The organism is Pseudoalteromonas sp. NZS71_1, assembly GCF_015864305.1.
In the GTDB taxonomy this organism is placed as follows: Bacteria; Pseudomonadota; Gammaproteobacteria; order Enterobacterales; family Alteromonadaceae; genus Pseudoalteromonas; species Pseudoalteromonas arctica.
The window spans coordinates 346,029-403,699 of sequence record NZ_JADYXM010000002.1; the positions used below are offsets into that span (position 1 = coordinate 346,029).

The following is a 57,671-nucleotide window of genomic DNA, read 5'->3' on the forward strand; positions in this document are numbered from 1 at the left end:
AGCTCTCGCCATCGTGGTATTGAGCTTGAACTTGACTACCAGCTCACTAAGTCGCTTGCACTTAACTTTGCAGGCACACACGCAAAGCATACTTATACTAACAACCAAATACTTAACGGTTTAAATATAAACGGCAACGACATAGACACCGCGCCGCGTAATATTGCTAATCTCGATTTAACATGGCAAGCACTCAGTAATACACAATTTGCTTTGCAGTGGCATCGCGTTGGTAACTACTACACCGACCCAGAAAACTTAAATAAATACCAAGGGCATGATGTTTTAAGCCTGCGCGCTCAGTGGCAAGTTACTAATAACCTTGAAGTGCTTGCCCGTATTATTAATTTAACTAATGAGGCTTATGCGGAGCGCGCCGATTACACGAGTTTTACCGGCGACAGATACTTCCCGGGTAGACCTCGTAACGCGATGCTTTCGGCAACTTATACGTGGTAATGCTTATTTAAGGGCTAAGCTGATTTAAGTCGCTCATGTATTTCATGGGCGACTTTTTCATTACCTTTTTAAACATAGTAATAAATGCACTCACCGACTCATACCCTAATAACTCCGACACCTGCTGCACACTTTGCTTATCAGAAAGCGCCTTTAAGGCTGTAATTATATGCAATTGCGTACGCCACTTTCCAAATGTCATACCGGTTTCTTTTTTAATTAACCGCGCTAATGTGCGCTCAGTTAATGCAAACTGCTTAGCCCATTGTGGTAGTGTTTTTCGATTGTTTGGCTTGTTTATGAGCTGATCGCTCATAGTTTGAATTACCTCATTTTTAGATAATACAAAATCGAGTGGTTGTACTGGCATTTCAATAAGTTGATCAAATAACACCTGCGCTAAACGTGCTGTTTTACTATTTAAAGTATAGTGCTGATTATGCGCAGCCAACTCGCACATTAGCTCTTTAACTAACGGCGTAATAGCTAACGTACAGGTATTTAGCGGCATACCGTTTTTACTACTATCAATAAATAAATGACAAAGCTGCGCGTTATCAGACGCCCTATTGCTATGCACCTTTTGTGCTGGGATCCAAATTGCACTGTGCGTGGGCACCATCCACATTTTGGCTGACACTTCACACGTTACATAACCATGTAGCGCTAAAATTAACTGCCCTTTAGGATGGGTATGTAGTGGTATTTCGTGACTTGCATGGGCGTGCTCTATTTTGGCTATTATGGGCTGCGCCATAGTTTCAAAATTTTTAATGTCGTCCCAACCAATTGCATCAAACATAGTTTTGTCTGTTTTTAGTTATTTAATGTCATTATCTCTAAATTATAGTTTTTGCTAAGCCTTTATACTAGCGCCCATTAAGTATTAGCTTTAATGGTCTTCCCTTTTGTTAAATAACACACCTAAATCACGCTTTGCTGGCATATTACTTGTGCTTGGCATATTACTTATTGCCGCAAATTTACGCGCCACATTTACAGGTATTGCACCTGTGCTTGAACAAATTATTAATCACTTTGGGCTTAGCGCATCGCAAGCTGGGTTTTTAACAACATTGCCACTCATTGCCTTTGCGGTTGTATCGCCAATGGCCGCAACTCTTGCTAAAAAGCAGGGGCTAGAGCGCACCTTGTTTGTGGCTTTGTTATTTATACTTGCAGGGGTTGCAGCGCGGGTAATAAACACCTCAGCCATGCTTTTTGTAGGCACCGCTATTATTGGTGTGGGCATTGCCATCGCAAACGTATTATTACCAAGTTTAATTAAGCGCGACTTCCCTGCTAAGGTTGCGTTAATGACCTCAGCCTACGTGCTTACTATGGGCGTGGTATCGGGTGGGTTTTCTACTTTAGTATTTCCGCTTAGTCAATTAAACGGATTAGGATGGCAACTTGCTCTGGGCTCATCAGCTCTTATTACTCTGGCGAGTATTATTGTATGGATCTCGCAATTAAGTAAGCACACAAAACCCGCGAGTATTGCTCAACACGCTGACACGTCAAAAAGTGTATGGCGCTATTTACTAGCATGGCAAATTACCCTACTGCTGGGCTTAAACTCATTCTTAAATTATATAATTATCACGTGGTTACCTAGCATATTAATCGAAACAGGCCAAAGTGCCACGCAAGCAGGTGCTTATCATGGTGCTTTTCAAATAGCGACTGCATTACCGGGTTTAATATTAATTCCGTTACTTGCCAAATTAAAAGATCAAAGCGCGCTTAGCTTTATTTTAGCCATGTTGAGTGCACTCAGTGCTTTGGGGCTGCTTTACATGCCTAGCTTTGCTTTTGTTTGGACCCTAATGCTGGGCTTTTGCTCTGGAGCGTGTTTTATATTGGGGCTGTCGTTTATTAGTTTACGAACCGATGATTCGCAACAAGCAGCGTCGCTTTCAGGTATGTCGCAAAGTGTAGGGTATTTACTCGCGGCTATTGGTCCTATGCTCGCTGGTGCATTACACACGACTACGGGAAGTTGGAGTGCGCCATTATGGCTGTGCGCTATTGCCGGAGTGCTGTGTGCATTATGTGGTTTGGGCAGTGGTAAAAACACCACTTTAGCTAAATCAGCTAACTAGCTGCTGTAACCACGAAAATAAACCAGACGAAGTTTTGTTGCTCGTGTGTTTTTGCTCATAGCGTTTATTAGTTGCTTCACGCTGTTCACGGCGCTCTTGTGCTAAATTAGCTTTTGCAGCAAAACGCAAGCGCTGCTCTTGAGTAAGCTCATCATTAAAACTAATGGCTGTTTTTTTAACTGCTCGGCTGCTTTTAGGTGAACTACACATGTTATTCTCCAAATGACTGACTTATAAGTAGACAGTCATTTGGTAAAATAAATTTCAAACCGCTTACTAAAAAAGTGATTTTTTATCAGTATTACTAATTTTGTGGGGTTGTATCAAACGCAGGTACTTCATGTAAGCCGCTCAACCAGCTCAATGTTGATTTAGACCAAATTTGTGCTGTTGGCGTAAACTGATCACGCTGATCAACCGCACCAATACGCAAGCCATATACACGGTCAGCTTTAGCTTCGTTAGTTGCATATAGTGTTGTACCACATGTGCCACAAAAACCTTGCGCACGCTTGTTACCGCTTTGCGCTGTTTTAACAAACTCTTTTGGCTCACCTTGGGTAAACACGACCGAATTTGGCTCTGCAATTATAACGGCTCTAAATGGGCCGCTCGACATACGTTGGCAATCACTACAATGGCAAACAAGTGCGTTGTTATTTTGAGACTTTGCTTGGTATTTAATTTCACCACAGTAACAGCTTCCAGTAATTTCCATTATTTAAATCCTTAATGCTTATGAAGATTGAATCGAGATATAAGACCGGCAATATCGATTCATTATTTTTAAAATATAAAAAAACTGCTCGCCGGTTCATTTGTATATTCGGTTAGGTTTTTAATTTTTGAAAGTGATTTTTAAAAGTTGAGCAAGTGCTACAAACATGATCCGATGTTTTAAATAAAACAGCAATACCACGTTAAGCTAATAGCGTAACGTGGTGCGTCTAAATTATTTTTTATATGTGTTTAGATCATAAAATAAGAATAGCAATGTAGAACCTCCCCTTATGTTGGGGGTAATTATTTAAATGCGTTAGCATTTTTTATGCTGTCAAAATCGTTAAAGCGCACGTTGTGTTGCGCCATTACTTTAAGTATTTTTTCACTTAGCATTTGACGTAAATAAAACGGCTGATTTGGCACAAAATGGTGGATGGTATGCGTTTTACCAAAGTTAAAACAAAACAAGTGAAACGGCATAAATAAACGACTCGTTAGTACATGAGTTTGCTCAAGCATGTTATTAACGCCGCCATAGTAATGCATGCTTGAGGTAACAAAATTAAGCGAGCTTGAGCGAATAATATTAGGAACAATGAGCACAACCATTAAAAATTCGAACACATTCATTGTACTTAACAACCAGCTAGGCGAATTTAGCGAAAGTGGTATAAATAAATCAACAATATGAAATACAATAACGCTGTATAAAACAGCAAAATACGCAGTCGCTATCGGAAATCCCGCATTAAAAACACTCGAAAAACTAAAGCCATTAATTTCTTTTCTAAAACGTTTAGTAGAAATAACTAACCCTAATAACCCATCCATAATAACTAACGCACGTAAGAATGGGTTTTTAATACCGTTGCCCACCAAGCGTTCTTCTAGGTCTTGTTGTGTGCCTGAGGTTTTGTGATGGTGTAAATGCATTTTACGTCGGTACCACGGGCTAATAGTATTTGGCCGCATTAACCATACTGTTAGCATCATAAAATTATGCATAAATGGCTGGTTACTAAAGTATTGTTTATGTATAAGGTCGTGTTCTAACTCATGGGAAATAGATGCAGCAATAGCCGCAAGTACTATGCATACCCAAGCAGGTATGATGGCTAAATAATATAAAACACCAACACCAATTAGTGCGCTAAGCGATAGCAATAAAATAATTAACCCTAAGGTATTTTGATGTGCAAGTAACGGGTGCTTTTGACGAAGTGATGCTTCCTCTGCCTTAATTGCTTTAACAATCGATTGAATGTTCTGTTTGGCACTTAATTGAGTCATGATTATTATTTATTTCAGAGTAGTCTATTAATTACTATCATACCTTAATCAAATGTATGTTAGAAATTGATAGTTAAATAGCTACCGTTGGCAGCTATTTAAAACTAAATACTACTTAGTTTTCGTATTATCAACTTCATAAATTGGATTGCCTTCAACTTCAAAGTAAGACTGTCCATAAATTAATGGGATATACCACTGAACAACTTTAACGGTAACGTTTGAAAGACCTACCGCCGAAGGTGTTTGCTCGATAGCATTATCCATGGCCTCTTTCATGTTAGATCTTCCCGTTGGAAAAATTAAAACAGTATGTTTAACATCCTTACCAATCACGCGTGTGTCATAATCAACTTTGTGATTGCTGTTTGTATGATTCATATTTTTTGTAGAGGCAACTGTAAAATCGCCAATACGGTGAGTACAACCAGATAAAGCCATTGCACCAACCAACAAACCAATTACTTTTTTCATTACTCTTCCTTTGCTTCATATTTACTACCCAACACTTGGGCGACTTCTAAATTTAGTAGCTTGATACCCAAAAATATAACTATGACCATTAATCTTAGGCATAAAAAAACCCTAACCAATTTGGTTAGGGTTATAAAAAGTGGTACCAGCGGCCGGACTCGAACCGGCACTCCTTTCGGAAGGGGATTTTGAATCCCCCATGTCTACCAATTTCATCACGCTGGCATAATTTTTCTTTAACCTTCTAAATACAAGAAGATAAAGAAAAACCACTTTAGAGCTAAGGATTATTTATGTGCCCTCGTCTCTATGCCAAGCATTATACAAACAATAGAGTTAGCGGCAAGCGTTTTATGACATTAGCGTGATCAACCGCTTAACAATTAGACAATTAGACAATTATTAACATTTGAAAGAATGCATAATTATTTGAAGCTCAGGACTAAATAAAGCCTAAATACAATGTTAAAATATGCGGACGTTTCAGGTAAATATCTTTACCTCTAATCACTATGCTTCACTACCTCTGTTTCATAATAAAAGATATATTATGTAGCGGTGAATATATAACCTTTAAAATGGATTTTATAAAATGAAAAACATAATAACTTACACTGAAAATTTAAAAGAAAATAAGTGGGGTGATTTTCACTTTGATTTAATAAAAATAAATACACTGCCTGAGTTTGAAAGTTTAGATGGCTTTGATGCTATGGATATTTTTAGCGAATCTATTTTTAAAGAAATATATAATCTAACAGCAAAGAGTACGTTAAAGTTACTCATTATTACTCCAGATACAACGTCTGAAAAAGCGTATGGTATTGCTTTTTTACAGGACAAAGAAATTTTAACCATGGAAGTAGAAGCAACGCCTCTATTTAATCAGTGGTTTAGCTCAATTAATGACGATGCCTCAACACCTAAAGTATATACGTTTACAAGTAATAGCAGCTCAAGTCGCTCACTTTTTAACAACGAAAAAGAGCTCACTCATAAAGGTATGGGAGAGTTTATTTGTAGCCAAGTTCCAAATAGCTTTATTGCTGAAAAGTTAACTAAAGAAAAAGCTGACTTTTTAACGCCTTTTATACAGCTCAATGCATCTGATAACTTTGAATTAATTGAACAGTATTTTAAAGCGTTGGTAAAACAAAATAACCTCAATGTTATTGAGCCCAAAAACAACGATGCTATTTATGCTGAATTTGAAAACGAAGCCGGCTTTGCATTCCCAGCTATAATAAAATCGTTTTTAACACTTCATAATGGTGTCGAAAATACAGCATTTATGGGCGTTCAACGTATTTTAAAAGAATGGCGAGACTGGCAGTCTATTTATAATGAATGGACTCAAGAAGAGTTATTCGACACCGATAATGAAAGTAATATAAAAACCGTACCTATGTACGTTACTCCGTATTGGGTGCCATTTTTTAATTTGGGAGGTGGTAATTTTATAGCGCTAGATTTTGCACCAAACAGCCAAGGCACAGCTGGGCAAGTAATATCATTTGGCGCGGATGAACAAAGTGCCATTTACGAAGCTAAAACATTAAGTGAGTTTCTAAAAGGCTTTATTACTGCAGATAGCTCTGAATAATTCTAATAACTAAATAACTCTAACAACTAAAGTATTTACCTTATAGCACCTCCCCTTAAATAAACGCTCTTATAGTTACTTTAAGAGCGCTTACTTAATTTATTAAACACTTAAATTACGCTCAAAGTTTACAATATCAACGCCTGCTTTTACTTTGTATAACTGCGCTAAGCGTCCGCCCGATTTAACTTTTTCATCTAGTGTTTCAAACATATCAGCAGCTTCAATGCGCCTTATAATACTTTTACGCTGAACAGGCTTGCCTATAATGGTTTCAATTACGGACTTAAATTGCCCTACGGTAAAATGCTCTGGCAAACAATAAACCGGCGCCATTGAGTACAACGCTTTTTGTTTTAAACGCGCTTTAGCTTGTTCAATAATATACTTATGATCAAAAGCCACAGGTAAATTATTTACTTCATCTATATCTATCCACTTTGCATCCTCAACCGTTTCTATATGGGTTGATACTTGCGCCTCTGCAATTAATGCAAAGTACACCAAAGTTACACTAAACCCTCTAGGATCGCGATTAATACCAGAGTATGTTTGCAACTGCTCTAAATATTGAGGCGCTACACTGGTTTTTTCTTTAAGCTTTCTAAGCGCCGTCATACTTACACTATCGTCAATATCTACATCAACAAACCCACCTGGCAAACCCCATCGACCTACAAATGGTTCACTCGCACGCTTAACCATGAGTACTTTTAGAGCATCGTTCTTAACAGTAAATAACACACTGTCGACTGTAAATAATGGGTTTTTGTATTCAGTAATATCGTAATGGTTAATCACAGCATGCTCATATTAAGTTAAGGTCTTAGTGACACAATAAATTAAACACATCTCAATTTCAACCTACAGTAAAATTACAGACAATTTATAAGTTCAGCTAGTTAGTTTAAAAAATAACTTGATTACTATAGGAACATTTGATAATTTAATTGTGTCGCTAGGACACAAACATTTAAAGGGCAAAAAATGAAAGTATTTAGCTATGACTCAACAGGAAGTAAATCGTTAGTTGATTATGAAAATTTTACTTTTTCAGGTGGTGAAGAGCATATCAGGTTTAACGCCGCTAATTTTTCAGACTCTATAAAAATAGAGATTTTTGAACGCCTAACCAATTCATCAAAAATGGTTAGATTAATGATTGCTGTCGATGCCTTAAAAAGATTAACAAATGAAAATGCGCCTATCGAACTTGTTATTCCTTATTTTCCTTATGCACGCCAAGACCGAGTATGTGTTGAAGGAGAAGCGTTAGGCGCAGCTGTTATGGCAAATTTCATTAATAGCTTAAACTTCTCAAAAGTGACTATTTGGGATGCGCATAGCGATGTATCCCCTGCTTTAATTAATAGAGTCACCAATATTGAACAAATTTCGTTACTTGCACGCTGCGAAGAGCTAAGCCAACGCTTAGCAAAAGGCGAACTAACTCTTATTTCTCCAGATGCTGGGGCGAGTAAAAAAACCATTAAAATTTCAGAAAAATTCAATGGTGTACCTGAAGTTATTCAAGCTCAAAAAGTAAGAAACTTAAAAACAGGCGAAATAGTAAAAACAGAAATTATTGGCGATGTTAAAGGTAAAAGCGTACTTATTGCTGATGATATTTGTGACGGAGGCAGAACCTTTATCGAACTAGCCAAGGTACTAAAAAGTAATGGCGCTGTTGAAATTTCTCTTTTTATAACTCATGGCATTTTTTCAAAAGGGCTTGATGTTTTTGAAGGTCTAATTGATAAAATTTACACAACAGATTCGTTTAAACCGGCTAATGAGTTTAAAAATAGTAACAACATTAGTTTACAAATAATTGAGATGTAAGGAAAACACCATGACTATTACAGCTGCAAGTATGCAAAAAGACGTTTATAAAGAATTTCATAGCCGCGCTTATCACCCTGACGTAACAGAGGTATATGCAAATTACACCTCTCGTAGTGGCAAACTAAGTAACATAGAAAATAACGATAAAGTCGCGTTTGTTGGTCTTCAATACTTTATTAAAAGTTACCTTCAAGAAGAATGGGATGAGTTTTTTAAAGTAGATAAAGCGACGGCTGTTGCTAACCATAAACGTATTATGAGCTCAATGCTTGGCTATACTGTTGATGTAAAGTACTTAGAAGATTTACATGACTTAGGTTACTTACCATTAAAAATAAAAGCATTGCCTGAGGGGACATTGGTTCCTTACTTAGTACCGCCAGTGACTATAGTGAATACAAAAGCGGGTTTTCAATGGCTCACTAATATGATTGAAACGGTATTAAGCTGTGAAAACTGGCCAATTCAGACAAGCACTACAACGGCTGTCGCTTATTTAAAAGTATTTAAAGAATTTGCAATTAAAACTGGCTTAGATATGGATTTTGTACCATTTCAAGGTCATGACTTTAGCTTTAGAGGCATGTTTGGTAAACATGCTGCAGCAATGAGTGGCTTTGGTCACTTAGCATCGGGACTTGTTGGTACCGATGTTATTACTGCGGTTTTATTTGCTGAAAAATATTACGGTGCAAATGTAGATAACGAACTTGTTGGTTGCTCAGTAGATGCAACAGAGCACTCGGTTACGTGTTCTTGGATATTGGAAGGCGAAATTGAGTTTTTTAAATACTTAATGCAAGAGCAGTCACCTAAAGGAATTTTAAGTGTTGTATCTGATACGTGGGATTTTTGGACTCTAGTAACTGATTATTTACCGCAGTTAAAAAGCGAAATAATGGCACGTGATGGCACGCTAGTTATTCGCCCCGACTCAGGGGATCCTGTTAAAATGTTAACCGGATATAATGTTTCGCCTGTATCTGATTACAGTGAGTTATTTACAACTCAAAACGAAGCTGAAGCTGAAGTTGTTAATAAAGGCTATGAAGCGTATTACTTTAACGGTCAATATTTTGGGTTTGAAGACAACAACACTATCGAACTCATGGAATGCGAAGTTAAAGGGCTTATTGAATGTCTATGGGACATATTTGGTGGTACAACAACACCTAAAGGTTACAAGTTACTTGATGAGCATATTGGTGCTATTTACGGTGATGCAATTACTTTAACGCGCCAACGCCAAATTTTACAAAGACTTATGGATAAGGGTTTTGCATCAAAAGTGGTTTTAGGTATGGGTTCATACAGCTATCAATATGTTACACGTGATACTCACGGCTCAGCAGTAAAAGCAACTAGCATAGTAAAAAATGGTAAGCGTGTTGCTATATTTAAAGACCCAAAAACTGATTCAAAGAAAAAGTCAGCTAAAGGGCTTTTAAAGGTTGAACGCGTAAACGGCGAGTTAACTTTATTTGATGACGTAACCGAGCAAGAAGAAGCACAAGGCCTATTAGAAGTTGTTTTTGAAGATGGTAAAATAACAAAAGAAACCACGCTAAATGAAATAAGAAGCTTAATAGATCAACAAATTTAAAGCTTATTCGCTCTAAACAAAAAGCCGCTGTAGCAATACAGCGGCTTTTAGTTTGGTAATAAATTTAATGAGAATACTGGTCTATAACAGATTTTGGGTATTAACTATTTACAGCCGTGTATTTGGTTTTTAGGCAAAGCAGATCCTATTTAGTGGGGTTATTCCCCATAAATAGGCGATAAAAAGGCACAAAGAGCAAACACGCGCTAATTATGCGTCTTGCTCTTGATTTGTTATATCCCCAATTCGATTATTTAACTCTTCGTCATTAACATCTTCTTTGTGTGTACCAATGATCCATATATGACCAAATGGGTCTTGTAGTGTGCCGGTCCTATCACCATAAAATTGGTCATGTACGGGTCTTATTAGTGTTGCACCAAGCTCAATTGCTTTTTTAAATACGGTATCAACATCTTCAACATAAAGCATAAGGCTTAGCGCTGTACCACCGAGTTCTTTTGGGCTTTTTAAATATTCTTCAGAACCAATATCTGAAAGCATAATATGCGAATCACCAATTATTATTTCTGCATGGGCTATTCCACCATCAGGTAAAGGCATTTGCATTACGTGTTCAGCACTAAATGCATCACAATAAAAATCTATCGCTTTTTGTGCGTCATTCATAATTAAATAAGGTGTAACTGAATGAAACCCTTTTGGTATTGCTGAGACTGCCATAATATTCTCCTTTACTTACGCGGTGATTTTTAATATTTAATTAACTAAATATGCGCTTAATTGCCCCTAAATTTAAGCTTAGCTCATACAAAAAATTGCGTTACTTTTCGAGGTTTAAACGCTTATGCCAAGCAGCAATACTTTCATCAGGGTACTCTTCAAATTGCTTGTCACCTTCATTAATGGGTGCATTTACCCAATTTGCTTTACTACCAAGCATTAAATGAGTGCGCTCTGGCGGTATGGGTAACTCACTATCTATTGCACCAGCAAAGGGGTGAACTTGCTCAGGCCAACGTGCATCGTATAACCACAAGTTAGCACTACAATGCTTACAAAAATGACGCTCTGCAGGGCTGATTTTATCGCCTATTTTTGCATGATAAATAGTTATGTGTTCACGCCCTGTAACCTCAAGCGTGCTGTATTGCGCGTTTAAATTAATAACAAACCCGCCGCTCCCTGCGGTTTTACGACATACAGAGCAATAGCATAAATTGTAAGGATAAGGGTGTTTTGAGTTGACCGTAAATACCACTTTGCCACAGTGACAAGCGCCATTAAGCTTCATAATATATCTAATTTTTATTGTTGGCTTGAACTAATACCTTAACTAGGTGAGCTAAAAAAAACCACAACAATTACATGCTGTGGTTTTTTAATTATTGAGCTTACTAACGTTTCCAGAATCTTAAATTACGTAATGTATTTATAAATTTATCGCCTGAATGTGCCTCTAAATCTATCCAACCATTATCTACTTTTCCATCAAGGCCTGCCGCTTTAAATAAAGGCTTAGCCTCATTTGTAAAGCCTATAAATTTCATATGTGCGTACGCATCACTTACAAAGTCTTTAGCTTCTGCTATGGCAGCTAGTTTTTCAGCTCCCTCTTCAGTGGTGAGTACAAGTACCGCATCGTATAAAACCGATGGACCACCATTAATAACCTGATCAGCTTTAAAGTGCTTACCTTTACTGCATTTAGCACCGCCAACTTGTGGGGCAATAATTTCAAAGTTTGCGCCTTCACTTTTAAGTGCATTGGTAACCGATTCAAAAATTTCTGCATTAAAGCCATCACTTACTAAAATACCTAATTTACGGCCTTTGAAGGTGTTGGGCGCATTTTTTAAAATGCTAAGCGCATCAGATACAGGTAAGTCTTTACGTGTTGGCATAGCAGCTTCAGCTGGCTCTGGCATTTCTTGCAAGCCAAGTCCTTCGGCAACTTTATTTGCGAGGGTTTTGTCAATATTTAACAAGTGCGATACCAAACGTTCTCGTATTGGCAAATGCTCAACTTTAGAAAGCTCGAACACGTACGCAGATTGAATATGCGCCTGCTCTACCTCTGTTTGGCTTAAATAAAACTGACGAGCTTGACTGTAATGATCGCTGAATGTTTCTGAGCGATAACGCAGTTTATCACCGCCGCTTACCTCAGGCTCGCTTGAGCTTTTAAAGCCGTGTACTGGGCATTCGCGCGGGTTGTTTTCGTCGCCGCTCCATGAGTTTGGTTCGTAATTAACACGCCCTTTTGGATTATGCATTGCCATGTGGCCATCTTGCTGAAAATGACGCATTGGACATTTAGGCGCATTGACCGGAATATGCGTAAAGTTAGGACCACCTAAACGCTTAGTTTGAGTATCTAAGTATGAAAAGTTACGACCTTGCAGTAGCGGGTCGGGTGTAAAGTCGAGCCCCGGTACAATGTTTTGAGTACAAAATGCTACTTGCTCTGTTTCTGCAAAAAAGTTGTCTACAACACGGTCAAGCACCATACGGCCAACAATTTGCACTGGTACTTGCTCTTCAGGTATAAGCTTAGTGGCATCGAATACATCAAATTCAAATTCATCAGCAAATTGCTGATCAAACACCTGTACACCTAGCTCCCACTCAGGGAAGTCGCCATTACCAATAGATTCCCACATATCTCTGCGATGAAAATCAGGGTCCGCGCCGTTTAGCTTAAGTGCTTCGTTCCATACTACAGATTGCATGCCGCCTTTTGGTTTCCAATGAAATTTAACGAATTTCTCTTCACCTTTGGCATTAATGAATTTAAAGGTATGAACGCCAAAACCTTCCATAAATCGCAATGAACGCGGAATAGCTCTATCAGACATTGCCCACATAACCATGTGCATTGACTCAGGCGATAAGCTCACAAAGTCCCAAAAGTTATCATGTGCTGTTTGCGCTTGGGGGAAACCACGATCTGGCTCGGCTTTAGCTGAATGAACTAAGTCTGGAAACTTCATCGCATCTTGAATAAAGAATACCGGTATATTGTTACCCACTAAATCCCAGTTTCCTTCTTGGGTATAAAATTTCACCGCAAAACCACGTACATCACGTGCTAAATCTGGAGACCCTTTATTACCTGCAACCGTAGAGAAACGAGTAAATACTGGGGTTTTTTCACCTTTTCGCTGAAAAATATCTGCACAGGTTAAATCTTCAAGCGTGTCGTAAGTTTCAAAATATCCGTGTGCACCATAGCCTCTAGCGTGCACTACACGCTCAGGAATGCGCTCGTGATCAAAGTGAAAGATCTTCTCGCGCATTATGTGATCTTCTAATAATCCTGGGCCACGCTTTCCAGCACGTAATGAATTTTGATCGTCACTTACAGGGCAGCCCTGCGCGGTGGTCATGGTAGGGTGTTCATCCGACGCTTTTTGATGCAATTCACCGCCATGCCCTTTATTACCTGCGTATTTAAATGATTCAGCCATGTTTAGTCCTTCATACAGTTTGATTTAATGGGTCAATAGTTTTTATGAGCTTAAAAGCTAAAAGCGACTATGCAAATGCAAAATAAAGACCAGCCATCCAACCTAGTAAAAAAGGGCTGTACAGATAACAATGTAGTATTTGAAGTGGTTTATAAAAGAAAAGGTTACACAGGTATGTAACTTTTTCACACAAAAAAAGAGCACTTAAAAGTGCTCTTAGGTTTATGCATTTTTAAATTTAATTAATCTTTATTCTCGTTAACTAAAATAACTTTACGATGTGGGAAAGGTATTTCAATGTTGTTTTCATCAAGTGCTTTTTTAATTAACTCTGGCACCGTGTAAAGAATATCGAAGTAATGCTCGCCCTTACAAAAAGGTCTTACTAAAAAGTCTACTGAGCTGTTGTTAAGAGTTTCTACTTCAACAAAAGGAGCTGGATCTTTTAGTATGTGTGGGTGCGCTGCAAGTACGGCATCTATAACTTTACGTACAGCCGTTGTATCTTCACCGTAAGCAACACCAAAATGCATATCCACACCACGAATTGGATGATGTGAATGGTTTATAATTTGCGCGCCCCAAATTTGACTATTTGGAATAATAACCTGTTGGTTATCGAACGTTTGTAAAATAGTAGTAAACATATCTACTTCTGTTACTTTACCAAAACGCCCTGCTGCCTCAATAAAGTCATTCACTTTATAAGGTCTGAAAACAAGCAACATAACGCCCGCTGCAAGGTTCGACATTGCACCTTGTAACGCCAAGCCTATAGCAAGCCCCGCAGCACCTAGCAAAGCAATAATAGAGGCTGTTTGTACACCAAAGCGATTTAACACAGCAATAATAACGAACGCTAATATGATGTAGCGAGCCATGCTGCCTAAAAAGCGAAAAAGCGTGTCATCAAGATGAGTGTATTTATGACACAAGCCAATAATTAAATTGCGTACTTTGCCTGCCAGCCATAAGCCCGCAAGTAAAATTGCAATCGCCAGTAATATGTTGGTTGCCCACGTAATTGCAGCGGGTAAATATTGATTAATATCAATGTTGTTTATTATGTCTTCCATTGTTTTTCCTGTTTTAAAAACTTTTAACTGACTTCAATCCATACTAAGCGCAATAGTTTAACAAAAAATTAACTAAAGTACGACTATAGGAGTAATTTAAAACATAAAGAAAGAGCGTTCCCTTAAAACATGTCATCGCTCACGTAAATCTTTCAACACATAATTTTGCTTTACCCCTTGGTTTATAGCTTAAATAATTAAACTTTAACTAGTTCATAAATAAAGTTAATGCCCAATATAAATCTCAGTTAACTCTTTTAATTTTCTAATTATTGCTGGCACTCATCTATAAATTTACCGATAATCTCACCTAAGCGCGCATATATTGGCGAGACAACACAATTGGATGAAATTAAAACAAAGGATTATTATGAAAAAGTACTCAATTTTACTTACAGCGGCAGCACTTACTGTACTTGCTGGTTGTTCAACATCTGTTGCAATAAGAGACTTTGAACAAAACCCTATTCCACAAACATCAACAATTACCAACAGTGAAGCTGACGTAGAAAAAGGTATTCTAAAGGCATGTATTCAGCTTGGTTGGAAGTGTACGCCTATGAGTGAAGGTAAAATAAAAGGTGTACTGGATATTCGCACACACCAATTAACTATCGATATTGCGTACGACAAAACGGAATACTCAATCAACTATAAAGACTCTATTAACTTAAACTACAACGGCAAAAAAATTCACCGCCAATATGTTAATTGGGTATCAAACCTAATACGCCATATAGATGCTGAAATGATTTAGCGGCGCGTTAACCTGCTTTACATATTATAAAAATCACTAAATATGAATAATAAAAGTGGAGAAGTTACCTATAGTTTCTCCATTTTTTAGTTGAGATTTAAACAACAACAATCACTTCAAAAAATATTAATAATTTTCAACCAGTTACAAGTCAAAAAAGCACCAAACCTAACACTATTAGTAAAAGTACTCTCCCGTATTTTCACTCTTTAATGAATGAGTGATTTTTTACTTATCCCCCTTCGTAAAAACATATTTTATATCTTGCTATAACGCAGTTTCGCTCATATAGTCAGCAAATTATCACACCTTTATTTTGAACATCTTTGTTTATGAAATCTTCTGCTCCTGCTAGTGATTTTGGTACCTTATTAGGTTATGCACCTGGTAATGTTGCTGTGTATTCATCTGATTATGATACGGCTGACGAAAGCATTTATCCTAATCGTAGCGCCTATCGTAGTTACCTTGATGGCATTTACATGGGCTATAAATGGCAATGCGTTGAATTTGCACGTCGATGGATGTATCTCAACCATAGCTATATTTTTGATGATATTGCTATGGCTTACGATATTTTTGAGCTGCGTTCAGTGCGCGATGTAAATAGCCAAAACAGATTGCCACTAAACGCGTTTAAAAATGGTGCTAAACATCACCCTCAAGTAGGTAGTTTACTTATTTGGGAGGAAGGCGGCGAGTTTGAAGAAACAGGGCATGTTGCTGTCGTTGTTGAAGTGCACGAAGATAAAATACGCCTTGCTGAGCAAAATGTAGGACATCAAATATGGCCAAAAGATCAAAGCTGGTGCCGTGAACTAAAAGCAAAAGTAACTAAAGATGGCGACTATTGGATTGAGTGCTCTTACAGCGACGCCACTATTTTAGGCTGGATGACACAAACTGATGAAACAGAATATGCTGAGCCAACGTCTGAGCTAAATACTGATTTATTTATTATAGAAGCCCATAAAGCAGTAGATACAGGCCAAGCAAACAAGTCATGGTTAAATATTGCGAATGACGATGAAGCTGCCTACGTAGAAATGATGCAAGGCCATAAACTTACATCAGTAGCTGAGGATCAACATAATTACTTTGCGATATCTCAAACGGCGCAGCAAAGCATTGAGCATGCAACAAATGAGCTGCATGGCTTATTTATGCATGCAACCGACTATGTACTGCAGCACCCTGAGTTATTAAAAAAGTTTAATTTACCCGATGTTGTGATTAATAAAATTCGCCAATCGTGGGATAACCGCTTAAACCAATTAATTACCAGTCGGTTTGACTTTGCTTTAACAGCAGCAGGTTTAAAAGTTTACGAATACAATTGCGATTCGGCATCGTGTTATATGGAGAGCGGCAAAGTTCAGGGTAAATGGGCAAAACACTTTGGTGTTAAAATAGGTGTAGATGCAGGCCAAAATTTATTTAAAGATCTCGTAAAAGCATGGCGTAAAAGTGAAGTAAAAGGTCTTGTTCATATTCTGCAAGATGATGAACCAGAAGAGCATTATCACGCATTATTTATGAAAGAAGCCATTGAAGCTGCGGGCTTTGAGTGTAAGTTAGTAATTGGCTTAAGCACACTTCGCTGGAATGAATCAGGCAACATAGTAGATGCAGATGGCGCACAACTGAGTTACGTGTGGAAAACGTGGTCGTGGGAAACCGCACTTGATCAAATTCGTGAAGAATGTGAAGCCGACCAATCATTAGGTGATAACTTTGAACCACAATTCAAAATTGGTGAAACGCCACGCTTAGTCGATGTACTGCTGCGTAAAAACGTGATGGTATTTGAACCGCTGTGGACATTGATCCCAAGTAACAAGGCTATTTTACCAATACTGTGGAGTTTATTCCCTAATCATAAATATTTACTTAATACCGCGTTTGAGCTTAACGACGAGTTATTACAAACCGGTTATGTAGTTAAACCAATAGTAGGACGTTGTGGTGCTAATATTCAACTTGTTGATGAACAGCAGCAAGTTATAGAAAAAACAATGGGGCACTTTGCCGAGCAAGACCAAATATACCAACAACTATTTGCACTGCCCAAAGTAGATGATTACTTTGTACAAATATGTAGTTTTACAGCCGCCGGAAAATACTCTGGTGGTGGCGTACGTGTTGATAAAAGCATGATCATAAACGGCCATAGCGATTGTATGGCACTGCGTATTAAATAAATAATACTAAGCCCGCAATTTTGCTGCGGGCTTAAGTTTGTGTAGACCCCCTTCCCTCTTTTAAGTTTTATAGCTATCTCAAGCGAGTTACTCCTGATAGAGTAAATTTATTAAACACCACAAACTAAGGTATTTCATGGCGAATCAATTTAATGTACTTGGCACACGTTTAAAACTATGTTGCGGTAATGGTGGCTACACACGAGAAGGATTTTGTTATGTACCAGAATCAGATCTTGGCAATCACAGTGTGTGTGCAATTATGACTGACGAGTTTTTACAATTTTCAAAATCACAAGGTAACGACTTAATAAGCCCAAACCCTCTTTACGATTTTGAAGGTTTAAAAGCCGGTGATAAATGGTGCTTGTGTGCAGTAAGATGGCTTCATGCTATTTCAGCAAACGTTGCGCCACCAGTGGTACTTGAAGCTACAAATAAAAAATCATTAGAAATAGTGCCGCTCGATGTTTTAAAAGCGCACGAATATATAGCCAAAGTTTAAATACACTTAAGCGTTATTAAATTAAAGTCTGCAGATTTTACAAATGTATGCAGGCTTTTCAAAAATTCAATCCCCCCTCCAGCCTCTAAAATCTTAAATAAAAACATAACCACATGTTTTTAAATAACTTTTAAAAACAATCAGCTTACGGCATAACAGTTGCTTCATTAAGTTTAAGTCATGCTCATAACGCAACATATTATATGAGCAACACATTACTTAATGTAGGAGAAATTATGAGTAACAATAACGAATCAAACAAAACAACTAAATTTACCGCGCCAGGTATGAGTGACGAATCAGCTCAAAAAACAATAGCTACGCTAGATAACCGCATGGTTGCATTGATAGATTTACAGCTTACTTTAAAGCATATTCACTGGAACGTAGTGGGACCTAACTTTATTGGCGTACATGAAATGATAGACCCACAAGTAGACATTGTGCGCGAAATGACAGATACAATTGCAGAGCGAATTGCGACTCTTGGTGGAGTGCCCGTTGGTACGCCAAAATCAATTGTAGATCGTCGTACATGGAACGAATACTCAGTAGGTAAAGGGTTAGTAACCGAGCATTTAGCCGCACTTGATAAAGTATACAACGGCGTTAATGGCGATCACCGCAAAGCAATTGAGACTCTTTCTGAATTAGATCCGGTGTCTGAAGATATGATCACCAGCCAACTAGCTGACCTAGAGCAATTTCAGTGGTTTATTAGAGCACATTTAGAATCATCTACAGGCGAGCTAAAAAGCTAATATATTTAATCTAAGAAAGCCCAGCATTAATATGCTGGGCTTTTTTTTGCGTAAAAATCACTCTATTTATAATAATATATAGATATGTATCAGTAAGCTCTAATACAAAATTCATATAAAAACAATAGAAAATTGGTATTACCAAAACAAATAACCAAAATAAAATTGAATGATTTTATACTCCTTACTATTTCGCAAATTTATAAGCCATACCCAACCTTTAATGAACATCTCATTATTTTAACATCACTTAAAAAACAAACTAAATACGTATAAAAGTACGACATAAAATTTAAAAATAGTACTAAAAAATGTATTTAATAGTACAAATAATATAAAAAACGCCTTTGGTAAACATACTTCAATAAAATTCACTCAAAATATAAAAAATAAAAATACACCATAAGCTATTAAATTTATTAAATATAAGCAAAATAAAAGAACACTTTGTAATACACCTTGTGAATTTTTGGTAAACAAAGGTTGTAATAAAAGCTGAATTGGACTAATTTCAACCATACCACCTGTATGACACACTACAGGGAAATAGCAGTTAAATTGGTTAACCAAACCAAGTAACAACACACACAATGACGTAAGTCGTACCCAAACGGGAGAGATACATGAAACTCAATCAAATTACTTCAACATTAATTAATAAACATAAAAGAAGTAGCTCTACAACAATCAGTGCAGCAGCCCTTTTACTAATGGCTTCTTCAAATATTGCAGCGCAAGAGGCTCCGGCAGCTTCAGAAACGGCAGCTGCAGATATTGAAGTTATTGAAGTAAAAGGCATGCTAGGTAGTATGAAAGCCGCCGCTATGCTTAAGCGTACTGACGGACGTATTGTAGATGCGATTGTTGCTGAAGACATTGGTAAGTTACCTGATAATAATATTGCAGAAGCACTGCAACGTATTACTGGTGTATCTATTAATACCGATTTTGGTGTGGGTGACAGTGTTTCGATTCGTGGCTTACCTCAAAACCGTGTTGAATTAAACGGTCGCTCTACTATTGGTGACTCTCGTGACGGTATTAGCTTACAAGATTACCCATCAAGTTTCTTAAAAACAGTAGAAGTCGTTAAGTCTCCTACTGCCGATATGATTGAAGGTGCATTAGGCGGAACAGTTAGCTTAAAAACAGTTCGCCCATTAGAGCTAGATAAACTAACTGGTGCTGTTTCATTAGATGGTGAGTACGCTGATAAAACAGAAAAAGTAGCACCTATTTTTAGTGGTTCACTTGGTAACAACTGGGACTTTGACGAAATGGGTACCTTTGGTGCCATTGCTATGTTTTCATATCAAGATCGTGAAATTCGTCAAGATGAAACGTCTAGCCGTGTTAAACCTCAAGACATTGATATTAATGGCCAAGAAGGTAATACACCAAGTGGCAACGCTATCGTACGAGACGAGCACAGTGTTGAACAATATGTAGAACAACGTAAACGTACTGCTGTAAATTTATCACTTCAATGGGCACCGCAATCTGGTAATGGCATGGTGTATCTAGATTTAAGTGGCACTAAACGCTCTGGTGAGCAAAGTGGTAACTCTATATTAGGTGTTGCGGGTTCGTTATCGACAGATGCAAATACAACTCAAGATGCTAACGGCGTAAATAATTACACGCTAACAAACGAATTTGGTATCCCTAAAACATACAGTGACTTTCGTGAAACTGACTCGTTTTCAAATGCACTTGGTGCAGAGTGGAACCTTACTGACAGTATAAAAATCTCTGGCGAAATTGCAGTAGCATCATCAGAAAGCGTAAGACCTGATTCTGAATTTACACTTCGCCCAATCGAAAAATCAACATTTGAAGCAAGTGGCGGAACTCAGCTAACAAATCATTTATATGATGGTGCATTTTCTCAAGACGGTAATAAATTACCAAGCATCATTCATTCAGATCCAAATGCATTTACTGACCCACAAAACTTAGCACTACGTACGTTTAAAAGTGAAGATAGAAGAACAGACAATGACGAAACAGCTATTCGTTTTGACGTTGAAATGTTTGAACCTCTCAGCAGCTTAAGCTGGGTATCTAAAGTAAAAGCAGGTGTACGTGTTACTAACCGCGATTACGAATATGAGCAATACAAAGTAGAAATTAAAGACATTTACAAAAATGCATTTAACGACTCAGATGGTTCATTAGCTACTTTATGGGTTGATGACTACAACGCTGCTTTTTCAAATAGCTTCACAACAGTTAGCCACGACAACTCTTTTGACCAATTAGGTCATTCAGGACAAAATGACCTACTAACGTTTTTAAGCTACAACGGTTTATCTAACCCTGCAAATACTTACGCTCAACTTCAGCAGTTACTTGCAGGTACTAACCTAGCGTCAACAGGTAGTCTTTCAGATAACCAAGAGTTCCAAGAAAGCGCATACCGTAACGTAGTTGAAGATACAGCTGCTGTGTACATATCAGCGTACTTAGACTTTGATAACATCACTGCGATTGTGGGTGGTCGTTATGTGACTACAGATTTAGAATCAAGCGTATTTCTTAATGGCGAAAAAGTAACTGGCGACAATGACTACAGCGACTTTTTACCAAGCTTAAACGTTACGTATAACTACTCAGACGAAACATTATTCCGCTTTGCTGCTGCAAAAGTTATGCGCCGCGCTGACTTTAGCGAGCTAAGCCCTGCATTTGACGTTAATAACGACATTACAGGTGCAACGCAAGGCTCTATTGATTTAGAACCATACCGTGCAACGCAATACGACTTATCTGTAGAGCATTACTTTGATGAAGGTAACGTACTATCTTTCGCAGTATTTTATAAAGATGTTGAGTCTTTCTTAAGTAACGAAAGTAGCTGTGTAGCAGCATCAAGCACTTCAACAGGTCAAAACGTAACTCAGTGGAACCAAGTATGTCAGCTTGACGTTGCAGGTGTATCTCAAGACAACCTAGTTTACTCAGATGCGACTGACTACCCTGTAGATATAGATGGCTTTAACCATGTTGCAGGCTTGCGTGACGCAGGACTAACGGGTATTGATACAGTTAAAAATGTAAACGGTGAAAACGGCTCAGTACAAGGTTTTGAAGTTGGTTACCAACAGTTCTTCACAAGCTTACCTGGTGCATTTTCTGGCTTAGGTGTTAATGCAAACTACACGTATGCAGACAGCGAACAACCAAACGGCAACCCATTATTAGATATTTCTAAAAATACGTACAACTTACAAGTATTTTGGGAATACGAAGGGTTCTCTACTCGTATCGCTTATAACTACCGTGACAGTTTCTTAGATACAGAAAACGAGAAACGCGTAGAAAATATTAACTCAGACGGCAGCATTTCAGCAGAAGGCACTGTTTACGGTAATAACTACCGTGACGACAGAGGCCAGTTAGATTTCTCTGCAAGCTGGGATATTAACGAAAACGTGACCTTAGTAGGTAATGCGACCAACTTAACGGGTGAGCCTTCAATCTACCTATCTGAACTAGGTGGTGCTTGGAAGTACACTGAAGCGGATCGCCGTTACAGCTTTGGTATTCGCGCTAAATTTTAATTTTCCCTGGACACTAAAGCCTGCTTTTATGCAGGCTTTTTTACGTCTATAAAAAAGTGGCTTTATATTACGTAAAAAACACTCCCTCCTAGCTATACTTATTTGAATATTAAATTTACTATCAAAACGTTGTAACTATTAGCAAGGATACTGAAGTGCTGTCGCGTTTATATAATTTTATGCCGGGTTTAGATACATTGCTGCACTACGAGCGACAATGGTTTGCTGATGATGTAAGAGCGGCGCTATCGGTAGCTGCGGTAGCTTTACCTGTTGCCATTGCTTACGCACAACTAACCGGTGTTAACGCCGCCGTCGGTTTATATTCTTGCATACTGCCAATGATGCTATATGCGCTTTTTGGCACTTCTAAGCAATTAATAGTCGGCCCTGATGCCGCCACCTGCGCCGTTATTGCAGCAGTAGTAACACCTCTTGCTGCAGGTGACAGCTTTAAGCATTGGCAACTTGTTGTCACAATGACCGCTATGACCGGCTTTTGGTGCTTTATAGCCAGTAAATTTAAGTTAGGTGTATTAGCCGACTTTTTATCTAAACCTATTTTAATGGGCTTACTAAACGGCGTGGCTATCACTATTATTGTGGGTCAATTTTCTAAAGTATTCGGTTTTACCTTTGACGAACGCTACCTACTTGAACGCCTAGGTGGTGTACCCACATATCTAGCGCAAACACATGTTCCCACCTTACTAATGGCTTTGTTTACACTGGCGGTTTACTTTGCCATGAAGCGCATAAGGCCCACGTGGCCTGCGTCTATGTTCGCCATAGCTTTTGGTGCGCTTTTGGTATGGATTTTTGATTTAAAACAACTTGATATAAAAACCATTGGTACCGTAACTGGCGGGCTTCCCGTTTTTAATACCCCTGTTTTTGATTTAGGGATTATTCGTGAGTTAGTGGTACCCGCACTTAACTTAGCCATCGTGAGCTTTGTAAGTATGATGCTAACTGCCCGCAGCTTTGCCGCTAAAAATGGCTACGACATAGACGCCGATAGAGAATTTAGAGCGCTAGGTATTGCCAATATAGCGTCAGCTCTTTCGCAAGGTTTTGCAGTCAGTGGCGCCGACTCACGCACCGCTGTTAACGATGCAACGGGTGGTAAAACGCAGTTAGTATCAATAATAGCAGCGGCCATTATTGCGGTCATAGCCGTGTTTTTAACAGCCCCACTTGAATTTATTCCAAGCGCAGCGCTAGGTGTTGTACTTATTATTGCCTCTGTTCATTTACTCGATTTAAAAGCGGTTTGGCAATTAAAACGAAAAGATAAACAGGCATTTTATCTCGCCTCAGCCACCTTACTTGCGGTGTTATTTATTGGCGTTATACCAGGGATCACACTTGCTGTATTACTGGGGTTATTTCAATTTATTCGCACTGTTATGCGCCCAACTGACAATATACTCGGCGTAGATGTTAACGGTGTAGTAAGAAGTTTAGACGCCACAGATAAAGCAAAAGCAGTGCAAGGCGTGTTTATCTACCGCTTTAATTCACCTTTAACTTACTTTAATGCCAGCTACTTTAAACGCAGATTACTTGAGCAATACGCAAGGCAAAAAGACGACACCCACTGTGTAATAATTGATGCTGTGCCCTGCTTTACTCACTTGGATTTAAGCGTAATGGCAATGCTTGCCGACCTCGACGTTATATTTAAAAAGCGCGATATAAGGCTTGAACTTGCAGGCAGAAAACGCCAGCTGCTCTCATGGTTTGAAATTGCCGGTATGAAGTCAGGAACAGAGGGCATATACATTCACTCAGACCTATACATCGCCCTAAAAAGAAATAGCGTAAGCCAGCATACAGAGGAAGTTAATTTATTCGTGGCAGATGAAAATAAAGAGGCGCTCACACATCCATAAAATACTAAACAGCAGATCAGCTAGCTGGCTCTGCTGTTTGTATTAAGTACTTTTTATACTTTTGGGTAATTTGAAGGGAAAAACGATTTTTTAGCGTCTTCATCAAACTCTTTTTTAAATGCTACATCAGTACCAATTACGCGTGCACGTGCAACCGCTGGGCGGCTATCAATGCTTTCAAACCAACGCTTAAGATTTGGGTACGGTGCTAAGCCCTCTTCACCTAGTACAACCGGTGCTTTATCAATCCAACCCCATGCAGATACATCAGCAATGGTATACGTATCACCCACAATAAAGTCGCGGCCCTCAAGGTGCGTATCAAGCACTTCGTAATGGCGCTGCGCTTCACGTAAATAACGATTAGCCGCGTAATCAAGCCCTTCTGGCGCCATGTGTCTAAAGTGTACACTTTGCCCTGAATACGGACCTAAACCAGATGCGATAAACATTAACCATGACAGCATTTCAGCGCGGTCATCGCCCTTGCCTTCTAGCTTTCCATATTTTTCAGAAAGGTACATTAAAATAGCATTCGAATCGAACACACGAGTTTCACCATCAACAATTGCTGGCGCCTTAGCGTTTGGATTAATTGCTTTAAATTCAGGTGTATGTTGCTCACCTTTTAAAGTATCAAGAGGAACAAGTTCAAACGGTAAGCCTGTTTCTTCTAAAAAGAGTGCAACCTTCATTGGGTTAGGAGTATGGTGAAAATAAAATTTAATCATGTAAAGTTCCTCAATAATTGAGCAACGATTAAAGCACAACTTGAGCGGGTGTTCAAATTAAGTTTTAACTAAGCAAAATATACAGTTAAAACGTGATTTAATTGTGAGTATTGCGTGATACTTCAATCTTAAAAATCACTTATGCTAAAGAAAAAATAAACTTTTGTAAGAAGTAATACACTTAAAAATCAATTATATAAACAACAAACTAAAAGCATGGCAAGTATTAGCACTACTCATATTTGGCCCATTAAATAAAAAGCCGATATTGAGCAACGCTCAATATCGGCTTTATTAATCATTTAATTTTGTCTAAATTAATCGGCTAAAGTTGGAACTGTAATAGGAATTACAACCCTTCTTACAACTGCGCTACCATCACCTCTTATCCAAAGTATCACTTCGTAATTTAATTCCTCAAGAGAGGCATTTTTAATCCCTTTCAAATTAATTTCAAAGGTCACTTCTTCATTTGGTTTAACGTTCTCAATTAAGACTGGTGTAATGGTTTCAACCCACTGTTCCCCTGAAATCACTTCAATTGAGAGATCGATTTCTTTTAAAGCCTCATCAAGAGCTGAAGAAATAGTCGCTGCAATTTCGCTACTATCATACGACAATAAAAATGTTTGTCCCTTAGTAGCTAACACAATTGAATCTAAATCATCTGTAGCTAGGTCAATAGAGCCGCTTTGCAATCCAAATACAGTCACACCTTTTTCTTGTAATATATTGATGACCTCAGTTTTGCCCGCACCTGGGTAATTATCATCTATATCTGAATCATGAAATGGCGCGTCTGTCGCTAATAAAATAACTTTTAAAGCACCTTCACGCCAACCAATATTCATAGGTTCAATATCACCCAAACTAGTATAATTTCCATCGTTGTCTATATCTCTACCAGCCCCAGTTACAGCTTGGTACAAACCTTCTAACTGTGACTCTTGATAATCATTACCTGAATAAATAGTTAAATTGTTAATACCTATTTTTGCGGCATCTATATCCGTTGTCATCGACTGTAATAAATAGAACGCTTCATCACCATCGTATTCACTGCCATATCCATCAATAGGGAAATCTGAAAAAGCAGAAACTCCAAAAGCAACATTAATTCCACGGCCAGATAAGTTTTCTAATATTTTGTCAGCTTGCTCTTTTAAACTGGCTATATCATCAGCATAACTACCGCTAACATCAATTAAAAACATAACATCAATTGCTGTCACAGTAGTTGCAGGTAAGGTAAAACTTAATTGCGAAGTAGTTTTATCCCCTTTAGATAAAGCAATTGGAGCCTTAACTTCTAAAACAGAATCAACAGTTAAATCGGCTGTTTGTATTGCAGAATGAATATTTAGTAACTGCGTAGGACCGGTTGTGCCTAGCGCTTTTGACTCTTCAGAAAGCGTTAAATTAGAAGATGTAGCAACTAAAATATCTTTAATCTCCGCTGCTTTTAATGAACTATTAATTCCTTTCACAATCCCTGCAGAGCCTGTTACTAAAGCAGCTGAAAATGATGTACCTACGCCTAAGCTACCATCAGTATTCCCCCACCCCATTTGATCACCAGGAGCTGCAATATTTACGACGTTACCCATACGTGTAAAATCAGTTTCTTTATCATCTGCATCTGTTGCCGCTACAATCAATGTATTTGTTTGCCAAGCATCTTGGGCAATATCATTGATATCAACTAAAAGTTGATCATCATTTTTTTCACAGTTATTACCAGCCGAATAAACTAGTAATACATCTTTTTCTTTTGCGTATTCCACTAAGTTAGTTTGTTGTAGACGCCAATTTCTATTACTTTTTAATCTAACTTGTGAGTCGTCAGCACAAGTGCTTGTATCACCCCAAGATATATTTACAATGCTCGCACCGTTATCTATAGTCGCCTTAGTTCCTGCTATTAAATCAGTTATATAAGTTTTAATAGGAGATTCAGATGAACACTCTTCAGTAGTTGATCCATCCTTGCAACGCTTAACATAAATATCGGTATGTATTAAGTTGGCACTGTGATCAACACCATACACTGCACTGCCTTCGCTCGTGTTATGTCCTGCAATAAAACTAGATACCCACAACCCATGAGAACTATCAGTTTCTGTATCATCACCTTCAACAACACCAAATTGGCCATTCTCTTGTGCGCGTAGACGAGTTAAGCGAGAGCTTTCAATGCTATTTTGTCCTGCACCTATACCGGTATCAACAACACCTAATGTCACTGGCGCTAAAGTACGTTCTTGTAATGCATCCCATGCTTTATCTGCGGCTACAGCTTTAACCCAATAATCTCCAGAAAAAAGAGGCTCATCAGTGCTTTCCTCTGCAATATATTGTATTACAGTGTTTTTATTTTTGATTACATGATTGTAATTACTAATCAGACTTAAGTTTTTTGACTCTATAACAGTATTTAAACCTGCATGCCTAACGCCGCCCATTTCACCAATTTTTGTTATCAAGCTATTTTCAGAAGCGCCTTCTCTAACTCTTATCTGTAATACTTTTAATGCATCATCAAAACTTGCGATTCCAGCATCATTATTACTAATCTCATCAAAAACAGCTTCTAATTCAGCTTCTGTAACATCATCGTTTAAATGTACTAATACTTCATTCAGCGCTGCTTCAACGGTTTGCCCATCTATAACAATATTTTCACTACCACCAGGTATAGACATAACACTTGCGGCAACATTAGTCACATCAACAAAAACACTACTTGTAGCTGTTTGACCATCATTATCAGTCACTGTTAAGTCAAAAGTTAACGTTGTATCAAAATCAACTTCTGGAGCAATAAATTTTAAAGAATCATTAGTTAAGTTATCAATTTCAATGATAATGCCGTCAGTTTGTTGCCAAGCATACGAAACTATTGAGCCATTAGAATCTTCTGCTATGCTTGTAATTTCTACTTCTGTATTTTCTTCAACAGTGACTCTTTCGTTTAAGCTCAATGTTGGTTCTACTAGTACATTTTTAATAGTAATTGAAATAGAGTCAGATGCAGTTAAACCACCATCATCAGTAGCAACTAATTCAAATACAACAACTTGCTCTTCATCTACTTCTGGCGCTGTAAAAGAAAGGGTGCTTGTATCTAAGCCGCTAAGCTCTAAATCAATCCCTGAGGTTTGCTGCCATGCATAGCTTGCTATTGTACCGGTTGAGTCTTCAGCAGTTCCTGTAAATGAAATAGATTGATTTTCATCTACGATAAGGTCAGCTTCTGCATTTACTGAAGGTGCTGTGTTGGCTATTACTTTAGGTGTTTCACTAGTACTAGATGGGTCTTTATCACTGCCACACGCAGTTAAAATAGAGGTTGCGATTAAACACAATGCAAAGCACTTTGTCTTTTTCATTTAATAAATCCTTTTGAAATTTACTGATTTTTAGTAAATCAAACATCCGTTTAAAACTAAAATCGAGTGTTTTGACCCAATAAAAAGTTATATTGAAACCTTATTTTAACTAAATGACACTTAAAGGCAACAATTAAAAGTCAAATAAAACAACAGGATAGCAACTTAGGCAACATAACACCGTACCACTTATCAGAACAATAAAAAACTAAAACACAAATAATTAACTTAATTAAAATAATAAAACGAAGCGATACTTCCTAAAACAACTCACTATCCCCTTATTTCTAGATAAAAAAGGCTAGAAAACTAATTAGCATAATATTTATTAGGTAAATATAACCCTGATAAATATCGTAATCTTTATTGCTAATAACCAAATAAAAACTCAAAATTTGATAACCTCTATATAAAAAAACACTTACACACTAAAGGTTGATGCTTTTAACTAACAAACCATCAGATTAAGTATAATATTTCCTAAAAATAAAATTTAGTCATGTAAAGTATTTCAATAATTGAGAAGCTAAATAAAATGCACAGTTAAAACGTGATTCAATTGTGAGTATTTCGTGATACTTCAATATTAAAAATCACTTATGCTAAGGTGAATATTAGCCTTTATGAGCCACAGCATGCTTTCTAAAACATTATATCGTCCATTCCTTATCGCATTTTTTGGGTTAATAATTTTTTGCTTTCAAAGCCAAGCTGCTGAGCAAGTGACTATTTCCAGTACAGCTAATCCGACTACCTTTTTAGAGCTTTATACATCGCAAGGCTGCAGTAGTTGCCCACCAGCAGAGCGCTGGATTTCAACGTTTACAGATGATGAAAAACTATGGACTGATTTAATCCCTATTAATTTTCATGTTACTTATTGGGATTATTTAGGATGGAAAGACCCGTTTGCCTCTGCTGTTTTTAGTAAAAGACAACGTACTTATAAGGCACTCGGTAAAAGTAGGATTGTAGCAACCCCGGGATTTATGGTTAACGGCAGCGGGTGGCAAGGTTGGTTTTATAAGCAAGCTATTCCTGTAGCTAAAGCCCCTTATTTAGGTAATTTAAAAGCGACTATAAACAACAGTAAAATTAATCTCGAATACGATACTGTTAATACCGAAGATAATACTAACCAAAACTTAATAGCCCATGTAGCTCTGTTAGGCTTTGGCATAGAAACACAAATACACAGCGGCGAAAACGCAGGCCATAAGTTAAAACACGACTTTGTTGTTATTGGCTACGAGCAAAGTGACATGCAGACCAAGCAGCAATTATCATTAACTGACTTACCCCTGCCTCGCGCTAATAATGTATCGCCAACAAAGCAAGCCTTAGTATTTTGGGTATCTGAAAAAAGCGACCCTACCCCACTACAAGTTGCAGCAGATTGGTTTTAATATGGATAAAATAAACAGCTGAAGTTTAAAAATAGGCCACCATTACACTTTTAACTATACAGCTTGTTAGTAGTCCACTCATACCCATATACGTAAACATAAAGCGTTGTTCAGAATCTGTTTTAAACACGAAAGCGACTAAATAAAGAGAAGTAATAATAGCTACGCTTAGCATAAGCCCATAAATAAATGAGCCGCAATAGTGTGGTAATACAGCTAAAGCGAGTGCGGTTAAATTAGTGCCAAAGAATGCTACGGGCTTTTTAATACCGCGTAAAATGGCAAATAGCGGTATAACAAAAGTAAGACAATACAACCAAATAATATGAGTAGACCATCCGTAACTTAAGGGAGCTTTAACTTCAAAAGTAGAAAACTTAAAATTACTCGAAAAGGTCAATCCTGTATTAATAATTACACTTACAATAAAAGCCCCAATAAATAGAGCGACTAACACCGCAATTGCACCGCCTGCGGTAGCCCCTGCTTTCTCTTTTTCTATAATTAAAATAATGACACTTAACAGCCCACTTAGTTGCAACCACTGCCAATAGTCGCCCGTAAATAGAGGAATAGCAGCTAAAACGATCGTAGTTATAATTAACTTACTTCCATCATTTGAGCGCAATAAATAAAAGGCCATTATGGCAATATAAAATAGAGCTGTTACATCAGGCATATCAACAACTTCCTTGTAAAAATATAATAAAAACCAATAAACGCAGCGATTATACCTATTACTGAGCCCCTATAAAATCCGATAATTGTGTTTACTTTTTAGCTGTGCAATATTAACTCACTATAAAACACAAGGATCGCTAAGCCTATCTAGAGGTTTGGTATAAAAACTAAAAAAGGATGAATATGATTAAGCCATTTTACGCTAGCTGTTTGTTAGCCCTCTCGCTATTAACACCCAGCCTTGTAAAAGCCAACCCGACAGCCTCGCAATATCAGGAAATTCTTAACGATAACCTTGCTGAAAACGAGCCTGGGGTATCGGTAATTATAAGCAAAAATGGCAAAGTACTTTTTAAAGGAGTGCGCGGGCTTGCCAACCTTGAGCATAACATTGCACTTAATGAGCAAAGCGTTTTACGTTTAGGTTCTATTTCAAAACAATTTACTGCAGCTGCAATTATGATGTTGCAAGAGCAAGGTAAGCTAGCGGTTACCGATGATATTCATAAGTATGTTGCAAGCTTTCCAACAGAGGGCAACCTCGTCACAATCGAAAACTTATTAACCCACACCTCAGGCATCGCCAACTACACAGATGACGACGATCTCTTTGATAAAGAAATACAAGTCCCCACCAGCGTTGACGATGCACTAGCGCGATTTGCCAAACACCCAATGGTGTTTAAACCCGGCGAAGCGATGGCTTATTCAAATACCGGTTATTCACTGCTTGGGAAAATAATTGAAGTAGCAAGTGGCCAGTCTTACAAAGACTTTATTGAACAACACATATTTAAAAAACTAAAAATGAACCAGAGTAGTTATGAAGGGCAAGAAATTGTTGCTCATCGCGCCTCTGGGTATGAGCAAACAGAGCAAGGATTTATCAACACCAGCTACATTAATATGGATTGGCCCTATGCCGCAGGTGCGCTTATATCTACTCCGACTGACTTAAACATTTGGTTTAGTGCACTAGCGTCTGGCAAGCTTATTAGTAAAGCAAGTTATGAGAAGATGGTCAGCCCTTTTAAACTCAATGACGGCAGCTTTTCATCCTATGGTTACGGATTAATTATTAAGCCTTTGAATGAATACACCGTAATTAAACACACTGGCGGAATAAATGGTTTTTTAGCCCATGCACGCTATATTCCAGAGCAAAAGCTATATGTAGCCGTACTGGCTAATTCAAACCACATAAACCCTATTTTTATCAACGAAAAACTCACAGCCAAAGCACTGGGTATTGCACTCCCCGAGTTTAAAAAAGCAGAGGTAACAGAGCTGCAATTAGCGCCCGTATTGGGTGATTACCGTATTGATGAAAACACCTTACGCAGCCTAATTTTTGAAAATGACGTTTTGTATTCAAAGCGCACTGGTGGCGATAAAACAAAACTTATTACCATGTCTAAAAATAGCTTTTACTACCCTAATTCAAACAATTACTTAGTAATAGAAAAAAACAGCCAAGGCCAATTAGTAATGAAGTATTTTAGTGGATTATCAACAACGCCTACTGAGGCGATTAAGATTTAGCTTTATAAGCCTCCCAAAAAACAATGCCCGCAGCTTTCTCTACTTATAAGCTCGGGTATTTTTATTTTGAATCCTCGTTAACGCAACAATAAATTATAAAATTAGTATGTGATGTGTAAAAGGTAATAAATATGTTACTTTTTATATGCTAATTTTATACTTAACCTCTTTAAAATAATTTACAAACCGAAAATAAGGAATAAGCATGCTTTTTCACCCTCACGGTAAATCCTATATTTTCGCCCCTTTGCTCATTATTTTGCTATCTGCTTGTACTTCAAACCCAGCTTTAATGCCTACACCCAATTTATATGTAAGTACGCCTTATTCAGAAGCCCAAGTACCTAAAAACCTACATACTACAAGTATGGAATTACTCTATGTTACAGACCGAGCAGTTTCTGAAAAAGAGGGGGTTATGTATAACGCAAGTCGCTCGCCATCAATTGCGTACGGTGTAGCAAAAATAAATTTTGGCGATAAATCTTTGCAGTGGAGTGAGCTATTAAAGCAAAGTAGCCTTAAAAATCGCTCCGGAAATTTGACTTACGTAATGGAAAAAGCGGATGAATTAGGTCGCTTCCCTTTATCGCCTTATAAATTTAGACGCGTAAAAAACAAACTCCAAATTGACGAAGATATTTTAGAACGCAAAATTTTTCACGAAACCCAATTAAACAAAAATATTAATCAGCGTTTAAAAAACAGTAATAATAAAGATGTTATTTTGTTTGTGCATGGCTTTAATAATACCTTTAACGAATCGGTATTTACTCTTGCTGGTATTTGGCATTTTTTAAACCGACAAGGCGTACCTATTGTTTACTCTTGGCCTGCTGCCGCCACAGGATTAACCGGCTATTTTGAAGATAAAGAGTCTGGTCAATTTACTATTTTTCATTTAAAAGAAACCTTACGACTACTTTTTAAAAATCCTGAAATAGAAAATATTCATATTATTGCGCATAGCCGTGGCACAGATGTAGTAACCACAACACTTAGAGAACTTATAATTGAAAAAAGAGCCAGTGGCGGAAATCCCCGAGAAGACCTGCGTATTGAAAACTTAATTTTAGCTGCTCCCGATCTTGATTTTGGTATTATTAAGCAAAGGCTAATGGCTGAGCAATTTGGGCCCGCATTTGGAAAAATCACTATTTACACCTCTCAAGAAGATAGCGCATTGGGTATTTCACAATGGCTAACAAACAGCTTAAGTTTTGGTAGGTTAAACACAAAAGATGTAAACATAAACGAGCAAGACATATTTACCTCAGTAGGTAACGTAAGCCTAATTAAAGTGCCTAAATCTGGCAGCTTAATAGGTCATGATTACTTTCATAGTGATCCGGCGGTAAGTTCTGATCTCATTAATTTGATATTACATAAAGCATCGCCAGGCTCTAAAAAACGACCTCTACAAAAGCTCGAAAACAACTTCTGGTCGCTCGATTCAAATTACTTAATCAAAAACGAATAGTAGTTAGCACACAAAAAATAAAGCTTACTGCTGACTCAATAACCACTCTTTTGGCGCTTGCCCTGTTTTTTTTCTAAATACACGGGCAAGTGCAGAGCCATTTTCGTACCCAACCTGATTAGCCACTAAATCCATATTTTGATTTTTTAAAATAAGCTTTTTAGCAACCGATAAACGCCAATCAGCCAAATAGTCAGCCGGTGTTTGCTCAATTACTCGCTTAAAGGTATCGGCAAATTTAGAGCGCGACATACCACATTCCTCAGCCATAGTGCTGAGCGACCAGCTTTGTTCTGGGGTTTGGTGTATTTTTATTAATACCTTAGCCAACTGAGGATGGGCAAGCCCTGCCATCATCCCGCTTTTAATTGTGCCTTCTTCTAGTACTTTACGAAGCACACTAATTAAAAATACATCGCATAAGCGATCTATAATTAAATGCTTACCGCTGGCGTCTTTAAATGCCTCTTCAAAAATCCAAAAAGCACTCTGCGCTAATAATCCATCACCCGTTAATTCGTAATTTAAGCAAAAAGGCAGCGCCTGCAATAAAGGGCTATGCCCTCCACTTTGATAGCTAATTTGTGCACACACTAAATCAGCACCGTCACCCTTATCCGAAAATAAACAGTGCCCTGTAGAGTGAGGAAAAAATATAACCGAAGGCGTAGATAAAACAACTTCAAAGCCACTATTACTACGCACTTTTAACGTACCTGAGCGTAATAAATGTAAATGCCCAACACCTTGATCGTCACTAAAGTCACTCGTACCGCACATGTTCCCACTAAAAAACACATTGGCATTAAGCGAAAAGTGACTCAGTACACTCGAAAGTACGTCCATAAACGCCTCTTTGGATTATTGGTATGAAAATACAGACTAATAGACGCATATTAACCAAACAATAACGATAAAGTACAGTTGAGTTTTAAACAAACACACTAATTAAATTACCCTTTGGAGATACACATGAAATTTTCGACACTCACTAAATCAGCTTTTTTTGCAGCATCAGTCCTTGCAAGTTCACTAAGCTTTGCAGCAGACATAGACGCAAATGCCGACGTTAACGACATTGCAATTAGTGGTTACGATACCGTTGCTTACTTTACCCAAAACAAAGCAGTAACAGGCAGCTCTGAATATACTGCAACACATAAAAATGCCATTTATAAATTCACCTCAGCTAAGCACCGCGACTTATTTAGAGCGAATCCAGAAAAGTACGCACCACAATTTGGTGGCTTTTGTGCGTTTGGTGTATCAATGGAGAAAAAATTTGACGTAGATCCAGAAGCGTTCAAAATTGTTGATAACAAACTTTATTTAAATCTTGATAAATCAGTTCAAAAACAATGGCTAAAAGACGTACCTGGCTTTATTAATTCAGCCGACTCAAACTGGTTTGACATAAAAGACAAAACAGCAAAAGAGCTTTAATAAACAAAGTTTCATTTAAATATAATATTGTGAGGCTGCTTTAGCTTACACCAGCAGCCTTAAATTTAGTGCGTTGTTCATTATTAGCAGTAGAGAGTTTTATGTTGAAATCGTTGTTAGTTATTATAAGTGTTACCTTTTTATCGTTTAGTACATTGGCTGATCAAGCCTCTGATAAAGTAGCGATAAAAGCCGCAGTAAACGACTACTTTCAAGGTCAAAGGGAGGCGAGTAAAGAACGTTTATTTCGCGCATTTGCAGCAGAGCACGCAACAATGGTGGGTGTAGTAAAAAACGACAACGGTAAAAAAGTTATTAAGTCTTATAAAGATATGACCAGTGTGCTTAACCAATGGGCATCAAATAAAAACCCAGCGGGTGGAAACCTCGATGGTGAAATTATTAGTATGAACATAGTTGACGATCGTTTAGCTGTTGTTTTATTTCGCTCTACTAACCGCTTTTACGATGCACTAACATTAGCTAAACTAGATAATGAATGGAAAATAGTCGCTAAAGCTTATATTTTGCAATAACTATTAAACCAATAATCGCTGTTATAAAATTTTAACCTGTTTATTTGACCATTAACGTGGCTCAAATATTACTTTGATTTATTTAACAGCGCTTTTAAATCGGCAAACGGAGAATGCGTTGCAGCCTCTATCTTTCGCTCTGTAGTCGACCCGCCATACATAATATGTTCGTGGTATTTATTGTGCTCATTGTCGTGGCAATAAATACACAATAACTCCCAGTTACTTCCGTCTTCAGGATTATTACTGTGGTTATGATCAACATGATGCACCGTTAACTCACGTAAATTAGAGTACTCAAACTCACGAGCACAACGCCCGCATACCCAAGGATATAATCTTAAGGCTTTTATTCTATAACCTTCCTCTTGCTTAACATAAGCCTGAGGTACATCGTTATTCTTACTCATAATATTCCTGGTAAATTCACTATTTCGGTGCTCAATACTAAAAAAACTTAATTACTGACAAATCACCAAAAGAAGTATCTATATGCCGGCCTGTTTGCTCCCATGCACGTAGTACAACCATAAGTTTTTTATTGTCAGAAGTCCAAGAAATTCCACCGCCGTATGCTGCTACTTTTTCGCCGCCCGAATCTTTTAATCCCAGTCCTGGGTCTGTATTTCGAATATTTCCCTTACCTACTTTGTATTCAGCAAATACGTGAACATTATGCGGTAACGAAAATGATAAAAGCGAGCCAATACTCGCCCCATACGAATTAGAAATTAACTTAGTGACCTGTGGTGCAGACGAATTTAAAAAATCAGCCTGAAACACAATATTATCTTTATTCTCAAGAGATACATGCTTAAAAGACCACGCGCCAACAATACTTAACGACAAATCAAATTTGCTGCTTAGCTTTGGCCTATTAAGAAAAAAATGCTCAAACAAAGACTCTTTATTATTGAAGGTATAGAAGTTGTGTTGGCCAGATAGCTCAAACTTGGTTGAACGTGTATTTTGCGAGAAAATTTGATCCGTTTGATTGCCGCTTAAATTGCTAGCCGTGCTTTGCAGCCCTTCAAGCGTTTGATAGTTAAATGTGATTTTAGAATTTTTAAATTTTCTATAAGAAAGCAGTATATCTTGTGTTTTTGTTTCAACATCATCTTCGAAAATATCGGCTGAATAACCAATTTCAATGTCGTTAATATCAAAAAACACACCCACACGTTGATTGTTTATGGGCTCTAACGAAAACAGTGTTTTTTGATTACTCCCAGCCAAGTCGTCGTATATTAACGCGTGACTAGTGTTAGGGTTTGAAATAGTGGTTCGTACCGACTTTAAGTCAAAGTCGAAAGCCAATACAGCACCAGATTGAAATGCCGCTAAAACAGCAAAGCTCACAATAACCAAGTAATTGCGATTCATTAAAAACACTCAAAAATTAATTTGTATTAGAGTAGCGTTTTTTTCACCTTAAATTATCACAAAAGGTTAACAATTGATGAAAACTTTAAATAATGCGCTTTATGTCATTTTTTGGGGTGCTTTCAAGGTCAAACTCACTTACATGCTTAATTAGCTCCGGGAAGAACGCTAAAAACACGGCTTCTAATTCGTCGTAGTTACGCGTTATATCATCAGCCGCCCCCGCAAAGTTATTAGTAAAACGGATGCGGTTAGCAATATTATCAAGTGCTACTCCTATTCCCTCAACGGTTTCGTACTCTTTAAACCAATCGTTTTTAGTCATACTTGTTACAACATGCTGCATGCGCGGCGGCATAACAGGTATGCGATTATTCAAAAGCTGATAGCTGGTGTACTTAAAATCACTTAAAGGTTGCTTGCTAAATCGCTGCCAATGCACAATTAAAAAATGATCAAACACCACATCAATAGCCACACCAGCAAAACGTTTACGCTCAGGTGAAAAGTACTGTTTAGCGTGTTTAACTGCGCGGTGGGAGTCGGTAAATTTATCGACTAAATAGTGGTTATCGAGCCCGTTTTTAACCGTATTTGGTAAGTACTCTACATGCCTTTTACCACCAAAGTCGCCCAATAAGTTCCCAAAGTGAGAATCGGCTGTGGGCTGCGCTAAATAAAGATGAGCTAAATAATTCAAAGTGTTCTCGGGCTTGGCTAATACAAACAAATAATAACGTAAATTTAAACTAAACTCACATTCGTGTTTAAAGCAGTACTTATGGTTTTGCTTACCAATTTTACTCAAACATACTGCAAAGTATTGTATAAACAGCGCAAATATAAAACGAGTATATAAAAAGCCGCTATATCAGCTATGGCGGCTTTTTAATGCTTTAGCCTTGTTGTTAGTTTGATCAAAACTAGTTACTCGACTTAACCCAATTTCCATTGTCATTTTTACTGTAGCTATTTTTAACCGCAGACCAAGCAACTTTATGCGCTGTGGTTTCGCGGTCGTCGTCGTTTTTTCTATCGCTTGGGTCCTTGTAGGTTTCCCATGCACTATTAAACGCCTCTTGATATATGTCTTGAGCATGTTTAGGTAAGTTACTTTTTACCGACTCAGGTAATTCATAACGGTTTTTATATGGCATAACTTTCTCCTTATATTTACTCAATTACGCCACAAGCAACACGGCTACCACCGCCACCTAATGGCTTTGGCTCATCTGCATAGTTATCACTTCCTTCGTGGATCATCACTGCATGTTGTTTAAGTTTTTCAAGCGTGAGCCTTGGCGCTAAAACAGGCGATTTAGCTTGGCCACTTTCATTTACATACAACGCCGGTAAATCGCCTAAATGGCCGTTAGCCCAAGGAGCATCATGATGCTCGCTAGCTTTTGGATCGAAATGCCCACCAGCGGCACCACCTGGCACTACCTTATCGCCTTTTTTCTTGGGTTCACAACTAGCAAATTGATGAACATGAAAGCCGTGTTGCCCCGGCGTTAAACCTTTTAAGTTTGGTGAAAAAACAACGCCATGATCATTTTCTGTTAGTGTAATAGTGCCTAGTAATTGCCCCTGGCCCGACTTAGTAACTTGGTGCATTTCAACGTTTACATTAGCCAGTGCACTATTTTGTAGTAACACGCTGGTAAATAATATTGCAAAAGCAGGTTTTAAAACGCGGTTTAAACTTCTTTTAGCTTTTGAATCAAACTGCAAACAATTCATCATCATCTCCTGATTTAGTATCAAATTAATAAAACAATATCGCTAAATTAAGCGACTATTAAATAAGTAGTTTCAATGTCTATACCAGTCCTATGTTCAAACATACATTTATGTATTTTTTAGTCGCAATTTATTGATTAAAATAACTTTAACTAAACATCCATTTAATTAATGAGCTAACTTTTACTCAAAGATTAAGTAAAAACCGAGGCATATTTACAAAGAAAATGGCAACTTTACAAAGCTCGTGAGAAAAGATTACCAACGTCCCTACCAAAAAAGACAACCCAAGTGAAAAAGACGATATTAAAGAGGCTGTTATTACTTAGGCGGTAGTCTCGAGGGTTGGTGTTGGTTGAATGGCCGTACGTTATAAAATAAAGAAGCGCCAATCTAAATAAGTCTTTTACAGAGACTCTTCACGCATTATATTTATAAGGGGTATTTATTAATCAAAGTATGTTTAAAACCAACCCGCTTATAAATGGGTCCATTTAATGACAAAAATTACGTTATTTAGTTGTTCTATATCAGAATTTTTAACGCAGTTAGCGTCAGATTTAATCCTTAAAATCAATTAAGTATTGTTGCTCGGCGCTAAAAAGCGAGCACAAAAAAAGGTGAAACCAAGTTTCACCTTTTTAATTAATTAGCTAGCATTACGCTGTAGATACGTTACTTGCGCCTGCATTGTTAAGTATTTCTTCAATAGCGTTTTTGTTGTCACTATCGTACTTAATACCAATTAATATAGAGCCTTTTTCAATGGCATCTTCATAATACTTAATTTCGTGCTCGGGGATAAACGCACCAATTGCGGCACCTAAAGTACCACCTACTGCAGCGCCTGCGCCACCAGCAGCAAATGCAGCGACTAATGGTCCGGCAACTAATAAGCCTGTACCACCTGTTGCTACAGTCCCTACGGCAGTGAAACCACCAATAATTGCAGCAAGAATACCACCCGAAGCCGCGCCAATAAGGCCGCCTTCAGAAGCTTTAGTACCTTCGTCTACAGCAAAATCTTCCTTTGCGTATGAGTCGTTGGCTACAATACTTATATCAGCTTCATTAATACCTAAAGCTTCTAATCTATAAATTGCGAGTGTTGCTTGTGATGCACTTTCGAATAACCCAGTAATAACGGTACTCATAATAACTCCTTTATTTATTTAAGAAAATACACTTACTACCAAGCAAAACTTAAACCAAGTAAATTATTATTTAAAATCAATAATATAAAACAAAACCCCGTGCTAACACTCTTATTATTAGAGTAAAAATTGCTAAATTTTGTAAAAAACTCCTATCTACATAAACAAACTTACTAACAAGCGGTATGCCGTTTTTAATATAAATATATTAATTAAAATTATTACTTAGACCATGTAATTTCAGCTAATTGGTTAGTCGCTGTTTGGTGAATAATCAGCCCATTATTCCCCATGCGCATATGCCTAATTAAGCCAGAGTAAACACCCTCTTTGCTCGGAATTTGCCAGCTTTGCATGGTTTCGGTATTAAGGTCGAACCGTACTAAGGTTTCAGGGCGTTTAGCTGACTCGTTAAACCAAATAGCGTTATCTGCATATTCAATTGCATACGGGTGGCTGTTTTCACCGCTGGGGTTATCCCACTGAGTGATCTTCGTGGTTTTTGGGTTATAGCGGCCAAGTTTACCCATGCCAGAGTTCACATAAAAAACCATATCGTCAGGCGTAATGGCAAGTCGCCTTGCATGCGTTTTAGCGCCTGGGAGTTTAATCTCACTAAGCTCCATAGAGCTTTTATCAACTTTAACCAAACAGTTACTACCATTACACGAGACCCACGGTGACCCGTTTGAATCAAGCTTAATACCATATGGCCGTGAGCCTTTAGTGGGTAAAGTAGCGAGTTTAATATCGCCAGTTGTAGGGTCTAGCTTGCCAATCATATTACTATGTTGGAGGGTAAACCAAAATATGCCGGCTTCATCAAATACACCGGTATGCGGGTCGCGGGCGTTTTTATCGGGCATTTTATATACTTTAAATTTTTCGGTTTTTAAATCTAAATATCCAACCGTGCCATTTTTATTACCTAAAAACCAAGGAGTTTGATTTTTATCAAGCGACACACTGTGCGCATAGGTATCACTTGGCAGTGTGTACTCTTTCATATCGCCGGTTTTAGGGTCTAACCTGCCTAAAATATTACCCCACTGGCCAACCCACCAAATAAGTCCGTTTTTACCTTGCACCGGATCGCGAGCGCGCTGCCCAAGCGTAGGCACTTGCCAGTACTTAAAGCTAAGCTTTAAATCGCCCGCAACAACCTTAGACTCGCGCTTTGTATTAACAGGATAATGCTCAGCTAAATAAGCGCTTATATCTTTACTAAGCGCGGTATCTGCGCCCGTATCAACCATATAGCTTATTAGTGTTTGCCAGTCCTGCTGGCTATAACCCGCACTGCGCTCAAGATTATTTAAACTATGGCAACTAGCACAAAGCTGCTCAACTAGCGGCCCCTTATCGTTGCTCAGCACTGGTAGCGGCGCAGCCAAAGTGCCCGACACAGCCATTACCGCAACGTATTTATTAAATAAAAATCTATTTTTACTCATAACGCCCTCCCTTGTTTTTAATATTAAAGCATAGGGCAAGAGTGTTTACTATCTGTACAACAATGAGTGCGATAAGCCGGCTAGAAGGTAAGTTAAATTGCAGGGTTAATATCTAAAAAGAAGATTTCGAGCAGAGCTGCGCACGCTCTACATTGGTTATTTAGCTTGTGGTAAGTGTGGTGTGAGCGTGGTTTTAAACGACTAATTTGCACAAATACAAAACGCCCTAATTTAAAAGCTCCTCAACCTATCGGTATGTAAATTGCTGGTACTACTGTTCTTACTTAAAGAGTTACATATTGATAACTCACGCTACAACTAAATAATCGAGGGTAATATGAGTAATAAACAGCTAATTACGACGATAGGTATAGGTCTGGCCGCTGCATCAGCAGGTATGTTAACAAGGAAAACTTTACAAAAATCGTGGGAAAAGGTTACCAACGAACCAGCCCCAAAAGATAGACCAAGCGAAGAAACCGATCTCAAAGAGGCCGTTACATGGGCAGTAGTTTCAGGTATTGGTGCGGGCGTTGCAAGAATGGCCGTACGTTATGTACTAGACAAGCGCCGGTCAAAATAAACCGACCCAATTAATACCTCTTATAAGTATTAAGCGCGTACTGCGATGAGGTTCTAAAAGCGGCTTGCGACAACCACTCCCTAGTTGTTGCAAGCAACTTGGCAAAACCTAGGGCGCCTTCCGACATGCACTCCTAAATTTTAAGCTGATACACTCTATTAAACATTAACTCCCTTTCAAAGTTGTTGCCTGCCTACAAGCTTGCGTATAATGCCCGTATTCCGGCTACATTTTTTAGCCGCTAACTTGGATTTTAATAATGAAAAAACTCTCTGCAGTGCAAATAAAGCAGCAAGCAGTTGTGCTTAGTACAGCTGAAAAATTAGAAGAGCAAGGTCGCACTGAGCTCCCTGGTATGCTGCAATGTTGGTTTGATGTGGAATATCACTTATTTCCAAGTTCTTTATTGCTATGTTTTCAGTTTGAAAACGAGCAAGCTTTAGCCGCCGCAGAGCCAGATTTATTAAAGTGGCAAAAGCGTTTAAGCGGCGCAATGCTTAAAAAAGGCGTTATTTTAAAAGATATGCGTAAACATTTAGTGTTTACTTTAAAAGGGCCTGATGATTAAAACGAGGTTTTAAAGAACTATAAAGCCTTTCGCTCGTATCGTCGAAGCGCATAAAACTATAATGAAAAGCCGCTGCATTACTGCAACGGCTTTTTACTTTTATCAGAGCTTAAAGTAGTACCTATAAAGATCAATTTTTGACTCAGGGATTTTTATTAGCCGATGATACTAATTGGCCGTTAAACAATACTAATGCACGGCAAAAGCAAATATCAGTCGATTCAACGTTAATTGGTTGCCCTAAGTTAGCAATAGTAGGATAGTAAATTACACATAAAACAATAGCTTTATCTTAGGAGTATTATGATCAAAGTATTATTAGCGACCAGCTTAATTGCCTCTTCATTCGCTGCTTTAAGTAATCCTTTAACTGTTGAAGAACAGCGTATCAACAAAGCACAATCAGCAATGCCAAATGTTTTAAATGCATTTACCCCACAAGTATCAAGTTTTGAGCAACAATTTAAAGAATTAAACGACTTTAAAAGTGCAAAAATTTTAATACAAAACTTTAGCTTTGAACTGTGGGAAAACGCAAAACAACGCATTGTAAAAACCAGTAACTACGACGACCGAGAACTTTACTGGGCACGCCTGCTTTCAAGCAAAGTAATACGCACAACGTCACCTAAATTTTCAATTACGCAGGCTCAACTAAATACTTTACTAACCCTACTTGAGGAAGGCAGCAGAGGACGTACCGATCTTGCTTTTTCATCAGGCAGCACTAAAAAAATATTACTAACGGGCTTTGACCCATTTTTACTCGATAAAAACATAAACCAAAGTAACCCTTCAGGTGTTGCAGCGTTATTACTCGACGGCCAAGTTATTAATTACAACGGCATCAGCGCAGAAATTAATACCGTTATGGTGCCTGTACGCTACGAAGATTTTGATCAAGGCATAATAGAATCACTACTTGCCCCCTACTACGCACTTAATAATGTAGACATGGTAGTAACCGTAAGTATGGGCAGAACAGAATTTGATTTAGAGCGTTTCCCAGGTAAACGCCGCAGTGTAACCGCCCCCGATAATGCCAATATTGTGTATGGCGGAACGCAAACAAGCCCAGTGATACCAAAGCTTAATGGCCGACCACTCCCGGGCAACGAGTTTGTAAAATTTAGCTTGCCAGTAAATTACATGCAACAAGCTAAAGGCCCTTATAAAGTTATCGACAATCACGAAGTCACCACGCTTGAAAAAACCTATAAAGCGGGTTCGTACGGCGAGCTTAAAAATAGTATTGCGGTAAATGGCGGCGGCGGTGGTTACCTGTCTAACGAAATATCGTATAGGAGTATTCGCCTACGCGATGCGCTTAATTCAAGTATACCTACAGGGCATATTCATACCCCACGTATACAACAGTTCGAACCTGAAACAGAAGCTAAAATAGTAAAACAAATAAAGGCAATGCTAGAGCAAAGCTTAGTAGCGCTATAGTTTATAACAACCAATTTAAGCGCGTAAAAAGGGCAATAATATTGCCCTTTATTTTCTCACGCCCCCTCCCACGGTTAATCACATGGTAAACGCATTCTTATACTCTACTCGTCGTGGTCTCGACAGAGTAATTAACTAAATGAGCGACAAACTATAAATCTAAACCTTTAATATGTAGTCAAAATTTGGCGCCTTTGGTTCCACTAGAAAGTCGACTTGCTGCACAGTTGTTATGGGGTTTTGGGGATCTGCATGAAGGCTAAATCCTTTTACCATGCTATAGAAATAATTAACCCCTCGCAGGGCGCTGAGCTTACGGGTAGCGGGAGGGGTGTTGTTGATGTCAATAATAGAGATTATAAGTATAATTTCAAGGCATTTGTTGTTTGGGCCGATACTGGCACTAAACGATGACCGAGGCGAAAGCAGAGGTGCATATTGATACAAATCGACGTGATTACTACTTGGCCTTTTCGAATAAAGAGTTCAAGAAAACACAGCTGTCTGCTTAACCGTAACTTTCTAATGGGTGACCTCTTTAGTTTTCTTGGTTTCTGTTAATATGGACTAAACAATTATTACTTAATTAGTGGAGTAGTCATTGAAGAATGGTACAGTACAAGTCGCTGAGCAAACTAAAAATGTTAGATGAATAATTTAAGCAGCTTTTTAGAATCATTTATCAAGGTTGTATTTTTCAGATTGGCACATAAAATGATAAGATTTATTAGAAAAGTATCGATTTAGAAATAATCAGGGTTTTGACCATGAAAAATACGGATGATGAAATTGAATTTGAAGGTCAAGATGAACTTGAGTTGACTTTCCCCCCTCATCAAATGGGTACAGATACCCAAGTTAGGATAGCAAAAGAACAATCAAGTATTTTCGAGATTCTTCGGAGAGAAGAGCGAGGCGATTTAGTACTTGCTCCTGACTTTCAACGTGAAAATGTTTGGGATAAAAAGCATAAGTCTGAGTTAATAGAGTCTATATTGATGGGTATTCCGATCCCTTTGATTTACCTGTTCGAAAATGAAGATGGCATACGACAAATTATTGATGGTAAGCAACGCATTACATCTTTGAAAGGATTTTTAAATAATGAGTTTACTCTTTCAAACTTGTCTATGTTACCTCATTTAAAAGGTCTTAAATTTAAAGATATTTCTCCATTACTACAGGCAAAGATTGAAGATTATCAACTTCATTCTTATGTTATTCAGCCGCCGACGCCTGAATCAGTAAAATTTAATATTTTTGAGCGAGTTAATCGTGGAGGCGTTAATTTAAATAAACAGGAAATGCGACATGCGCTTTATCAAGGTAAGGCAACAAAACTTATTGAAGACTTAGCTGAAAGTCTTGACTTTAAAAATTCCACTGGTGGTGGAGTTAAATCGAATAGGATGCGCGATAGATATTTAGTATTGAGGTTTGTTGCTTTTTACTTATTAACTACAAACCAACTCCAAAATATTCAATATAGATCTGATGTGGATTCCTTTTTAGCTTCTGTAATGAAGTTTCTCAATACAAGAGCTAATGATGCATTAATTGAACATGCAAAAGCTGCTTGTCTATTTGGGATGAGAAATGTGTATCTAATATTAGGTGATGATGCTTTTCGCTTTACTCCTAAAAATGGTGGAAATAGAAGACCTGTAAATATGGGGCTTTTCGAAATGATAGTCTTTGCTTTTTGCTATATTGATCCAAATAAAATAGCTTTTGAAAAAGCTGAAGAGCTTGTTGAGAAATATAAAATCAAAGTGGATGATGATGAACTTTTTTCTGGTTCGATAGATACCAGTGAACATGTGAAAATACGTTTTGATATTGCCCAACAAATGTCACAAGAGTTAAATAATGCTAAATAAACTAGAGATCTTTAATTTAAAAAGTATAGACAAAGCTTCTTTAAAGTTAGCACCGTTAACTATATTAACGGGAGCTAACTCGTCTGGTAAATCGACTGTTATTCAAGCAATAATGTTATTGATAAAGCATAGTTCTATTAACAACCAATATAGCATGGAAGAATTGGTGCGTTATTTAGATGAATTTAGTTCTATTCGGAATAAAAAACAAAATGCAAAAGAAGTATTCATTGAAGCAATAGACAATAATAAAGAGAGCCATACTGTTAGCATTACTATTAATGGTGTTAAAGTTAACAGTAGCCTAAGTTATCTGTATGAAAATAAGCGAGAGCAAGATAACCCCGAACTATTGTATTTAAATGCGAACAGGATTGGTGCTCAAGATTTAGTACCTATTTCTGAAAGGAAAGTGGGCATTTTAGGTGAGTTTCTATTTTCTACTTTTGAAAAAATGAAAAGGCAAACACTACCTGCTGAATTAGTACATTTTGAAGGTTCAAAGACAATAGCTTATCAGTTAAGTCAATGGCTTAGTTTTATTACGTGTACCCCTTCTGAATTAGTTACAGAAAAGGTAAGCGATCAAGTCAAAGTGGCATTTAAAGTTGAGGATCTTGATAGTAATATTTCTCCCTTTAATTTGGGTGCAGGAATGAGTTATGTTAGTAAAGTCTTAATCATTTGTTTGATAGCAAAAAAAGGGGATTTAATTTTATTAGAAAACCCTGAGATTCAGCTTCACCCGAAAACTCAAGCTTTGCTTGGTGTATTTCTTTCATTTATTGCGAGCAAAGGAATACAACTAATTGTAGAAACACATTGTGAACACTTAATTAATCGTATCGCTTATGAAATTTACGAAGATAGAATCAATACAAATGATGTAGTTATTCACTATAAATCTAGTGTTTCAGAATCATTTTTAACCTTGTTTATTGATGAAAATGGTAAGTTTAATGATATAAATAGCAATGTAATTGGTTTTCCATCTGGATTTTTTGATGCAACCCTCAATGAATTAATGGATATGAGGTAATTCCTGTGTCTAATGGAAAAATGGTCTTGAGTACATCGCTTTTAATAGCATATGAAAACAGAGAAAAGCATCAAAAAAAATACAAAAAACTAATGCAAAAGATAAGCTTACCTTATTTAACAAATCATAAGCAAATGATTGAAGCTAAAGACAAAGGATTAGATATTGTTGATTATGAACGACTGCTTTCTCAATTGGCTAATAGAAGTGATGCTTCACATGAGATTGAACAGCTAGCAACTTTATCTAGCTATAAAGTTATTCTAACGGACGAGGAAAATCCTCAACTTCCATTCGTTAATTATAAAGAAGGTTTGATCGATAAAACTGTATCAGTACATTTAAAACCTGAAGATGATCGAACTTTTTTACTAAATTATTTACGATTAATTTGTTCTAATGCGACCAAAGTAGTCGTTTGTGATAATTATTTGGCAAGCAATTGGGTTAATACGAAAGCACTATTTCTAAGTATTTTACCAAGACAAGCTTTAACAATCGAATATGTCGATACTCCAGATGATATCCAAGCAATTAAAAATAGCCTAAAAATAACGCCTCAGTTTGTTTCAAATATTTACAATAATTGGACAGTACAGGTAAATACTGAATACTCTGGATTTCATGACCGTTATCTAAAAGTTTATTCACCAGAAAGTAATATTGAAATTATGCTTTCGAGTGGTTTTGACCATTTATGGAAAAATAATCCCAAAGAGATAACTTGCGTGTTTCGAGAAATATAAAACAACTGGAAAATAAAAATGGTTTACCTACTTGAAAACTCCACTCAACTAGGCAGCTGAATCAATGAAAAGGTCAGGTCTTGTTTCTTGCCAAGACCAAACACCAATCTCACGTTTAACACCCTTCCCCGTCATCACGCCCTGAAAATAAACAATTGATGAGTAATGTCGCGCATGGATGCGCGATAAGGCGAAACTAGGCCATGGATGGCCTATCTTCGCCGTTTACGTTCACATCAATTGTGCATTGAAGGATTAAGCGTGATGCTCGGGTGCGCTGAGAGTGTCCAGAGAGGGACCAGCGGCAGCCCCTCTTTGGCTGCCGTCGCCAGCGCGACAAAACCTTGAATAAGGTTTCTAATTTCTAGAAGTGTGAAACGCATTCGCGTTATCGGTGATAATAACTTCAAGCACCTATTCAAATACTTGTTCGGGCTGCTGCCCGCGCGTCAGCAAGCTTAACGCCTACAACTAATAACACATACTCTTGGTTTGTGAGCGAGTAAGTATATTTGTGATTTGTTGGGTTTCGTTTCACTCTACCTAGCCTATGCAATTTGTGTTGTTAGGCGAAAGTTAAGTGCTTTCATCACTTTAAAAATAGTTTCCCAACGTGGTTTAGTTTTACCGTTAACTGCTTTATATAAGCTTTCACGGTTTAACCCCGTTGCTTTAGCAATATCACTCACGCCATGCTTTTTAACTAATAAGCCAAGTGCTTCAATAAAGGTATTTGGATCATCATCAGCTAAACACTCTTCTAAAAATGTATTAATTTCTTGCTGTGTTTCCATATAGTCAAACGGGTTAAAATCTGATGTTTGTAGCGCCATAATAATTACTCTAATTTATTCAACTTGCTAAATAAATGTAGCCTAAAAGCTACAATCGCACAATGTTATTTATAACTTTTGGGCTACCGCCCGCGCGTCAGCAAGCTTAACGCCTGCAATAAATAACACATACTCTTGGCTTTTGAGCGAGTAAGTATATTTGTGATTTGTTGGGTTTCGTTTCACTCTACCCAACCTACGTTCATATAATTTATGGCGAATTACTATGCACAAAAAAGCCGTTGCATTGCTGCAACGGCTTTTTTAATTTTTGATAAATTCCCAAACTATAATGGAGCTTACTATCCATTAAAGGTCAAAAAATTAATCTCTGTTCTTAGTCGCGATAAGTCTCAACCGCTGGGCATGAACATACTAAGTTACGGTCGCCGTATACGTCGTCTATACGAGTAACGGTTGGCCAGAACTTGTTTTTAGCCACTGCAGGCACTGGGAATGCAGCGTAAAAACGGTCGTACGCACGGTCCCATTCGTTACCTAACACGTCGCCTTGTGTATGCGGTGCAAACACTAGCGGGTTGTTTTCGATTGACCATTCGCCAGAAATTACTTTTTCAATTTCGCCTTTAATCGATACCATTGCTTCGATAAAGCGGTCAATCTCACCTTTTGATTCAGACTCAGTTGGCTCAATCATTAATGTGCCAGCTACTGGAAACGACATAGTTGGTGAATGGAAGCCGTAGTCTTGCAAGCGCTTAGCTACGTCCATTTCAGTAATGCCTGATAGCTCTTTAAGCGGGCGTAAGTCAACAATACATTCGTGAGCAACACGGTTGTTACGACCACGGTATAAAATTGGGAAGTGCTTGCTTAGCTCATGCGTTAAGTAGTTAGCATTAACGATTGCCATTTCAGTGGCTTGCTTTAAGCCCTCTGACCCCATCATGGTGATGTAAGCCCATGAAATAGGTAAAATAGCCGCTGAGCCGTAAGGCGCTGCCGATACCGCACCGTTACCGATGTTAGTACCTGGTACGTTAATTACGCTGTGGTTTGGCATAAACGGCGCAAGGTGCGATTTAACACCAATTGGGCCAACACCTGGACCACCGCCACCGTGTGGAATACAAAACGTTTTATGCAAGTTTAAGTGCGATACGTCTGAGCCAATAAAGCCTGGGCTTGTTACACCAACTTGCGCGTTCATGTTTGCGCCGTCCATGTAAACTTGGCCGCCGTGCTCATGAATAATGTCACAAATCTCGCGAATTGTTTCTTCGTATACGCCGTGCGTAGACGGGTATGTGATCATGATACACGATAGGTTTTCAGACACTTCCTCAGCTTTCGCTTTTAAATCGGCCATGTCTACGTTACCGTTTTTGTCGCAGTTAACTACCACAATTTTCATGCTCGCCATTTGCGCTGATGCAGGGTTAGTACCGTGCGCAGAGCTTGGGATTAAACATACATTGCGGTGTGCATCGCCGCGTGATTCGTGGTATTTACGAATCGCGATTAAGCCTGCGTATTCACCTTGCGCGCCAGAGTTTGGCTGTAGTGATACTGCATCGTAACCGGTAATGTTTACTAGCCAGTCGTGTAGCTCGCCAATCATTATTTGGTAACCTTCTGCTTGATCTAGCGGGCAGAATGGGTGAAGGTTTGCAAACTCAGGCCACGTAATTGGGATCATCTCAGCAGTCGCGTTTAGTTTCATGGTACATGAGCCTAACGAGATCATTGAGTGATTAAGCGATAAGTCTTTGCTTTCTAGTCGCTTAATGTAGCGAAGCATGTCTGTTTCGCTGTGGTAGCTGTTAAAGTTTGGATGCGTTAGTACTTCGTCGTCACGTACTAAACTTGCAGGAATTGACTCGCTGCCATTTGCTTCAACGTCGGCTGCAATAGCGTCAACACTTAGGCCATGACCTTCGCCTAAAATAATATCGAATAACTCAGCGATATCGGCACGTGTTGTTGTCTCTGATACAGAAATTGAGTACTCGCCTTCGTGGTTTGTTGCAAAGTTTACGCCTTTTGCAATTGCACGCGCTATTACGTCGTCTTTGTTTTCACCTGCAATTGTTAGCGTATCAAACCAAGTGCTGTGCTTAAGTGCGATGCCTTTAGCTTTAAGGCCAGTAGCTAAAATATCAGCAAAGCGATGTATACGCTGCGCGATAGTTTTTAAGCCTTGTGGGCCGTGGTACACCGCGTAAAACGCTGCCATGTTGGCAAGTAATACCTGCGCTGTACAAATGTTTGAATTGGCTTTGTCGCGGCGAATGTGTTGTTCGCGCGTTTGCATTGCCATACGTAGTGCGTCGTTACCTAAACGGTCTTTAGATACACCAATAATACGACCTGGTAATGAACGTTTGTATGCGTCACGTGTTGCGAAAAATGCAGCGTGAGGACCGCCGTAACCCATAGGTACGCCAAAGCGCTGAGCCGAACCAAGTACTACGTCTGCGCCTAGTTTACCCGGTGCTTTTAATAGTAATAAACTCATTATGTCGGCAGCAACACAGGCAATCGCCTTTTTGCTTTGTACGCCAGCAATTAGGTCAGTTATGTCTACTACTTCGCCTGATGTAGTTGGGTATTGGAACAATGCGCCAAAAATATCAAAGTTAACGGCATCTTCTGCTTTACCTACAATTATTTCAAAACCAAACTGCTCGGCACGCGTTGTTACTACGTCGATTGTTTGTGTGTGTACGTCGTCAGCGATAAAAAAGGCATTGGCTTTTTTAGCTTTTGATACACGTTTTGCAAGGCCCATAGCCTCTGCAGCGGCTGTTGATTCGTCAAGGAGTGACGCGCTTGCTAAATCAAGACCGGTTAAATCTAGGGTCATAGTTTGGAAGTTTAATAATGATTCTAAACGCCCTTGTGCAATCTCTGGCTGATACGGTGTGTACGCTGTATACCAACCTGGATTTTCTAGTACGTTACGTAAAATTACGTGCGGTACGTTAGTTGGGTGGTAGCCTTGGCCAATGTACGATTTGAAAACTTTATTTTTGCTTGCTACTGATTTTAGGTAGCTTAGTGTTTCAACTTCAGTACGGCTTTGTCCAACTGTTAACGGTTGTTCTAGACGAATGCTAGCCGGTACAGTTTGGTCAATGAGCTCTTGCACACTCGATACTTCTAAAGCACTTAGCATATCGCTTACTTGTGCTGGGCTTGGCCCAATATGGCGGCGAATAAAATCTTGCTTTTGCTCTAGTTCTTCAAGAGATTTGGCGTTTGACATGAATCCAGATTCCTATGATCCTAAATGCTAATGGGTAACTAGCATTAATTAAAATATTTGACGATTTAACAGCTCACTCAGTATGGGGTTGTGCGCTGTAAAATCATAAAAGCCCCATTTTTATACATTAAACGGGGCTTTTAGTTATCTTCAAAAAATTATTATTCTTCGTCGATAGTGTGCGAGTAACCTTCAGCGTCTAATAAGTTGTCTAGCTCAGACTCGTCAGATGCTTTAATACGGAATAACCAACCGTCGCCGTAAGCGTCGTTGTTTACTGTTTCAGGTGAATCTTCAAGCTCTTCGTTAATAGCAACAATTTCGCCACTGATAGGTGCGTAAATGTCTGATGCTGCTTTAACCGACTCTGCTACTGCACAGTCTTCGCCAGCGTCTACTTCGTCGCCAACTTCTGGTAATTCAACAAATACCATGTCGCCAAGAAGTTCTTGTGCATGCTCAGAAATACCAACAGTAAATGTACCGTCACCTTCGTTGCGAACCCACTCGTGTGAAGGTGCGTATTTTAACTCGCTAGGAATGTTGCTCATTTTATTTGTCCTTTGGTTTATATTGGGAGGATACCAATCGCAATAATTATTGTGATTGGTATAACCAAATTATTTAAATTATTGATTTACCGTTACGTACAAAGCTAGGCTTTACTACTTTAACGTTTACTAATTTTTTACGCATTTCTACTTGAGCTGTATCCCCTGTTGAACGTGGTACACGTGCAAGGGCTACACTAAAACCAAGTGTTGGTGAGAAAGTACCTGAGGTAATAACACCCTCCCCACCGTCAACAATTACTTTAGAACCGCTACGCAACACGCCTTTTTCTTCAAACACTAAGCCAACTAGTTTGTCAGTGCTTTTTTCTGCGCGTTGCTTAACAAGTACGTCACGACCAATAAAGTCGCGATCTTCTGGTTCCCATGCAATGGTCCATGCCATGTTAGCTGCAAGTGGTGATACGCTTTCGTCCATATCTAGGCCGTAAAGGTTCATACCTGCTTCTAAACGTAGCGTGTCGCGTGCACCTAAACCAGCAGGCTTAACCTCTGCGTCTAGCAGTTGTTGCCATAAATCGGCTGCTTGGTCGTTCGGTACTACTATTTCGTAACCGTCTTCGCCAGTATAACCCGTTGTGGCAATAAATAAATCACCTACTTGAACACCAAAAAACGGCTTCATGCCTTCAACAGCTGCTTGTTGCTCAGCATTTAAAAGAGTGGCTGTTTTTGTTTTAGCGTTAGGGCCTTGTACTGCAATCATTGCAAACTCAGGGCGCTCTGTAACCGTTACGTCAAAGTCGCTCGATACGTTAGCTAAATGCGCTAGGTCTTTTTCGCGCGTTGCTGAGTTAACAACTAGGCGGTAAAAGGTTTCGCTAAAGAAATAAATAATTAAGTCGTCTATTACACCGCCTTGCTCGTTAAGCATGCCTGTGTAAAGCGCTTTACCTGGTACGGTTAATTTTGCAACGTCGTTAGCTACTAGCTTACGTAAAAATGCTTGTGCTTGAGGCCCTTCAATATCAACAATAGTCATGTGTGATACGTCAAACATACCTGCGTCGGTACGCACGCTATTGTGTTCTTCTATTTGTGAGCCGTAGTTGATTGGCATTTCCCAGCCATGAAAATCAACCATTTTAGCGCCCGCTTCTAGGTGCTTAGCATGTAGTACAGTTTTAGAAGTCATAACATTCCTTCACGTTTAAATTAACCCTGTTTAGGGCGTGGCTTAAATAGACTTTAATTGCTTAATCGCAATTAAAAACAGGTAAACATTGTTACGTTCACCTGTTGTTTGTATTCGTTATGCGGCTTCACTATGCATAAGTGCAAAACCTTGCGCTTGCATGTAGCTTTGCCATTTTTGTAATTCTTGTTGTTTAGCGACTAATACAAAGTGTTGTTCGTCGTTTTTATCAATGGCGGTAATAAATACATCACCACTTTGCGCACCGTAGCATAGTTGCGCGTCAGAAAGGCGCAAACCTGGTGTTAATTTAAAAGCATTTACTAGAGTATCAAACGCGTTGTCGCCACTTAAAATAAAGCTTGCTAGGTCGGTGCGTACTACATAATCAATATCAAAACGTAGTTGTTGCTCGTTTATAAGTGCTTGTAGTTGAAGGCTTGCGTTGTGTGGCAGTACGAATCTAAAGGCGGTTTCGCTAAAGTAATAAACAGCAAAGCTGTAGTCAGAATTATAGTCGCCATCAAGCGTGCCTTTTAAGCCTAAACCGCTGGCGGTAAGCTTAGTTAAATCAAGGCCTAAAATAGTGCTTAAAAATACACTGGTTTCGGTGCCGCTAAAATCCATTACAACGTGATTGTTGTTAGTTTGCAAAGCGTTAGTAATCGCACTACTTGCGTTGCTGTGGCGGGCAAACATTATTGGGTTAAAAGTCATAACAAACACCTGTGTATTTTCGATTACAAAAGTATATTGCCCACGCCTACCAACAACAAATTGTAATTTTTTATCAATTGATAAATAATACTTATATATATAGCTATATAAATTGTAATTTTAAATATGAAAAACATATCAACAGACGGTTTACGTACTTTTGTAATGGTAGTTGAAATAGGCGGCTTTGCTAAAGCAGGCGATTTACTTGGCCTGTCGCAACCTGCTGTAAGTTTGCAAATAAAGCGCCTAGAAGACGTGCTCGGATATAAACTATTTAAAAAACAAGGACAGCGCCAAGTATTAAACCAGTACGGCGAGCTATTATTGCCTATGGCAAAACAAATGATGCAACACAACGATGCTATTTTGCAGCAGTTCACATCAGAAAACATCGCAGGTAAAGTGCGCTTGGGTATCCCGAGCGAATTTGCTGCGCGTATTTTACCTTCTATTATTGGCGACTTTGTGGCGCTCTACCCTGAGGTGTCGTTAGAAGTTAAGTCGCGTTTAAGTAAACATTTACTTTCGGCTTCTCGCCAAGATCAGTTCGATTTAGTACTTGCGCTAAATGAGCGACTCAACTCTGATAAGTTTCCTATTTTTATGCAAGACGAGCTGGTGTGGGTGGGCGACCTGTCACTTGCGCAAAACGACGTGGTTACGCTAGTTACCGCACCAGAGGGGTGTATTTATCGTCGCCGTGCAATTGATGCATTAAAAAGTGCGGGCATAAAATACCGCATTGTATATAGCAACGCCGATTTAACCGGCCTTATTGCTGCATTAAAAGAAGGCTTAGGTATTACCGTACTTGCTAAAAGCACAGTACCGAGTGAGCTTAACTATCAAGTTCAAACCAAACATTTACCCACTCTTGGTAATATTGGTATTAGTTTAATTAAAAGTTCGGGTGAATCGGATCATGCAGTAGATAAGCTCGCGGAGTTTATAGCGCTACGTTTAGGTTATAGCTAATCAAAACTTTATAACGAGTAAAGCAATTACAAACTAATACAAAAGAAACAATTTAGTTAACAAGGTTGCATAAGTAGGTGCTTTTAGTTCTATTAAACTGAATAATTAAATACTTAATAACATTGATTCGTATTCGTTAACGTGTTCAAATTACGCCAATTAAGATAATTGACATGATTAGGAACACAATGAACCCTAAGTTTTTAGTATCTACCCTGGCAACTGCGGTTGCTTTGTCTTTTAGTGCTACTGCAATAGCAAAAGACACCAGCAATAAAGAACAACGCTTTGAACAAATTACCGTTATTGGCTCAGAACAAGCAATTAACGATATTCCTGGTTCGGCTACGTTTATTTCTGATGAAGAACTTCAAAAATTCAAATTTACTGATATTTCTCGCGTTTTAGCGTCTGTTCCGGGCGTTTACGTGCAAGAAGAAGACGGCTACGGCCTTCGTCCTAATATTGGTATGCGCGGCACAGGTACTGGCCGTAACGATAAAATATCAGTAATGGAAGACGGTGTATTAGTTGCACCAGCACCATACTCAGCACCATCTGCTTACTACTTCCCTACTACGGGTCGTATGGAGTCTATTGAAGTATTAAAAGGCGCGGCATCAGTTAAGTACGGCCCGCGTACTACGGGCGGTGTTTTAAACTTACTTTCGCGCAGCTTACCTACTGAGCCAAATAGCTCAAAAGGTATGGTAGATGCAGCCCTTGGTGGTGATGGTTATTACAAAGGTCACGCTTACTTCGGTAAAGAAAAAAACAACACAGCAGGCTTAATTGAAGTATTTACTTACGGCGCAGACGGCTTTAAAGAGCTGCCAGTAGGTAATGACAACACCGGCTTTGAAAAAACAGATTTACTATTAAAGTTTGGTCATACGTTTGGTCAAAACGATGCGCATAATCTTGAGCTAAAAATTAAGTACTCTGGCGAAACATCAGACGAAACATACATGGGCTTAACTGACGAAGACTATCAAGAAAGTCCTTACCGTCGTTATGCTGCATCGCAAAACGATGAAATGAATACTCGCCATAACGCATACCAACTTAACTACGCGTACCGTTTTGGTGATGGCTATGAGTTTTTAGCTACGGCTTACTTAAACGATTTTCATCGTAACTGGTATAAAGCCAGCAAAGTAAGCAAAAGCTACCTTGAGCAATACAGTGAATTTGAAGCAAACCCGACAAGCGAAGGTATTGAAGGTATTGGTATTAAAGCTAATAACCGCGATTACCAAGCTAAAGGTATTCAGTCTGAATTACATATTCCTGCAGGCGATCACTATGTGACTGTTGGCGTACGTTACCACGAAGACGAAATGGATCGTTTTCAATGGGAAGACAAGTACACACTTAATCAAGACCTAAGCTTAACGCTTACAGAGCAAGGCGTTCCGGGCTCTGACAGCAACCGTGTAGATAGCGCAGAAGCAAGTACCTTGTTTATTCAAGACGAGTGGACAATTGATGCATTAGTAGTAAGTGCAGGCCTTCGTTATGAAGACATTACTATTACGCGTGAAGAGTGGTCTAAATCAGATCCAACACGCAGCAACGGTTTAACTAAAGATGTGTCGAACGACACTGAAATTTTAGTGCCGTCACTAGGTGCTACTTACACGCTTAACGAAAATGTAACGCTACTTGCAGGCATTCAAAAAGGTTATGCACCAGCAGCACCTGGTAATGCTGACCAAGAAGAAGAAGAAAGTGTAAACATTGAGTTTGGCTCTCGCTTTAATATGGATGGCTTTAGCGGTGAAGTAATTGCCTTTTACTCAGACTACAGCAACATGCACGGTAACTGTACTGCAGCGGTTGGTTGTAGCGACGACAACATTGGCGACCAATACAACTACGGTGAAGTAGAAGTAGCGGGCTTTGAATTTAGTGCAGCACGTACGTTTGCAACTGATACAGCTATGTTCCCAGTTAAATTAACGTATACCTACACAGACTCTGAGTTTAAAAACGATTTTGATTCAGAAATTTGGGGCACGGTAGAAAAAGGCGATGCAATGCCTTACGTACCAGAAAACCAAGTAGCGTTATCGTTAGGTGCTGAGTTTTCTGCGTTTGTAGTTAACAGCCAAATACGTTACGTATCTGATGCGCATGCTAACTTAACGCAGTCGGGCTTAAACGCAATTGATAGCCGCGTAGTATGGGATTTAGCTGCTAAATACTTAATCGATGAAAATCAAAAAGTATACCTAAGCGTTGATAACTTGTTTGATAAAACATACGTTGCTAACCGTTCAAACGGTGGCATTCAACCAGGTAAGCCGCGTACTGTACAGATGGGCTACACTTACTCATTCTAAATTGAAAGCTGGTTAAACGGTTCACTAACAGCGTTGATAATTTTTTATGTAAGAACACTACACATCTAAATTATTGCCTTGTTATTAAACCGTTTACCTGCGCTTTGTATGAGATAAACGGTTCACTAACAGCGTTAATAATTTTTTATGTAAGAACACTACACATCTAAATTATTGCCTTGTTATTAAACCATTTACCTGCGCTTTGTATAGGAGAAATGGTTCACTAGCTACGTTAAAAATAACTAATATAAGAACAACTATATTTCGTTATTTTTGCCTTGCTATAGAGTTATTTTCCTATCGCTATAATAGAGCATCAATTGATGCAAAGTTAAAAGCGTAAGTTACAGATACAAAA

At 38.4% G+C, this 57,671-nt stretch carries 50 protein-coding genes and 1 tRNA gene (1 of these 51 only partly in view); 24 read left to right on the forward strand and 27 right to left on the reverse strand.

Annotated elements, in window-relative coordinates; translation table 11 throughout:
- A protein-coding gene (locus tag I6F43_RS04435; RefSeq protein ID WP_197101199.1) for a TonB-dependent receptor crosses the window boundary here: on the forward strand, positions 1-459 show its final stretch. 1,602 nt of this gene lie to the left of the window's left edge; the window shows 459 of its 2,061 coding nt (coding positions 1,603-2,061); its start codon lies beyond the left edge, outside the window; its stop codon occupies positions 457-459.
- 7 nt (positions 460-466) lie between these two features.
- On the opposite strand, the gene I6F43_RS04440 is transcribed toward I6F43_RS04435, so the two are convergent.
- Positions 467-1,261, reverse strand: a complete 795-nt coding sequence (locus I6F43_RS04440) for an AraC family transcriptional regulator (RefSeq protein WP_197101201.1) — start codon at positions 1,259-1,261, stop codon at positions 467-469.
- A 106-nt stretch (positions 1,262-1,367) separates the two neighbouring features.
- On the opposite strand from I6F43_RS04440, the gene I6F43_RS04445 reads away from it, so the two are divergent.
- The gene (locus tag I6F43_RS04445) at positions 1,368-2,564 is read left to right on the forward strand and encodes an MFS transporter (protein WP_197101203.1); all 1,197 of its coding nucleotides are present in this window, start codon (positions 1,368-1,370) and stop codon (positions 2,562-2,564) included.
- Here I6F43_RS04445 and I6F43_RS04450 read toward each other — a convergent pair.
- The 5 genes from I6F43_RS04450 to I6F43_RS04470 all read right to left on the reverse strand — a co-directional run bounded on the left by I6F43_RS04450 (position 2,553) and on the right by I6F43_RS04470 (position 5,276).
- The gene (locus I6F43_RS04450) at positions 2,553-2,774 is read right to left on the reverse strand and encodes a hypothetical protein (protein WP_007581505.1); all 222 of its coding nucleotides are present in this window, start codon (positions 2,772-2,774) and stop codon (positions 2,553-2,555) included. The genes I6F43_RS04445 and I6F43_RS04450 overlap by 12 nt on opposite strands.
- 94 nt (positions 2,775-2,868) lie before the next feature.
- Positions 2,869-3,282: a GFA family protein gene (locus I6F43_RS04455; protein WP_197101205.1), complete on the reverse strand. Its 414-nt coding sequence runs from the start codon at positions 3,280-3,282 to the stop codon at positions 2,869-2,871.
- A gap of 305 nt (positions 3,283-3,587) precedes the next feature.
- On the reverse strand, positions 3,588-4,577 hold the full coding sequence (locus I6F43_RS04460) for a fatty acid desaturase (protein WP_165727639.1): 990 nt from the start codon (positions 4,575-4,577) through the stop codon (positions 3,588-3,590).
- Positions 4,578-4,688: 111 nt separating this feature from the next.
- Complete coding sequence (locus I6F43_RS04465; protein WP_197101207.1) at positions 4,689-5,051, reverse strand: hypothetical protein; 363 nt, start codon at positions 5,049-5,051, stop codon at positions 4,689-4,691.
- A gap of 140 nt (positions 5,052-5,191) precedes the next feature.
- Positions 5,192-5,276, reverse strand: a tRNA-Leu gene (locus I6F43_RS04470).
- A 367-nt stretch (positions 5,277-5,643) separates the two neighbouring features.
- Here I6F43_RS04470 and I6F43_RS04475 point away from each other — a divergent pair.
- Positions 5,644-6,654 carry an SMI1/KNR4 family protein gene (locus tag I6F43_RS04475; protein ID WP_197101209.1) on the forward strand — a complete coding sequence of 337 codons (1,011 nt, stop codon included), beginning with the start codon at positions 5,644-5,646 and terminating at the stop codon, positions 6,652-6,654.
- A gap of 102 nt (positions 6,655-6,756) precedes the next feature.
- Here the strand turns inward: I6F43_RS04475 and I6F43_RS04480 are convergent, their stop codons facing one another.
- Positions 6,757-7,455: an NUDIX hydrolase gene (locus tag I6F43_RS04480; protein ID WP_197101211.1), complete on the reverse strand. Its 699-nt coding sequence runs from the start codon at positions 7,453-7,455 to the stop codon at positions 6,757-6,759.
- Between the two features lie 186 nt (positions 7,456-7,641).
- Between I6F43_RS04480 and prs the strand changes: the two genes are divergently transcribed.
- A complete protein-coding gene (prs, locus tag I6F43_RS04485; protein WP_197101214.1) occupies positions 7,642-8,496 on the forward strand; it encodes a ribose-phosphate diphosphokinase in 855 nt (284 codons plus the stop codon).
- 10 nt (positions 8,497-8,506) lie between these two features.
- Positions 8,507-10,102 (forward strand): nicotinate phosphoribosyltransferase, encoded by a 1,596-nt coding sequence (locus tag I6F43_RS04490; RefSeq protein WP_197101215.1) that lies wholly within the window; start codon positions 8,507-8,509, stop codon positions 10,100-10,102.
- 210 nt (positions 10,103-10,312) lie between these two features.
- Here the strand turns inward: I6F43_RS04490 and I6F43_RS04495 are convergent, their stop codons facing one another.
- From I6F43_RS04495 to I6F43_RS04510, 4 genes are all read right to left on the reverse strand, one after another.
- On the reverse strand, positions 10,313-10,786 hold the full coding sequence (locus I6F43_RS04495) for a VOC family protein (RefSeq protein ID WP_197101217.1): 474 nt from the start codon (positions 10,784-10,786) through the stop codon (positions 10,313-10,315).
- 100 nt (positions 10,787-10,886) lie between these two features.
- Positions 10,887-11,357 (reverse strand): GFA family protein, encoded by a 471-nt coding sequence (locus tag I6F43_RS04500; protein WP_165741088.1) that lies wholly within the window; start codon positions 11,355-11,357, stop codon positions 10,887-10,889.
- 103 nt (positions 11,358-11,460) lie between these two features.
- The gene (locus I6F43_RS04505) at positions 11,461-13,533 is read right to left on the reverse strand and encodes a catalase (protein ID WP_197101219.1); all 2,073 of its coding nucleotides are present in this window, start codon (positions 13,531-13,533) and stop codon (positions 11,461-11,463) included.
- A 242-nt stretch (positions 13,534-13,775) separates the two neighbouring features.
- Positions 13,776-14,609: a mechanosensitive ion channel family protein gene (locus I6F43_RS04510; protein ID WP_165721105.1), complete on the reverse strand. Its 834-nt coding sequence runs from the start codon at positions 14,607-14,609 to the stop codon at positions 13,776-13,778.
- A gap of 370 nt (positions 14,610-14,979) precedes the next feature.
- Here I6F43_RS04510 and I6F43_RS04515 point away from each other — a divergent pair, with 370 nt between their 5' ends.
- The 6 genes from I6F43_RS04515 to I6F43_RS04540 all read left to right on the forward strand — a co-directional run bounded on the left by I6F43_RS04515 (position 14,980) and on the right by I6F43_RS04540 (position 24,291).
- Positions 14,980-15,366, forward strand: a complete 387-nt coding sequence (locus tag I6F43_RS04515; protein ID WP_197101220.1) for a hypothetical protein — start codon at positions 14,980-14,982, stop codon at positions 15,364-15,366.
- A 332-nt stretch (positions 15,367-15,698) separates the two neighbouring features.
- Positions 15,699-17,567 (forward strand): bifunctional glutathionylspermidine amidase/synthase, encoded by a 1,869-nt coding sequence (gene gss / locus I6F43_RS04520; RefSeq protein ID WP_197101222.1) that lies wholly within the window; start codon positions 15,699-15,701, stop codon positions 17,565-17,567.
- 136 nt (positions 17,568-17,703) lie between these two features.
- Entirely contained in the window at positions 17,704-18,072 is a 369-nt protein-coding gene (locus I6F43_RS04525; RefSeq protein WP_007581464.1) for a DUF2237 family protein, read from the forward strand.
- Positions 18,073-18,308: 236 nt separating this feature from the next.
- Positions 18,309-18,833, forward strand: a complete 525-nt coding sequence (gene dps / locus I6F43_RS04530) for a DNA starvation/stationary phase protection protein Dps (RefSeq protein WP_010553097.1) — start codon at positions 18,309-18,311, stop codon at positions 18,831-18,833.
- 623 nt (positions 18,834-19,456) lie between these two features.
- Positions 19,457-22,396, forward strand: a complete 2,940-nt coding sequence (locus tag I6F43_RS04535; RefSeq protein WP_007581455.1) for a TonB-dependent receptor — start codon at positions 19,457-19,459, stop codon at positions 22,394-22,396.
- 155 nt (positions 22,397-22,551) lie between these two features.
- Positions 22,552-24,291, forward strand: coding sequence for a SulP family inorganic anion transporter (locus I6F43_RS04540; RefSeq protein WP_197101224.1), 1,740 nt, complete (start codon positions 22,552-22,554; stop codon positions 24,289-24,291).
- 53 nt (positions 24,292-24,344) lie between these two features.
- On the opposite strand, the gene I6F43_RS04545 is transcribed toward I6F43_RS04540, so the two are convergent.
- Together I6F43_RS04545 and I6F43_RS04550 are read right to left on the reverse strand one after the other, a co-directional pair.
- Positions 24,345-25,022 carry a glutathione S-transferase family protein gene (locus tag I6F43_RS04545; RefSeq protein WP_197101226.1) on the reverse strand — a complete coding sequence of 226 codons (678 nt, stop codon included), beginning with the start codon at positions 25,020-25,022 and terminating at the stop codon, positions 24,345-24,347.
- A gap of 317 nt (positions 25,023-25,339) precedes the next feature.
- A complete protein-coding gene (locus I6F43_RS04550) occupies positions 25,340-28,411 on the reverse strand; it encodes a PKD domain-containing protein (RefSeq protein WP_197101228.1) in 3,072 nt (1,023 codons plus the stop codon).
- 623 nt (positions 28,412-29,034) lie between these two features.
- Here I6F43_RS04550 and I6F43_RS04555 point away from each other — a divergent pair.
- Entirely contained in the window at positions 29,035-29,817 is a 783-nt protein-coding gene (locus I6F43_RS04555; protein WP_231614021.1) for a DUF1223 domain-containing protein, read from the forward strand.
- Between the two features lie 25 nt (positions 29,818-29,842).
- On the opposite strand, the gene I6F43_RS04560 is transcribed toward I6F43_RS04555, so the two are convergent.
- Positions 29,843-30,496, reverse strand: coding sequence for a hypothetical protein (locus I6F43_RS04560; RefSeq protein ID WP_197101229.1), 654 nt, complete (start codon positions 30,494-30,496; stop codon positions 29,843-29,845).
- A gap of 185 nt (positions 30,497-30,681) precedes the next feature.
- Here I6F43_RS04560 and I6F43_RS04565 point away from each other — a divergent pair, with 185 nt between their 5' ends.
- Together I6F43_RS04565 and I6F43_RS04570 are read left to right on the forward strand one after the other, a co-directional pair.
- Positions 30,682-32,040, forward strand: a complete 1,359-nt coding sequence (locus I6F43_RS04565; protein ID WP_197101231.1) for a serine hydrolase domain-containing protein — start codon at positions 30,682-30,684, stop codon at positions 32,038-32,040.
- A 205-nt stretch (positions 32,041-32,245) separates the two neighbouring features.
- Complete coding sequence (locus tag I6F43_RS04570) at positions 32,246-33,520, forward strand: alpha/beta hydrolase (RefSeq protein ID WP_197101233.1); 1,275 nt, start codon at positions 32,246-32,248, stop codon at positions 33,518-33,520.
- 24 nt (positions 33,521-33,544) lie between these two features.
- Here the strand turns inward: I6F43_RS04570 and I6F43_RS04575 are convergent, their stop codons facing one another.
- Entirely contained in the window at positions 33,545-34,366 is an 822-nt protein-coding gene (locus tag I6F43_RS04575; protein ID WP_197101235.1) for an AraC family transcriptional regulator, read from the reverse strand.
- 126 nt (positions 34,367-34,492) lie between these two features.
- Between I6F43_RS04575 and I6F43_RS04580 the strand changes: the two genes are divergently transcribed.
- On the forward strand, positions 34,493-34,963 hold the full coding sequence (locus I6F43_RS04580; RefSeq protein WP_165734603.1) for a YHS domain-containing (seleno)protein: 471 nt from the start codon (positions 34,493-34,495) through the stop codon (positions 34,961-34,963).
- A gap of 101 nt (positions 34,964-35,064) precedes the next feature.
- Entirely contained in the window at positions 35,065-35,499 is a 435-nt protein-coding gene (locus I6F43_RS04585) for a nuclear transport factor 2 family protein (protein ID WP_197101238.1), read from the forward strand.
- A 68-nt stretch (positions 35,500-35,567) separates the two neighbouring features.
- On the opposite strand, the gene I6F43_RS04590 is transcribed toward I6F43_RS04585, so the two are convergent.
- The 7 genes from I6F43_RS04590 to I6F43_RS04620 all read right to left on the reverse strand — a co-directional run bounded on the left by I6F43_RS04590 (position 35,568) and on the right by I6F43_RS04620 (position 41,233).
- On the reverse strand, positions 35,568-35,909 hold the full coding sequence (locus I6F43_RS04590) for a YajD family HNH nuclease (protein ID WP_197101240.1): 342 nt from the start codon (positions 35,907-35,909) through the stop codon (positions 35,568-35,570).
- 37 nt (positions 35,910-35,946) lie between these two features.
- Positions 35,947-36,882 carry a hypothetical protein gene (locus I6F43_RS04595; RefSeq protein WP_197101242.1) on the reverse strand — a complete coding sequence of 312 codons (936 nt, stop codon included), beginning with the start codon at positions 36,880-36,882 and terminating at the stop codon, positions 35,947-35,949.
- Between the two features lie 85 nt (positions 36,883-36,967).
- Positions 36,968-37,582: an acyl carrier protein phosphodiesterase gene (locus tag I6F43_RS04600; RefSeq protein ID WP_024590241.1), complete on the reverse strand. Its 615-nt coding sequence runs from the start codon at positions 37,580-37,582 to the stop codon at positions 36,968-36,970.
- 223 nt (positions 37,583-37,805) lie between these two features.
- Entirely contained in the window at positions 37,806-38,039 is a 234-nt protein-coding gene (locus I6F43_RS04605) for a ChaB family protein (RefSeq protein ID WP_197101244.1), read from the reverse strand.
- 16 nt (positions 38,040-38,055) lie between these two features.
- Positions 38,056-38,625 (reverse strand): superoxide dismutase family protein, encoded by a 570-nt coding sequence (gene sodC, locus I6F43_RS04610; RefSeq protein ID WP_197101246.1) that lies wholly within the window; start codon positions 38,623-38,625, stop codon positions 38,056-38,058.
- A 659-nt stretch (positions 38,626-39,284) separates the two neighbouring features.
- Positions 39,285-39,779, reverse strand: coding sequence for a hypothetical protein (locus I6F43_RS04615; protein WP_024590238.1), 495 nt, complete (start codon positions 39,777-39,779; stop codon positions 39,285-39,287).
- A 221-nt stretch (positions 39,780-40,000) separates the two neighbouring features.
- Positions 40,001-41,233 (reverse strand): Vgb family protein, encoded by a 1,233-nt coding sequence (locus I6F43_RS04620; RefSeq protein WP_197101248.1) that lies wholly within the window; start codon positions 41,231-41,233, stop codon positions 40,001-40,003.
- A gap of 337 nt (positions 41,234-41,570) precedes the next feature.
- Between I6F43_RS04620 and I6F43_RS04625 the strand changes: the two genes are divergently transcribed.
- From I6F43_RS04625 to I6F43_RS04650, 6 genes are all read left to right on the forward strand, one after another.
- A complete protein-coding gene (locus I6F43_RS04625) occupies positions 41,571-41,816 on the forward strand; it encodes a DUF4235 domain-containing protein (protein WP_002958040.1) in 246 nt (81 codons plus the stop codon).
- 259 nt (positions 41,817-42,075) lie between these two features.
- A complete protein-coding gene (locus tag I6F43_RS04630; protein ID WP_197101250.1) occupies positions 42,076-42,384 on the forward strand; it encodes a hypothetical protein in 309 nt (102 codons plus the stop codon).
- Positions 42,385-42,687: 303 nt separating this feature from the next.
- Positions 42,688-43,836 carry a hypothetical protein gene (locus I6F43_RS04635; RefSeq protein ID WP_197101252.1) on the forward strand — a complete coding sequence of 383 codons (1,149 nt, stop codon included), beginning with the start codon at positions 42,688-42,690 and terminating at the stop codon, positions 43,834-43,836.
- A 767-nt stretch (positions 43,837-44,603) separates the two neighbouring features.
- Positions 44,604-45,716: a DUF262 domain-containing protein gene (locus I6F43_RS04640; RefSeq protein ID WP_024596319.1), complete on the forward strand. Its 1,113-nt coding sequence runs from the start codon at positions 44,604-44,606 to the stop codon at positions 45,714-45,716.
- Complete coding sequence (locus I6F43_RS04645) at positions 45,706-46,755, forward strand: AAA family ATPase (protein ID WP_197101254.1); 1,050 nt, start codon at positions 45,706-45,708, stop codon at positions 46,753-46,755. The genes I6F43_RS04640 and I6F43_RS04645 overlap by 11 nt, the downstream gene beginning before the upstream one ends.
- A 5-nt stretch (positions 46,756-46,760) precedes the next feature.
- The gene (locus I6F43_RS04650; RefSeq protein WP_024596317.1) at positions 46,761-47,501 is read left to right on the forward strand and encodes a hypothetical protein; all 741 of its coding nucleotides are present in this window, start codon (positions 46,761-46,763) and stop codon (positions 47,499-47,501) included.
- A gap of 548 nt (positions 47,502-48,049) precedes the next feature.
- On the opposite strand, the gene I6F43_RS04655 is transcribed toward I6F43_RS04650, so the two are convergent.
- The 5 genes from I6F43_RS04655 to I6F43_RS04675 all read right to left on the reverse strand — a co-directional run bounded on the left by I6F43_RS04655 (position 48,050) and on the right by I6F43_RS04675 (position 53,987).
- Positions 48,050-48,334 (reverse strand): addiction module antidote protein, encoded by a 285-nt coding sequence (locus I6F43_RS04655; protein ID WP_024596316.1) that lies wholly within the window; start codon positions 48,332-48,334, stop codon positions 48,050-48,052.
- A 337-nt stretch (positions 48,335-48,671) separates the two neighbouring features.
- On the reverse strand, positions 48,672-51,563 hold the full coding sequence (gene gcvP, locus I6F43_RS04660) for an aminomethyl-transferring glycine dehydrogenase (RefSeq protein WP_197101256.1): 2,892 nt from the start codon (positions 51,561-51,563) through the stop codon (positions 48,672-48,674).
- Positions 51,564-51,724: 161 nt separating this feature from the next.
- The gene (gene gcvH / locus I6F43_RS04665; RefSeq protein ID WP_002958029.1) at positions 51,725-52,114 is read right to left on the reverse strand and encodes a glycine cleavage system protein GcvH; all 390 of its coding nucleotides are present in this window, start codon (positions 52,112-52,114) and stop codon (positions 51,725-51,727) included.
- A 73-nt stretch (positions 52,115-52,187) separates the two neighbouring features.
- The gene (gene gcvT / locus I6F43_RS04670; RefSeq protein ID WP_197101259.1) at positions 52,188-53,270 is read right to left on the reverse strand and encodes a glycine cleavage system aminomethyltransferase GcvT; all 1,083 of its coding nucleotides are present in this window, start codon (positions 53,268-53,270) and stop codon (positions 52,188-52,190) included.
- Between the two features lie 117 nt (positions 53,271-53,387).
- Positions 53,388-53,987, reverse strand: coding sequence for a hypothetical protein (locus I6F43_RS04675; RefSeq protein WP_197101261.1), 600 nt, complete (start codon positions 53,985-53,987; stop codon positions 53,388-53,390).
- Between the two features lie 126 nt (positions 53,988-54,113).
- Between I6F43_RS04675 and I6F43_RS04680 the strand changes: the two genes are divergently transcribed.
- Both I6F43_RS04680 and I6F43_RS04685 read left to right on the forward strand, forming a co-directional pair.
- A complete protein-coding gene (locus I6F43_RS04680; RefSeq protein ID WP_007579940.1) occupies positions 54,114-54,965 on the forward strand; it encodes a LysR family transcriptional regulator in 852 nt (283 codons plus the stop codon).
- A 188-nt stretch (positions 54,966-55,153) separates the two neighbouring features.
- Positions 55,154-57,310, forward strand: a complete 2,157-nt coding sequence (locus tag I6F43_RS04685; protein ID WP_197101263.1) for a TonB-dependent receptor family protein — start codon at positions 55,154-55,156, stop codon at positions 57,308-57,310.
- Positions 57,311-57,671: the final 361 nt, after the last annotated feature.

What these genes read in the sequence shown, in the direction of transcription:
- I6F43_RS04570 (WP_197101233.1), top strand. Translation starts at nt 32,246, where the DNA reads ATGCTTTTTCACCCTCACGGTAAATCCTATATTTTCGCCCCTTTGCTC.
- I6F43_RS04490 (WP_197101215.1), top strand. Translation starts at nt 8,507, where the DNA reads ATGACTATTACAGCTGCAAGTATGCAAAAAGACGTTTATAAAGAATTT.
- I6F43_RS04510 (WP_165721105.1), bottom strand. Translation starts at nt 14,609, where the DNA reads ATGGAAGACATAATAAACAACATTGATATTAATCAATATTTACCCGCT.
- dps (WP_010553097.1), top strand. Translation starts at nt 18,309, where the DNA reads ATGAGTAACAATAACGAATCAAACAAAACAACTAAATTTACCGCGCCA.
- gss (WP_197101222.1), top strand. Translation starts at nt 15,699, where the DNA reads ATGAAATCTTCTGCTCCTGCTAGTGATTTTGGTACCTTATTAGGTTAT.
- I6F43_RS04680 (WP_007579940.1), top strand. Translation starts at nt 54,114, where the DNA reads ATGAAAAACATATCAACAGACGGTTTACGTACTTTTGTAATGGTAGTT.
- I6F43_RS04535 (WP_007581455.1), top strand. Translation starts at nt 19,457, where the DNA reads ATGAAACTCAATCAAATTACTTCAACATTAATTAATAAACATAAAAGA.
- I6F43_RS04455 (WP_197101205.1), bottom strand. Translation starts at nt 3,282, where the DNA reads ATGGAAATTACTGGAAGCTGTTACTGTGGTGAAATTAAATACCAAGCA.
- I6F43_RS04615 (WP_024590238.1), bottom strand. Translation starts at nt 39,779, where the DNA reads ATGAGTACCGTTATTACTGGGTTATTCGAAAGTGCATCACAAGCAACA.
- I6F43_RS04625 (WP_002958040.1), top strand. Translation starts at nt 41,571, where the DNA reads ATGAGTAATAAACAGCTAATTACGACGATAGGTATAGGTCTGGCCGCT.
- I6F43_RS04500 (WP_165741088.1), bottom strand. Translation starts at nt 11,357, where the DNA reads ATGAAGCTTAATGGCGCTTGTCACTGTGGCAAAGTGGTATTTACGGTC.
- I6F43_RS04630 (WP_197101250.1), top strand. Translation starts at nt 42,076, where the DNA reads ATGAAAAAACTCTCTGCAGTGCAAATAAAGCAGCAAGCAGTTGTGCTT.
- I6F43_RS04550 (WP_197101228.1), bottom strand. Translation starts at nt 28,411, where the DNA reads ATGAAAAAGACAAAGTGCTTTGCATTGTGTTTAATCGCAACCTCTATT.
- sodC (WP_197101246.1), bottom strand. Translation starts at nt 38,625, where the DNA reads ATGAATTGTTTGCAGTTTGATTCAAAAGCTAAAAGAAGTTTAAACCGC.
- I6F43_RS04440 (WP_197101201.1), bottom strand. Translation starts at nt 1,261, where the DNA reads ATGTTTGATGCAATTGGTTGGGACGACATTAAAAATTTTGAAACTATG.
- gcvT (WP_197101259.1), bottom strand. Translation starts at nt 53,270, where the DNA reads ATGACTTCTAAAACTGTACTACATGCTAAGCACCTAGAAGCGGGCGCT.
- I6F43_RS04475 (WP_197101209.1), top strand. Translation starts at nt 5,644, where the DNA reads ATGAAAAACATAATAACTTACACTGAAAATTTAAAAGAAAATAAGTGG.
- I6F43_RS04545 (WP_197101226.1), bottom strand. Translation starts at nt 25,022, where the DNA reads ATGATTAAATTTTATTTTCACCATACTCCTAACCCAATGAAGGTTGCA.
- I6F43_RS04505 (WP_197101219.1), bottom strand. Translation starts at nt 13,533, where the DNA reads ATGGCTGAATCATTTAAATACGCAGGTAATAAAGGGCATGGCGGTGAA.
- I6F43_RS04575 (WP_197101235.1), bottom strand. Translation starts at nt 34,366, where the DNA reads ATGGACGTACTTTCGAGTGTACTGAGTCACTTTTCGCTTAATGCCAAT.
- I6F43_RS04525 (WP_007581464.1), top strand. Translation starts at nt 17,704, where the DNA reads ATGGCGAATCAATTTAATGTACTTGGCACACGTTTAAAACTATGTTGC.
- I6F43_RS04605 (WP_197101244.1), bottom strand. Translation starts at nt 38,039, where the DNA reads ATGCCATATAAAAACCGTTATGAATTACCTGAGTCGGTAAAAAGTAAC.
- I6F43_RS04560 (WP_197101229.1), bottom strand. Translation starts at nt 30,496, where the DNA reads ATGCCTGATGTAACAGCTCTATTTTATATTGCCATAATGGCCTTTTAT.
- gcvP (WP_197101256.1), bottom strand. Translation starts at nt 51,563, where the DNA reads ATGTCAAACGCCAAATCTCTTGAAGAACTAGAGCAAAAGCAAGATTTT.
- I6F43_RS04565 (WP_197101231.1), top strand. Translation starts at nt 30,682, where the DNA reads ATGATTAAGCCATTTTACGCTAGCTGTTTGTTAGCCCTCTCGCTATTA.
- prs (WP_197101214.1), top strand. Translation starts at nt 7,642, where the DNA reads ATGAAAGTATTTAGCTATGACTCAACAGGAAGTAAATCGTTAGTTGAT.
- I6F43_RS04685 (WP_197101263.1), top strand. Translation starts at nt 55,154, where the DNA reads ATGAACCCTAAGTTTTTAGTATCTACCCTGGCAACTGCGGTTGCTTTG.
- I6F43_RS04555 (WP_231614021.1), top strand. Translation starts at nt 29,035, where the DNA reads ATGAGCCACAGCATGCTTTCTAAAACATTATATCGTCCATTCCTTATC.
- I6F43_RS04580 (WP_165734603.1), top strand. Translation starts at nt 34,493, where the DNA reads ATGAAATTTTCGACACTCACTAAATCAGCTTTTTTTGCAGCATCAGTC.
- I6F43_RS04620 (WP_197101248.1), bottom strand. Translation starts at nt 41,233, where the DNA reads ATGAGTAAAAATAGATTTTTATTTAATAAATACGTTGCGGTAATGGCT.
- I6F43_RS04495 (WP_197101217.1), bottom strand. Translation starts at nt 10,786, where the DNA reads ATGGCAGTCTCAGCAATACCAAAAGGGTTTCATTCAGTTACACCTTAT.
- I6F43_RS04460 (WP_165727639.1), bottom strand. Translation starts at nt 4,577, where the DNA reads ATGACTCAATTAAGTGCCAAACAGAACATTCAATCGATTGTTAAAGCA.
- I6F43_RS04585 (WP_197101238.1), top strand. Translation starts at nt 35,065, where the DNA reads ATGTTGAAATCGTTGTTAGTTATTATAAGTGTTACCTTTTTATCGTTT.
- I6F43_RS04595 (WP_197101242.1), bottom strand. Translation starts at nt 36,882, where the DNA reads ATGAATCGCAATTACTTGGTTATTGTGAGCTTTGCTGTTTTAGCGGCA.
- I6F43_RS04515 (WP_197101220.1), top strand. Translation starts at nt 14,980, where the DNA reads ATGAAAAAGTACTCAATTTTACTTACAGCGGCAGCACTTACTGTACTT.
- I6F43_RS04635 (WP_197101252.1), top strand. Translation starts at nt 42,688, where the DNA reads ATGATCAAAGTATTATTAGCGACCAGCTTAATTGCCTCTTCATTCGCT.
- gcvH (WP_002958029.1), bottom strand. Translation starts at nt 52,114, where the DNA reads ATGAGCAACATTCCTAGCGAGTTAAAATACGCACCTTCACACGAGTGG.
- I6F43_RS04640 (WP_024596319.1), top strand. Translation starts at nt 44,604, where the DNA reads ATGAAAAATACGGATGATGAAATTGAATTTGAAGGTCAAGATGAACTT.
- I6F43_RS04645 (WP_197101254.1), top strand. Translation starts at nt 45,706, where the DNA reads ATGCTAAATAAACTAGAGATCTTTAATTTAAAAAGTATAGACAAAGCT.
- I6F43_RS04450 (WP_007581505.1), bottom strand. Translation starts at nt 2,774, where the DNA reads ATGTGTAGTTCACCTAAAAGCAGCCGAGCAGTTAAAAAAACAGCCATT.
- I6F43_RS04655 (WP_024596316.1), bottom strand. Translation starts at nt 48,334, where the DNA reads ATGGCGCTACAAACATCAGATTTTAACCCGTTTGACTATATGGAAACA.
- I6F43_RS04465 (WP_197101207.1), bottom strand. Translation starts at nt 5,051, where the DNA reads ATGAAAAAAGTAATTGGTTTGTTGGTTGGTGCAATGGCTTTATCTGGT.
- I6F43_RS04675 (WP_197101261.1), bottom strand. Translation starts at nt 53,987, where the DNA reads ATGACTTTTAACCCAATAATGTTTGCCCGCCACAGCAACGCAAGTAGT.
- I6F43_RS04590 (WP_197101240.1), bottom strand. Translation starts at nt 35,909, where the DNA reads ATGAGTAAGAATAACGATGTACCTCAGGCTTATGTTAAGCAAGAGGAA.